This is a genomic window from Streptomyces sp. NBC_00433, from assembly GCA_036015235.1.
Lineage (GTDB): Bacteria > Actinomycetota > Actinomycetes > Streptomycetales > Streptomycetaceae > Actinacidiphila.
Window position 1 is genome coordinate 5,909,265 of the sequence record CP107926.1, and the last position, 57,671, is coordinate 5,966,935.

49 protein-coding genes and 2 tRNA genes (1 of these 51 only partly in view) are annotated in these 57,671 nt (G+C 70.4%); 28 read left to right on the forward strand and 23 right to left on the reverse strand.

Features of this window, described 5'->3' with window-relative positions; all coding sequences use genetic code 11:
* Positions 1 to 40: 40 nt before the first annotated feature.
* The 4 genes from OG900_25275 to OG900_25290 all read right to left on the reverse strand — a co-directional run bounded on the left by OG900_25275 (position 41) and on the right by OG900_25290 (position 4,383).
* Positions 41 to 1,210 (reverse strand): winged helix DNA-binding domain-containing protein, encoded by a 1,170-nt coding sequence (locus OG900_25275; GenBank protein ID WUH93102.1) that lies wholly within the window; start codon positions 1,208 to 1,210, stop codon positions 41 to 43.
* A 63-nt stretch (positions 1,211 to 1,273) separates the two neighbouring features.
* Complete coding sequence (locus tag OG900_25280) at positions 1,274 to 3,571, reverse strand: heavy metal translocating P-type ATPase (GenBank protein ID WUH93103.1); 2,298 nt, start codon at positions 3,569 to 3,571, stop codon at positions 1,274 to 1,276.
* 37 nt (positions 3,572 to 3,608) lie between these two features.
* Positions 3,609 to 3,863, reverse strand: coding sequence for a heavy-metal-associated domain-containing protein (locus OG900_25285; protein ID WUH93104.1), 255 nt, complete (start codon positions 3,861 to 3,863; stop codon positions 3,609 to 3,611).
* 85 nt (positions 3,864 to 3,948) lie between these two features.
* Entirely contained in the window at positions 3,949 to 4,383 is a 435-nt protein-coding gene (locus OG900_25290; GenBank protein WUH93105.1) for a MarR family transcriptional regulator, read from the reverse strand.
* Positions 4,384 to 4,514: 131 nt separating this feature from the next.
* Here OG900_25290 and OG900_25295 point away from each other — a divergent pair, with 131 nt between their 5' ends.
* A complete protein-coding gene (locus tag OG900_25295) occupies positions 4,515 to 6,506 on the forward strand; it encodes an FUSC family protein (protein ID WUH93106.1) in 1,992 nt (663 codons plus the stop codon).
* Between the two features lie 189 nt (positions 6,507 to 6,695).
* Positions 6,696 to 7,124: an aspartate 1-decarboxylase gene (locus OG900_25300; GenBank protein ID WUH93107.1), complete on the forward strand. Its 429-nt coding sequence runs from the start codon at positions 6,696 to 6,698 to the stop codon at positions 7,122 to 7,124.
* A 76-nt stretch (positions 7,125 to 7,200) separates the two neighbouring features.
* Here OG900_25300 and OG900_25305 read toward each other — a convergent pair whose 3' ends face one another.
* Positions 7,201 to 7,404 (reverse strand): hypothetical protein, encoded by a 204-nt coding sequence (locus tag OG900_25305; GenBank protein WUH93108.1) that lies wholly within the window; start codon positions 7,402 to 7,404, stop codon positions 7,201 to 7,203.
* A 241-nt stretch (positions 7,405 to 7,645) separates the two neighbouring features.
* On the opposite strand from OG900_25305, the gene OG900_25310 reads away from it, so the two are divergent.
* Entirely contained in the window at positions 7,646 to 8,455 is an 810-nt protein-coding gene (locus tag OG900_25310; protein ID WUH93109.1) for a VOC family protein, read from the forward strand.
* Between the two features lie 7 nt (positions 8,456 to 8,462).
* On the opposite strand, the gene OG900_25315 is transcribed toward OG900_25310, so the two are convergent.
* Positions 8,463 to 9,413 (reverse strand): pseudouridine synthase, encoded by a 951-nt coding sequence (locus OG900_25315; GenBank protein WUH93110.1) that lies wholly within the window; start codon positions 9,411 to 9,413, stop codon positions 8,463 to 8,465.
* A 235-nt stretch (positions 9,414 to 9,648) separates the two neighbouring features.
* On the opposite strand from OG900_25315, the gene OG900_25320 reads away from it, so the two are divergent.
* Complete coding sequence (locus OG900_25320) at positions 9,649 to 10,047, forward strand: DUF4328 domain-containing protein (protein ID WUH93111.1); 399 nt, start codon at positions 9,649 to 9,651, stop codon at positions 10,045 to 10,047.
* Positions 10,048 to 10,546: 499 nt separating this feature from the next.
* On the opposite strand, the gene OG900_25325 is transcribed toward OG900_25320, so the two are convergent.
* A tRNA-Arg gene (locus OG900_25325) sits at positions 10,547 to 10,619 on the reverse strand.
* Between the two features lie 249 nt (positions 10,620 to 10,868).
* Here OG900_25325 and OG900_25330 point away from each other — a divergent pair.
* The 3 genes from OG900_25330 (at position 10,869) to OG900_25340 (ending at position 13,208) form a co-directional block, all read left to right on the forward strand.
* On the forward strand, positions 10,869 to 11,282 hold the full coding sequence (locus OG900_25330) for a hypothetical protein (protein WUH95913.1): 414 nt from the start codon (positions 10,869 to 10,871) through the stop codon (positions 11,280 to 11,282).
* 184 nt (positions 11,283 to 11,466) lie between these two features.
* Positions 11,467 to 12,558 (forward strand): LLM class flavin-dependent oxidoreductase, encoded by a 1,092-nt coding sequence (locus OG900_25335; GenBank protein WUH93112.1) that lies wholly within the window; start codon positions 11,467 to 11,469, stop codon positions 12,556 to 12,558.
* Entirely contained in the window at positions 12,555 to 13,208 is a 654-nt protein-coding gene (locus tag OG900_25340; GenBank protein WUH93113.1) for an FMN reductase, read from the forward strand. Before OG900_25335 ends, OG900_25340 begins: the two co-directional genes overlap by 4 nt.
* A 15-nt stretch (positions 13,209 to 13,223) precedes the next feature.
* Here OG900_25340 and OG900_25345 read toward each other — a convergent pair whose 3' ends face one another.
* Positions 13,224 to 14,531 carry a hypothetical protein gene (locus tag OG900_25345; GenBank protein ID WUH93114.1) on the reverse strand — a complete coding sequence of 436 codons (1,308 nt, stop codon included), beginning with the start codon at positions 14,529 to 14,531 and terminating at the stop codon, positions 13,224 to 13,226.
* A gap of 423 nt (positions 14,532 to 14,954) precedes the next feature.
* Between OG900_25345 and OG900_25350 the strand changes: the two genes are divergently transcribed.
* Positions 14,955 to 16,496, forward strand: a complete 1,542-nt coding sequence (locus OG900_25350) for an MFS transporter (protein WUH93115.1) — start codon at positions 14,955 to 14,957, stop codon at positions 16,494 to 16,496.
* A gap of 75 nt (positions 16,497 to 16,571) precedes the next feature.
* Positions 16,572 to 17,402, forward strand: coding sequence for an ATP-binding cassette domain-containing protein (locus OG900_25355; protein WUH93116.1), 831 nt, complete (start codon positions 16,572 to 16,574; stop codon positions 17,400 to 17,402).
* Between the two features lie 72 nt (positions 17,403 to 17,474).
* Here the strand turns inward: OG900_25355 and OG900_25360 are convergent, their stop codons facing one another.
* Positions 17,475 to 17,960, reverse strand: a complete 486-nt coding sequence (locus OG900_25360; protein ID WUH93117.1) for a MarR family transcriptional regulator — start codon at positions 17,958 to 17,960, stop codon at positions 17,475 to 17,477.
* Between the two features lie 247 nt (positions 17,961 to 18,207).
* Between OG900_25360 and OG900_25365 the strand changes: the two genes are divergently transcribed.
* Entirely contained in the window at positions 18,208 to 18,849 is a 642-nt protein-coding gene (locus OG900_25365) for a TetR/AcrR family transcriptional regulator (GenBank protein ID WUH95914.1), read from the forward strand.
* Between the two features lie 230 nt (positions 18,850 to 19,079).
* Entirely contained in the window at positions 19,080 to 20,591 is a 1,512-nt protein-coding gene (locus OG900_25370; protein WUH93118.1) for an MFS transporter, read from the forward strand.
* A gap of 203 nt (positions 20,592 to 20,794) precedes the next feature.
* Here OG900_25370 and OG900_25375 read toward each other — a convergent pair whose 3' ends face one another.
* From OG900_25375 to OG900_25385, 3 genes are all read right to left on the reverse strand, one after another.
* Positions 20,795 to 21,400 (reverse strand): hypothetical protein, encoded by a 606-nt coding sequence (locus OG900_25375; GenBank protein ID WUH93119.1) that lies wholly within the window; start codon positions 21,398 to 21,400, stop codon positions 20,795 to 20,797.
* A 26-nt stretch (positions 21,401 to 21,426) separates the two neighbouring features.
* The gene (locus OG900_25380; protein ID WUH93120.1) at positions 21,427 to 22,212 is read right to left on the reverse strand and encodes a dioxygenase; all 786 of its coding nucleotides are present in this window, start codon (positions 22,210 to 22,212) and stop codon (positions 21,427 to 21,429) included.
* A 110-nt stretch (positions 22,213 to 22,322) separates the two neighbouring features.
* The gene (locus OG900_25385) at positions 22,323 to 22,841 is read right to left on the reverse strand and encodes a GNAT family N-acetyltransferase (GenBank protein WUH93121.1); all 519 of its coding nucleotides are present in this window, start codon (positions 22,839 to 22,841) and stop codon (positions 22,323 to 22,325) included.
* A 234-nt stretch (positions 22,842 to 23,075) separates the two neighbouring features.
* On the opposite strand from OG900_25385, the gene OG900_25390 reads away from it, so the two are divergent.
* A complete protein-coding gene (locus OG900_25390) occupies positions 23,076 to 24,071 on the forward strand; it encodes a sigma-70 family RNA polymerase sigma factor (GenBank protein ID WUH93122.1) in 996 nt (331 codons plus the stop codon).
* Between the two features lie 141 nt (positions 24,072 to 24,212).
* Complete coding sequence (locus tag OG900_25395) at positions 24,213 to 24,959, forward strand: VIT family protein (GenBank protein WUH93123.1); 747 nt, start codon at positions 24,213 to 24,215, stop codon at positions 24,957 to 24,959.
* Here the strand turns inward: OG900_25395 and OG900_25400 are convergent.
* Positions 24,920 to 25,627, reverse strand: coding sequence for a hypothetical protein (locus OG900_25400; GenBank protein WUH93124.1), 708 nt, complete (start codon positions 25,625 to 25,627; stop codon positions 24,920 to 24,922). The genes OG900_25395 and OG900_25400 overlap by 40 nt on opposite strands.
* 230 nt (positions 25,628 to 25,857) lie before the next feature.
* The gene (locus OG900_25405) at positions 25,858 to 27,003 is read right to left on the reverse strand and encodes a PLP-dependent cysteine synthase family protein (protein WUH93125.1); all 1,146 of its coding nucleotides are present in this window, start codon (positions 27,001 to 27,003) and stop codon (positions 25,858 to 25,860) included.
* 113 nt (positions 27,004 to 27,116) lie between these two features.
* Between OG900_25405 and OG900_25410 the strand changes: the two genes are divergently transcribed.
* Entirely contained in the window at positions 27,117 to 27,422 is a 306-nt protein-coding gene (locus OG900_25410; protein WUH96095.1) for a hypothetical protein, read from the forward strand.
* A gap of 112 nt (positions 27,423 to 27,534) precedes the next feature.
* Here OG900_25410 and OG900_25415 read toward each other — a convergent pair whose 3' ends face one another.
* From OG900_25415 to OG900_25435, 5 genes are all read right to left on the reverse strand, one after another.
* Positions 27,535 to 28,212: a hypothetical protein gene (locus tag OG900_25415; protein ID WUH93126.1), complete on the reverse strand. Its 678-nt coding sequence runs from the start codon at positions 28,210 to 28,212 to the stop codon at positions 27,535 to 27,537.
* Positions 28,213 to 28,383: 171 nt separating this feature from the next.
* The gene (locus tag OG900_25420; GenBank protein ID WUH93127.1) at positions 28,384 to 29,241 is read right to left on the reverse strand and encodes an S-methyl-5'-thioadenosine phosphorylase; all 858 of its coding nucleotides are present in this window, start codon (positions 29,239 to 29,241) and stop codon (positions 28,384 to 28,386) included.
* A 102-nt stretch (positions 29,242 to 29,343) separates the two neighbouring features.
* On the reverse strand, positions 29,344 to 29,673 hold the full coding sequence (locus OG900_25425; GenBank protein WUH93128.1) for an FmdB family transcriptional regulator: 330 nt from the start codon (positions 29,671 to 29,673) through the stop codon (positions 29,344 to 29,346).
* Positions 29,674 to 29,739: 66 nt separating this feature from the next.
* Complete coding sequence (locus tag OG900_25430) at positions 29,740 to 31,050, reverse strand: MFS transporter (protein WUH95915.1); 1,311 nt, start codon at positions 31,048 to 31,050, stop codon at positions 29,740 to 29,742.
* Positions 31,051 to 31,236: 186 nt separating this feature from the next.
* Entirely contained in the window at positions 31,237 to 32,778 is a 1,542-nt protein-coding gene (locus tag OG900_25435) for a potassium/proton antiporter (GenBank protein WUH95916.1), read from the reverse strand.
* A gap of 143 nt (positions 32,779 to 32,921) precedes the next feature.
* Here OG900_25435 and OG900_25440 point away from each other — a divergent pair, with 143 nt between their 5' ends.
* Positions 32,922 to 35,639 (forward strand): penicillin acylase family protein, encoded by a 2,718-nt coding sequence (locus OG900_25440; protein WUH93129.1) that lies wholly within the window; start codon positions 32,922 to 32,924, stop codon positions 35,637 to 35,639.
* A 65-nt stretch (positions 35,640 to 35,704) separates the two neighbouring features.
* Here the strand turns inward: OG900_25440 and OG900_25445 are convergent, their stop codons facing one another.
* Positions 35,705 to 36,298, reverse strand: a complete 594-nt coding sequence (locus tag OG900_25445; protein ID WUH93130.1) for a 5-formyltetrahydrofolate cyclo-ligase — start codon at positions 36,296 to 36,298, stop codon at positions 35,705 to 35,707.
* Positions 36,299 to 36,379: 81 nt separating this feature from the next.
* On the opposite strand from OG900_25445, the gene galU reads away from it, so the two are divergent.
* The 9 genes from galU to OG900_25490 all read left to right on the forward strand — a co-directional run bounded on the left by galU (position 36,380) and on the right by OG900_25490 (position 48,582).
* Complete coding sequence (galU, locus tag OG900_25450) at positions 36,380 to 37,288, forward strand: UTP--glucose-1-phosphate uridylyltransferase GalU (protein WUH93131.1); 909 nt, start codon at positions 36,380 to 36,382, stop codon at positions 37,286 to 37,288.
* Positions 37,285 to 38,616: a molybdopterin molybdotransferase MoeA gene (locus tag OG900_25455; protein ID WUH93132.1), complete on the forward strand. Its 1,332-nt coding sequence runs from the start codon at positions 37,285 to 37,287 to the stop codon at positions 38,614 to 38,616. Before galU ends, OG900_25455 begins: the two co-directional genes overlap by 4 nt.
* Before the next feature lie 88 nt (positions 38,617 to 38,704).
* The gene (gene moaC / locus OG900_25460; protein WUH93133.1) at positions 38,705 to 39,187 is read left to right on the forward strand and encodes a cyclic pyranopterin monophosphate synthase MoaC; all 483 of its coding nucleotides are present in this window, start codon (positions 38,705 to 38,707) and stop codon (positions 39,185 to 39,187) included.
* A 17-nt stretch (positions 39,188 to 39,204) separates the two neighbouring features.
* Complete coding sequence (locus tag OG900_25465; GenBank protein ID WUH93134.1) at positions 39,205 to 39,717, forward strand: MogA/MoaB family molybdenum cofactor biosynthesis protein; 513 nt, start codon at positions 39,205 to 39,207, stop codon at positions 39,715 to 39,717.
* Positions 39,714 to 40,334: a GNAT family N-acetyltransferase gene (locus OG900_25470; GenBank protein ID WUH95917.1), complete on the forward strand. Its 621-nt coding sequence runs from the start codon at positions 39,714 to 39,716 to the stop codon at positions 40,332 to 40,334. The genes OG900_25465 and OG900_25470 overlap by 4 nt, the downstream gene beginning before the upstream one ends.
* Positions 40,335 to 40,451: 117 nt before the next feature.
* Positions 40,452 to 41,453: a hypothetical protein gene (locus OG900_25475; protein ID WUH93135.1), complete on the forward strand. Its 1,002-nt coding sequence runs from the start codon at positions 40,452 to 40,454 to the stop codon at positions 41,451 to 41,453.
* Between the two features lie 68 nt (positions 41,454 to 41,521).
* Positions 41,522 to 41,595: transfer RNA gene (locus OG900_25480), tRNA-Ala, on the forward strand.
* Between the two features lie 693 nt (positions 41,596 to 42,288).
* Positions 42,289 to 42,771 carry a hypothetical protein gene (locus OG900_25485; protein WUH93136.1) on the forward strand — a complete coding sequence of 161 codons (483 nt, stop codon included), beginning with the start codon at positions 42,289 to 42,291 and terminating at the stop codon, positions 42,769 to 42,771.
* Positions 42,772 to 42,789: 18 nt separating this feature from the next.
* Positions 42,790 to 48,582: a hypothetical protein gene (locus tag OG900_25490; protein WUH93137.1), complete on the forward strand. Its 5,793-nt coding sequence runs from the start codon at positions 42,790 to 42,792 to the stop codon at positions 48,580 to 48,582.
* A gap of 440 nt (positions 48,583 to 49,022) precedes the next feature.
* Here the strand turns inward: OG900_25490 and OG900_25495 are convergent, their stop codons facing one another.
* Complete coding sequence (locus tag OG900_25495) at positions 49,023 to 49,322, reverse strand: hypothetical protein (GenBank protein ID WUH93138.1); 300 nt, start codon at positions 49,320 to 49,322, stop codon at positions 49,023 to 49,025.
* A 238-nt stretch (positions 49,323 to 49,560) separates the two neighbouring features.
* Between OG900_25495 and OG900_25500 the strand changes: the two genes are divergently transcribed.
* The 4 genes from OG900_25500 to OG900_25515 all read left to right on the forward strand — a co-directional run bounded on the left by OG900_25500 (position 49,561) and on the right by OG900_25515 (position 56,311).
* Positions 49,561 to 50,217 carry a GTP cyclohydrolase II gene (locus OG900_25500; GenBank protein WUH93139.1) on the forward strand — a complete coding sequence of 219 codons (657 nt, stop codon included), beginning with the start codon at positions 49,561 to 49,563 and terminating at the stop codon, positions 50,215 to 50,217.
* Between the two features lie 279 nt (positions 50,218 to 50,496).
* The gene (locus tag OG900_25505) at positions 50,497 to 51,093 is read left to right on the forward strand and encodes a TetR/AcrR family transcriptional regulator (protein WUH93140.1); all 597 of its coding nucleotides are present in this window, start codon (positions 50,497 to 50,499) and stop codon (positions 51,091 to 51,093) included.
* Between the two features lie 192 nt (positions 51,094 to 51,285).
* Positions 51,286 to 53,490 (forward strand): MMPL family transporter, encoded by a 2,205-nt coding sequence (locus OG900_25510; GenBank protein ID WUH93141.1) that lies wholly within the window; start codon positions 51,286 to 51,288, stop codon positions 53,488 to 53,490.
* 187 nt (positions 53,491 to 53,677) lie between these two features.
* Positions 53,678 to 56,311, forward strand: a complete 2,634-nt coding sequence (locus OG900_25515; GenBank protein ID WUH93142.1) for a YfhO family protein — start codon at positions 53,678 to 53,680, stop codon at positions 56,309 to 56,311.
* 51 nt (positions 56,312 to 56,362) lie between these two features.
* Here the strand turns inward: OG900_25515 and OG900_25520 are convergent, their stop codons facing one another.
* Positions 56,363 to 56,908, reverse strand: a complete 546-nt coding sequence (locus tag OG900_25520; protein WUH93143.1) for a methylated-DNA--[protein]-cysteine S-methyltransferase — start codon at positions 56,906 to 56,908, stop codon at positions 56,363 to 56,365.
* On the reverse strand, positions 56,905 to 57,671 hold the 3' portion of the coding sequence (locus OG900_25525; protein ID WUH95918.1) for a helix-turn-helix domain-containing protein. The gene runs 733 nt beyond the window's last position; the window shows 767 of its 1,500 coding nt (coding positions 734-1,500); its start codon lies off the right edge, out of view — the gene reads right to left on this strand; the stop codon is at positions 56,905 to 56,907. Before OG900_25525 ends, OG900_25520 begins: the two co-directional genes overlap by 4 nt.

A 57,671-nucleotide genomic window follows, 5' to 3' on the forward strand; every position in this document is an offset into this window, starting at 1 on the left:
GCCGGCCGCGGCGGGACGTCACCCGGGCCAGCCGCCAGGGCTACGCGCTGAGCGCCCGCTCCAGCGGAGTGCGAAAGCGCGGCGTCACCCGCGCAGACCCCAGCAGCGCGCCAAGCGCATGCGCGGCCTCGCCGACCGCCGCGTCAGCCGCCGCGCCGCGGTCGGCGAGCCGCCGCCAGACCACGGAGCCGTCGGCGCGCTGCGCCCACCCCCCGATGACCTCGCCCTCCCACCACACCGTGGGCCCGATGTTGCCGGTGCGGTCGAAGAGTTCGCCGTAGGAGTCCGGGAGGAACCAGGCGCGGTCCTGCCACCCCATGGGAGCGGGGTCGAGAGCGGGGAGCAGTTGGGCCGCGGGCGGCCCCGCGGGCGCGTCGGACGGGTCGGCGTCGCCCGGGAGGACGTATGCGGTGGCGCCGTCGTCCAGGACGACCGCCTGGGCCCCGACCGCCCCGAGCGCCTTGCGGGTCTCGCCCAGGGTCCAGCCCGTCCACCACTTGAGGTCGGCCTCGCTGCCGGGCCCGTACGCCCCCAGCCAGGCCTTCGCGACCGCGGCCCGCGCGGGCTCCGCGGGGACCTCCGGCAGCGGTTCGGCCTTCGCCCAGCGGAATTGCCCGCTGGTCCAGGACCCGGCGGGCTTGCGCCGCTCGATCCGTCCCTCCGCGGCCATCGTGCGGATGATCCGGCTCGCGACGTTCTGCTTGGCCTCGTACGGCTTGCCCCGGGCGACGACGACCTGTTCGCGCAGCCGCGGTACGAGCCGGGACAGTTCTGCGCCGCTGCTCTCCGGGTGCGCGGCCAGTACCGCGGCGACCTCGGCCTCGACGTCGTCGAGCCACGCGGCGTCCCAGCCGCCGCCGTCCGCGAGGAAAGCGAGCAGGCCCTTGCGCTCCTTGGCCGCGATGCCGCGCCCTGCGGCGGCGTAGACCTCGGGCGCGAAAGCGCGTGGGACGACGAACATCGTGCGGCGCATCGCGAGCATCCGGGTGAGCCCCGGAGGCTGCGCGTACAGCTCCCGCTCCACGGCGGGGACGGCGCCGGCAGGGTCGCCCAGCCGGGCGGCGACGGCGAGGTACACCGTCACCGGATCCGTCGCGTGGACGGCGACCAGCCGCTCCACCACGTCGCCGACCCCGCCTGCCCGCGCCCCGAGCCGCGCCACTGCCCGTGCCCGCCGTGCCTCCGTCGAAAACCGCAGTGCCTGTGCCATTCGGTCATTCTGACCGCCCGTTCCCGGCGGCGTGGCATATTGCGCAGGCCCCTGCGCTCCGCCTCACTCGGCCAGCGGCGAGAAGGTCCGCAGCCGCAGGCTGTTGCCGACCACGAAGACCGACGAGAAGGCCATCGCGGCCCCCGCGATCATCGGATTGAGCAGCCCGGCGGCGGCCAGCGGCAAGGCCGCGACGTTGTAGGCGAACGCCCAGAACAGATTCGCCTTGATCGTCGTGAGCGTCCGCCGCGCCAGCCGGATCGCGTCCGCGGCGACCCGCAGGTCCCCGCGGACGAGCGTGAGGTCGCCCGCCTCGATCGCCGCGTCCGTCCCCGTCCCCATCGCGAGCCCGAGGTCCGCCTGCGCGAGCGCGGCCGCGTCGTTGACGCCGTCGCCGACCATGGCGACCGTGCGGCCCTCGGCCTGGAGCCGCCGGATGACGGCGACCTTCTCCTCGGGGAGGACTTCGGCGTGGACATCTGCCGCGTCGATGCCCACCTCCGCGGCCACCGCCGCGGCGACGGCCGCGTTGTCCCCGGTGAGCAGGACCGGCCGCAGCCCGAGCGCGCGCAGCCGGCGTACGGCCTCCGCGCTGTCCGCCTTGACGGCGTCGGCGACGACCAGGACGGCCCTGGCGCGGCCGTCCCAGCCGACGGCCACCGCCGTGCCGCCACCGGCCTGCGCGGCGGCCTTGGCACGTACCAGCTCCGGCGGCAGCGGCTGCGACCGGTCGCGCAGCAGCTGCTCGCGCCCGACCAGCACCGTGCGGCCGTCCACCACGCCCTGGACGCCGAGGCCCGGCAGGTTGGTGAAGCCGCCGACGGCGGGCAGCTCGCCGACCCGGTCCGCTGCCCCCGCGGCGACGGCCCGCGCGACGGGGTGCTCGGAGGCGTGCTCCAGCGCGCCCGCGAGCCGCAGCACGTCCCCTTCGTCGACGCCGTCTGCGAGCAGCACACCGGTCAGCGTCATCGCACCGGTGGTGACCGTGCCGGTCTTGTCGAGCACGATCGTGTCGACGGCCCGGGTCGACTCCAGGACCTCGGGGCCCTTGATGAGGATGCCGAGCTGGGCGCCGCGCCCGGTGCCGACCATGAGCGCGGTGGGCGTCGCGAGCCCCAGGGCGCAGGGGCAGGCGATGATCAGTACGGCGACGGCGGCGGTGAAGGCGGCCTCCGCGCCCTCGCCGAGCGCCAGCCACGCCGCCAGCGTCCCCAGCGCCAGCACGATGACGGTGGGCACGAAGACCCCGGAGATGCGGTCGGCGAGTCGCTGGGCGGCTGCCTTGCCGTTCTGCGCGTCCTCCACCAGCCTGGCCATCCTGGACAGCTGGGTGTCCGCGCCGACCCTGGTGGCCTCCACGACCAGCCGCCCGCCGGCGTTCACCGTGGCGCCGGTGACCCGGTCGCCGGGGCCGACCTCGACCGGCACCGACTCGCCGGTGAGCATCGACGCGTCGACGGCCGAGGTGCCGTCCCTCACCAGGCCGTCGGTGGCGATCTTCTCGCCCGGCCGCACGACGAAGTGGTCGCCGACCGCCAGGTCGCCGATCGGGATCCGCGTCTCACCGCCGGAGCGCAGCACCGCCACGTCCTTGGCGCCGAGTTCGAGCAGCGCCCGCAGCGCGGCGCCGGCCCGGCGCTTGGCGCGCGCCTCGAAGTAGCGGCCGGCCAGGAGGAAGGCGGTGACCCCGGCGGCCGCCTCCAGGTAGATCTCGCTGCCGCCCTGGGAGCGGGACACCGTCAGCCGGAAGGCGTCGGTCATACCCGTCATCCCCGCGTCGCCGAAGAAAAGCGCCCACAAGGACCAGCCGAAAGCGGCCAGCGTGCCGACCGAGACCAGGGTGTCCATGGTGGCGGCGCCATGCCGCAGATTCGTCCAGGCGGCGCGGTGGAAGGGCCACCCTGCGTAGACGACGACGGGCGAGGCCAGGGTCAGCGACAGCCACTGCCAGTTGTCGAACTGCAGGGCGGGCACCATGGCGAGCACGATCACCGGGACGGCCAGCACGACCGCGGTGGTCAACCGCTGGCGCAGCGACGTCAGCTCGGCGTCGGCCGCCGGAGCGCCCGCGTCCTGCGGCACCCGGGCGGTGTCGGAGGCGGGCGGTGGGAGGAGCGCTGCGGTGTAGCCGGTGGCCTCGACCGTCGCGATCAGGTCGGCCACGGCGACGCCGTCGTCGTAGCCGACCTTCGCCTTCTCGGTCGCGTAGTTGACGGTGGCGGTGACGCCGTCCATGCGGTTGAGCTTCTTCTCGACCCTGGCGGCGCAGGACGCGCACGTCATGCCGCCGATCTCCAGCTCGACCCACCGGCCGGCCTGCTGCCCGCCGCCGTTCCCGTGCCGTACGTCCATGGTGCTCATACCGCTCCCCTTGCCGCTCCCCCCTCGCCGTATGCGGTCAGGCCCGCCCGACCAGCTCGTAGCCCGCCTCGTCGACCGCCGCCCGTACCCTTTCGTCGTCCACCGAGCCTTCCGAGCCGATGGTCAGCAGACCGGTCGAGGCGACCGCCTTCACGGAGATGACGCCGGGGATCGCGGTGACCTCGCGGGTGACCGCGGACTCGCAGTGGCCGCAGCTCATTCCGGACACCGAGTAGACGACATCGCTCATGGTCCTGCTCCTCGTCTCGTGGCCGGGGACGGCTCGTTCCATCCCCTCTCTTCGCCAGCTTATACCCCCCCTGGGTATTCCGACGAAGACCCCCCAGGGGTATGGCGCCGCAATGCGCGCAGCCGGCTCACTCGTCACCCGCCAGCCGGTCGAGCAGCGCCGCGGCCAGCCGCAGCACCTCGCGCTCGGTGTCGTTCAGCTCGGTCTCCATCCGCTCGCGCAGCCATGTGTCGCCGTGGCGGACGTCGCGGGCCATGGCGGCGAAGCCGCGCTCGGTCAGTTCCACGACGTATTGCCGGCCGTCCGCCGCGTCCCTGGTCCTGCTCACCATCCCGTCCGCGGCCAGCGCGGCCAGCGTCCTGGTCAGCGACTGCGGCTGTACGTGCAGCGCCGTCGCCATGGCGCCGGGCGTGGCCGGACCCGAGCGGTAGAGGTGCGCGAGCACGTTGAGGCGCCCGGTGGGCAGGCCGTCCTGCGACCGCTCGGCGCGCATCCTGCGGGTCAGCCGGTGGACCGCGCGGCGCAGCACGGCGGCGGGGTCCTGGGGCGGAGGAGGGAACATGGCGGCCATTTTCGTAAGCTCGGCGTACTATCTTCATCGGGTTGGTGTTGGTGTGTTGGCGTTCTTGTCCGGTCTCATGACCGGCATACCGGTGGCGTAGTCGTACGCCAGGCGTAGTGGACGGTGAGGGGATGGCACAGCCCGTACGGGACCGGCTGCGGATGCTCGACCCAGGGCGGGTCCGGCTGCGGATCGCCGCCCGCACGATCCTGGCGGCGCTCGCCGCCGTGCTGGCCGCCGTGGCAATGTGCCGAGCCGCGGATCTGCCCGGCGCGATCGTGGTGATGGCGACCGTCGTCACCGTCACACTCTCGCGCACCCTGCACGCGACCAGCCTCGCGCATCGGCTCTCCGCTCTCCTCTACGTCCCCGCGATCGGCCTGCTGGCCGCTTACGTGGGGCGCTTCATGCTCCACCACGCATGGTGGGGCGCGGCAACGTACGTCGCCGCGGTCGGCGCGTCACGCTACCTGCTGCGTTTCGGCGGCCATATACGCCGCCTCGGGCGGCTGGCCCTCACCCCGCTCATCGCGGTCATGGTCGTACCCGTACCGCCGAGCGCCGCCAAAGCCGCCGGGCCGGTGTGGGGAGCGGTGGCCGGTGTGATGGCCGTCGCCTGCGTCCTGCTCTCCCAGGCCGCACTCCCCACCCGTCCCACCCGCGAGGCAGCCGCGTCCGCTCTCGACCTGACCCGGGCCGCCCGCCACCTGCGCACCCTTCCCCCGGGCACCCCACGCCACGCCCGCGCGGCCCTCGCCCTGCACCGCGCCGCCCTGACCACCGAGGACCGCCTCGACGCCGCCGACCTGCCCCCGTCCGGCCCCCTGGCCGCGCTCGCCACGGCGGTCCTCCACGCGGAAGTCCTCGCTCATGGGGCGGGGGGCGCATTGCCGCGGCAATGTACGCCGGATCCCGCGGCCCCGGTCGGAGGACCGGAGGCGGCGCCTCTGGCGGCGGTGGGCGACGGGTCGGACGTTGCGGCGCCGGGAGTGGGAGGCGCGGCCGGTATTGCGGAGCCGTCGCGGCGAGTGGTCACGGCCGCCGGGGACGGTGCGTCCGGCCCCGACACCCGGGTGGACGCCGCCCTCGCCCGAGCCCTGGACGAGGTCGAAGCGGCGGCGGCAGCCGTACGGGCCATCCCCGCGCGGGCGCTCCCGGCGCCGGAACCACCCCGCCCCCCGGCCAGGAAGGGGCTGCAACCCCACACACGCCTCAGCGTGCAGCTGACCGTGGCAATGGCCGCGGCTTTCGCCGTCGGCCACCTCCTCTTCCCCCACCACTGGACCTGGACCGTGATCACGGCCTTCGTCGTGTGCGGCGCCGCCCGCGCGCGCGGCGACGTGGTGCATCGCAGCGGGTTGCGCGTGGCCGGAGCCTTCGCCGGCGCCGTCACCGGCACATTCGTCGCCCAGCCGGTCGCGGACGTGCCGCCCGCCGCCGTGGCGGTGATCTTGTGCTACCTCTTCGTCGGCACCTGGCTGCGCGACGTGAGCTACGCGGTGTGGGCCTTCTGCGTGACCAGCCTGCTCGCGGTGCTCTACTCGCTGAACGGCGAGCAGGGCGCGGCCCTGCTCCTCCAGCGTCCCGAGGGCATCCTGGCCGGGTCGGCGTGCGGCATCCTGGCGGCGTATTTCGTACTGCCGCTCCCCACGGAGACGGTGATGCGGGGGCGGGCAGCCCGCACCTTGCAGGTCCTCCAGGACCTGCTCACCGCGGTGCGCGAACCCCACCCGGAGCCGGCCGCGCTGCGGCAGCTCACCCGCGCCCTCGACCGCGCGGCGCGGGACCTCGGCGACGCGGCGGCCTCGGCGAGAGCGCATCGCGCGCTCTTCCGCCGCCGCGCCCCGGCCGGCGCGGCGCCGCACCCCGCGGACTGGGCGGACACGCTGGCGCTGTGCGTCCGCGAGGCGCGGGCGCTGGCCGCCACACCTCCGCCCGACCTCGCCGCGGCCCGCCCCCACCTCGTCCTGACCTCCCGCAATCTCGGCCAGGTCCGCCGCCGCCTGGGCCACCGCCCGGACGCCACGCCTCCGCGCCCGTCCACCGCCCCGCTCCCGCCCCACCTCCACCGCCTGAACGCGGCCTTGGCCGACCTCTACCGCCAGCTCCCCGCCCCCGCCTGACCCCCGGCCGCGCGCCCGCCCGGCGCGCACCCTCCCGCGCGAGGGCGCCCCATGAGGCGGGGGGCCTGAGAGATTGCGCACTCCGCCCGCCACCCCCCGGCGCGAGCGAGACCAGGGCCTCTACTCTGGTTGGGTCGGCGCGTACCCCCGGGGGACGCGACCCACCCGTTCACACCAGGAGGCGGCACCGTGCTGCGCACCATGTTCAAGTCCAAGATCCACCGGGCCACCGTGACGCAGGCGGATCTGCATTACGTGGGGTCCGTGACGATCGACGCCGAGTTGATGGATGCCGCCGACCTGCTGCCGGGCGAGTTGGTGCACATCGTGGACATCACCAACGGCGCCCGGCTGGAGACGTATGTCATCGAGGGCGAGCGCGGCTCCGGCGTGATCGGGATCAACGGCGCCGCGGCACACCTCGTGCACCCCGGGGACCTGGTGATCCTGATCAGTTACGCGCAGGTCGACGACGCGGAGGCCCGCGCACTGCGACCCGCCGTGGTCCATGTCGACGCCGACAACCGGATCATCGCCCTGGGGGACGACACCGCGGAGCCGGCACCCGGCAGCGATTCCGTACGCCCCCCGCACGCGGCGGCCCGCGCGTCCGTCTGACCGACGGAGCGTCCGACCGGCCCTGACTGACAGGGCGTCCGACCGACGGAGCGTCACAGATCCCGCAGGCCGACGGCTACGCCGCCGTCACCACCGCGGCGCCCATGACCGGCCCGGACACCGGGCGTATTCCGCCGCGGGCGCCGCGCGCCGCGGCGGTCCAGCGAGCCCGCAACCGCGCCAGCTCCGCCAGCTCTTCGGCCGTCCACGGCCGGTCGCCGTGCTCCTGCACATATGCGCGCAGAGCGGCGTTCGCCTGATCGAGACTTCCCCCGTACATGTGAACCACCCTAGACGGGGGCACTGACAATCCTCGAATCGGTTGACCACCGCCCGTGCCCGCACCGCCACGGTCAGCCAGTCCCCGGCCGGTGCCTCTGACCAGGCCAACGTGCCACCGCCGAGCGTGGGAACGCTGATTGTCGGTGGCTGATGCCATGCTGAGTGTGAGGGAGGACACAGCGTCCAAATCCGGCAGATCGATCGCCTCACCGATCACTCGGCCCACGGAGGTCTCCATCATGCTCACCAACGACTACGTGCCTGGCACACCCAACTGGGTGGACCTGGGCAGCCGCGACGTGACGGCGGCGGCCGCCTTCTACGGTGACCTGTTCGGCTGGCAGTTCCAGTCGGCGGGGCCGGAGACGGGGGGCTACGGGATGTTCCAGCGGGACGGCGAGACCGTCGCGGCGCTCGGCCCGCTCCAGGACGAGCACGCCCAGCCCGCCTGGACGGTCTACTTCCACACGGCTGACGCGGACGCCACGACCAAGGCCGTCGAGCAGGCAGGCGGCACCGTCCGCTTCCCGCCGATGGCGGTCGCCGAGCAGGGCAGGCTCGCCGGCTATTCCGACCCGGCCGGGGCCGAGTTCGCGGTCTGGGAGCCGGGAACGACCGGCGGCCTGGACAGGGTCGGCGACGGCGGCCTGTGCTGGACGGAGCTTTATACGACGGATGCCGCGAAGGCCAAGCAGTTCTATGGCGCGGTCTTCGACTGGGACTACGAGGACATGCCGCTGCCGGGGGACGCGGGCTCCTATGTGGTGGCGTCCCGGTCCGGCGGCGGGCAGCAGGGATCGCACGCCGGCATCATGCAGCTGGGCACGGACATGCTGCCGGAGGGCAGCAGTTACTGGCAGCCGTATTTCTCGGTGGCCGACGTGGACGGGACAGTCGCGAAGACCGCGGCGCGCGGCGGCGCGGTGCTGATGCCGGGCACCGACATGGCAGGCGTGGGCAGGATCGCGCTGCTCAGGGACCCGGAGGGCGCCTTCTTCGCGCTGTTGCGGGCGGCGGACCCGCAGAGCCCGGTGTCCCCGAAGTCCTGAGGGCGGTTCAGGCGCCGCCGGCGGGCCAGGCGGCCAGTTGCCGCCCGCTCTCGAAGCGCATCGCCCGCCCGGTCAGCGGGTCGGTGAATTCGAGTGCCTGGGCCAGCAGTTGCAGCGGCCGGGACCAGTCGTCCGCGTCGGCCTCCGGCAGCAGCCGGGGATAGACGGGGTCGTGCAGCAGCGGCAGCCCCAGGCCGGCCATGTGCAGCCGCAGTTGGTGGGTCCGCCCGGTCGCGGGCAGCAGCAGGTAGCGGCCGAGGCCGTCGCGGTGGCCGAGCAGTTCGACACGGCTCTCGGCGTTCGGCGGCCCTTCAGCCTGCTCCTCGGCCGCCATCCGCCCGTGCTCCTTGACGATCCGGCTGCGTACGGTACGCGGCAGCCGCACCGCCGGGTCGTAGCGGGCCACGCCCTCGTATTCCTTGCGGATCCGCCGGTCCCGGAAGAGCGTCTGGTAGGCGCCGCGGTCCTCGGGGCGTACGACGAAGAGCACCAGGCCCGCGGTCAGCCGGTCCAGCCGGTGGGCGGGGGAGAGCAGCGGCAGGCCGAGGCTGTCCCGCAGCCGGGAGAGCGCGGTCTGCGTGATGTGCCGGCCGCGCGGCGTGGTGGCCAGGAAGTGCGGCTTGTCGGCGACGACGATCCGCTCGTCGCGGTGGACGACGTCGACCGCGTAGGGCACCACCGCCTCGGGCGCACGGTCGCGGTGGAACCAGACCCAGCCCCCAGGCTCGTACGGCGTCGCCGCCGCCACCGGCCCTTCCACGGTCACGAACCGCCCGGCGTCGAGCATCGCCTCCACCCGCTCGGCACCGACCGCGGGACCGTACCGCTCCAGCAGATAGCCCCGTACGGTCGCCCAGCGCCCCGCCCCGTCCCCGGGCATCCGCACCCTTACGGCGTCCACCCCGGCCCGCTGCGCCAGCGGTGACGGCGGCGCCCTGCGCCCTGCCCTGCGACCCACGCGCGCCACCCCTCTTCCGCTGGTCCGCCCGTCGCCACGCCGTCCCCGCGGCACCGGCTTCAGGAGAGCGACAGAATCCAGCGTATGCGGAGCCGGACCCCGCCGTGTGCTGCCGGAAGGTCACTGCCTTCCGGATCGGCTTCTCCGCGGAACCTGGGCGTCGTCGGCTCCTGGCCAGGCGGCCCGAGCGGCCCTGACGTGCTGCGACGGACCGCAGCGGGCGCAAAGGCGCCTGATGGGGAAGCCCTTGCTCACGACTCCGCCTTACCGGCCGTACCGCGACAGCCGGCTGCTGGCCACGGTTACCGTCTCCATGCTGTGCGTCGCGTTCGCCGGCGACATCGTGAACGTCGTCATGAACCTGCACATCGCGTCGGTGACCGACGCGATGATCCACCGTCCTTCGACGGTGACCTCCGCGGAGATCAGCGGGGTGGACCAGTTCCGGCACCATGTCGTGCCCTGGCTGACGCCCGCACTGCTGGTGGCCGTGGCGGTCCCGTTCGTGGCGTGGTTCCGCCGCAGCCGGCTCAATGCCGCGTCGTTCGCGCCAGGCGCGACGAGGGTCGCCGAGGGGTGGTCGGTGGGCGGCTGGGTCGTACCCCTCGCCGCCTTCTGGATGCCCCTGCCCTGAGAACGTCCGCGACCGCGTCCGCGTGGGCGTCGACCAGTGCGATGTCGGTGTCGTAGTCCGCACCGTCCAGGAAGACGCCCTCGAAGACCACCGGGAGTACGACCACGCTCACCAACTTGCACATCCACAGCGCCCACCAGGAGTTCACCAGGCGGGCCGTGAGCACGTCCCGGCCGGCGGGCAGGGCACTGCCGCGGCGGATGTCGTGTGCGACCCACGGCCTGTTCGGTCTGCTCGCCGCCGTCGCGGCCGTCCTCGTTGTCCGCGCCGTCACCGTGCAGCAGCGGGCGCGGGCGGCTGCGGGCGGCTGCCCTGCTGTGATGCCAGACCATCCGGCGGGAGGTCCGGCGGGATCGTGCTGATCGTTCCGGGGATATTTCGGGGACCGGCGGCCCATCCGCTCACGCATCGCTCACGCAGACAGCCCCGGACGACGAGTCCGAGGCCGTGCGACAAGCTGCCTGTCCGGCGAAACCGCCGGTCAGGCGGTTTCGGGTTGTGCCCCAGGCAGGATTCGAACCTGCGACACCGGCTTTAGGAGAGCCGTGCTCTATCCCCTGAGCTACTGGGGCAAATCCAGGTCGGCCCCTGCCACGGGCCCTTCGCGGCCGCCTGGGAACGGCGGTCGCACGGGTACGGAGTGGCGGGTCTTCCGACGTGGAACAGGGTAGCGGATGCGGCGGGCAGGGGTGGGCGCCGGGCCGCCGCCTGCGGGTGTTCGGTCGCCGGGTGCGACGGCAGGGGCCCGCTCGCGGCGCGTGCCGGGTGTCCGTTTGGCCCTACGGTGGGCGGTGCGTGCCCGCGGGCGGGAAGGGGGCACGCTGGAAGCGGAGTTGGCGGCGCCGGCGACCTCGGGGGCTACGACCGTGGTCGGGCTGATGGCCTCGGACGCCTGGGCGCAGGTACGCGGGCGGCTGGCGCGTTTCTTCGCCCGGGACGGCCAGGCCGGGGCGGTGGACGCGGAGCTGGAGCAGTCCCGCCAGGAGCCGGCCGCGGCCCGCGCGGCGGGCGACGACCTCGCGGCGGGCGACGTCGAGGCCGAGTGGCGTACGCGGCTGCGCCGTACGCTCGGCGCGGACCCGGCGGCGGCCGAGGAGTTGCGCTTGCTCCTGGCCGAGCTGAACGCGGCGGATCCCGCCTGCCAGGCGCCGACGAGCATCGTGCACGACAACGTCAGTGGCGGCGTCAACCACGGCGTGGTGATGCGGGCCGGGATTTCCGCTTCGGGGCCATGACCTTGCACGCTTCGGGGGCCGTGCCTCCGGGGGCGGCCGGGGCGCGGAGCCGCTCTGCGGGACGGAACCGGGAGCGGAACCGCCTTCCGGGGCTGAACCGGGCCGGTGAGCGGCGGACGGGAATAGGTGCGGCAGGCCTGTCGTTCGGGTGGTTGAACAATCAACCAAATGGACGGTGGGTGAGATGCAGTTCGGGATCTTCACAGTCGGCGACGTCACCACGGACCCGACGAACGGACGCACACCGAGCGAGCACGAGCGGATCAAGGCGATGGTCACCATCGCGAAGAAGGCCGAGGAGGTCGGGCTCGACGTCTTCGCCACGGGTGAGCACCACAATCCCCCGTTCGTGCCGTCGTCGCCGACGACCATGCTCGGCTACATCGCCGCGCGCACCGATCGCCTGATCCTGTCGACGTCGACCACGCTCATCACCACCAACGACCCGGTCAAGATCGCGGAGGACTTCGCGATGCTCCAGCACCTGGCGGACGGCCGCGTCGACCTGATGATGGGCCGCGGCAACACCGGCCCGGTCTACCCGTGGTTCGGCAAGGACATCAGGCAGGGCATACCGCTCGCCGTGGAGAACTACGCCCTGCTGCACAAGCTGTGGCGTGAGGACACGGTCGACTGGGCCGGCAAGTTCCGCACGCCGCTGCAGTCCTTCACCTCCACCCCGCGCCCGCTGGACGGTGTGCCGCCGTTCGTCTGGCACGGCTCCATCCGCAGCCCGGAAATCGCCGAGCAGGCCGCGTACTACGGCGACGGCTTCTTCGCCAACAACATCTTCTGGCCGAAGGAGCACTTCAAGAAGCTCATCGGGTTGTACCGCGAACGCTATGCCTACTACGGGCACGGCTCACCCGACCAGGCGATCGTCGGACTGGGTGGTCAGGTGTTCATGCGAAAGAACTCGCAGGACGCGATAAGGGAATTCCGGCCATATTTCGACAACGCGCCGGTATACGGCCACGGCCCATCCCTGGAGGACTTCACCGACCAGACGCCGCTGACCGTCGGCTCGCCGCAGGAGGTCATCGACAAGACGCTGACCTTCCGCGAGTCCTTCGGCGACTACCAGCGGCAGCTGTTCCTGATGGACCACGCCGGACTGCCGCTCCGCACGGTGCTCGAACAGCTCGACCTGCTCGGCGAGGAGGTCGTCCCCGTCCTGCGCCGCGAATTCGCCAAGGGGCGCCCGGCGCACGTACCTGAAGGCCCCACCCACCAGTCCCTTCTCGCGGGACGCGACACCCAGGAGGTCGACGTATGACCAGCCGCCTCGTCGTGATCACCGCCGGCCTCGGCCGCCCCTCCTCGACGCGACTGCTCGCCGACCGGCTGACCGCCGCGACGCAGCGGTACGTCACCGACGGCAATGTCGACAATCAGGGCACTGCCGGTGACGTCGGCGGCGAGGTCGAGGTGCGGGTCGTCGAACTGCGCGATCTCGCCAACGACATCGCGCAGAACATGGTGACCGGCTTCCCCGACCCGCGGCTGCGCGACGCGGTCGAAGCCGTCACCTCCGCCGACGGCCTGATCGCGGTCACCCCGGTCTTCACCGGCTCCTACAGCGGCCTGTTCAAGTCGTTCTTCGACGTCATCGACAAGGACGCGCTGGCCGGCACCCCGGTCCTGATCGCGGCGACCGGCGGCACCGCCCGCCACTCCCTGGTCCTGGAACACGCCATGCGCCCGCTCTTCAGCTACCTCCGGGCGGTCGTGATGCCGACGGCGGTGTACGCGGCGACCGAGGACTGGGGCGCGGCGGGGGACGACAGCCTCGCCCCGCGCATCGACCGCGCCGCCGCCGAACTCGCCGCCCAGGTCACCGCCCACTCCGTGCGGCGTCCGGCAGCGGCCGAGGAGACGTTCGTTCCGTTCGACCGGCAGCTCGCCGCCCTGGCCCCGAAGGGGTGAGTTGCCTGGACACCGCTACGCGGAAGTCACCCTCCCGGCGACCGGTTGACGCCGGTCGTCGAGGAATTCGATGACCGCCAGCACGGCGAGCGCCACCACCGCGATCCAGATGACGACCAGGCCGGTCGGGTAGGGCCACAGCAGCAGCGCGAGGCCCGCACCGCCGACGACCACCCATCGCAGCGCAAGGCGGTAGCGGTGCACCCACGGCCCCACCGGCCCGGTCGTCCTGATCCCGACGGACTGCCGCACCGCGGCGATCCCCGTCTGCCACGCCGTCGTGACCCGCACCGCCCACCTCCCGGAGCCGCTCAGCCACGCCCCGGCCGCGACCAGGACCCCCAGTACGATCACCATCCGCATCGTCACCCGGAGAAAACGTACGACCTGGTCATAGATCGCGCCCGCCGCTGCCTGGTTCGTGCCCGCGGGCAGATGATCCAGATAGATGACCCGGAAGATCGCCAGTCCGATCCAGAGCACTGCCAAACCCGCGGCGATTCCCAGCGCCGCCGCCGCCAGGGCGCGCCGCCTGCGCGCGGCGAGCAGCACACCGCCGGCCGCCAGGACGACGGTGACGACCGGCAGCCAGTTGCCGGCGATCTGCAGGGCGCGGAAACCGGTACGCACACGCTGCACGTCCTTGGACTTCACCAGTGTGAAGTCGGTCCGCACCTCGGGAATGAGCGACGCCGCACCCAGCCCGCTGTTCAGCAGCCGCTGCTTCACCTGGGCGACGACGGGTGCGAGGTTCAGTACGACGGCGTCGCCGCTCACCTTCACCGCCGAGTCGCTGTCCCCGGTCAGCGCACCGGTGAAGGCCGCGTGCGCCTGCCGGTTCAGCTGCTCCCACAGCGTGGCGAAGGCGTCGCTCGCCACGAAACTCGCCACCGTCTGCCGCACGAAGTCCCTGATCCCCGTGGTGATCGGCCCGTGCAGGGCGCCGAGAGCCTTCTCCAGCTCAGGCCGGTCGCTCGGCGTCACGCTGGACAGCAGTGAGTCGAGGTCGAACTTCGCCATGGCGGCGTCGGTCACCCGGTCGGTCACCGCATCCCTGACGTCGGGATCCCGGGCCAGCGGGGCGACCGTCGCCACATACCGGTCGGTGTCTGCCATCTCGTCGGCGATCCACACGGCGACGGCACTGAGCGGGGCGAGCACCGCGGCCAGTGTGATCAGCACCGCGGACAGGACGGCCCGCCACCGCCGCCGTGCGGGGAGACGCTTGCGCAGTGCGAGCAGCTCGGCGCGTTCGTCGGCGCCGAGCGGCCCGTCGCCCGGTTCGGGGGCACCTCCTGCCAGGCCGTCCGCGCTCGTCGCCATATGCCTGCTCCCTTACCGCGGCCGGGGCGCGGCCACTGCCTTCCCGCCAGCCAACGGCCCCGCGGCCGCACCCGCGCGCGCAACTGCTGCGTCCGGGTGTCGGCGGCACTCACCCTCCCGGGTGGCCGCGGACTACACCTGCTGACCGCGGCCCGCTCATCGGGTCACGCCGAACGGGTGAGGGTGCGTTAGTGGTTTCGACCCCGCGGTAGTGATCGTTGTGCAGGTGCAGCACCACACTCCGTGGCCGTCATCGCCACCAGGGACGGTCGTCCGATGGCGGTCGCGGTGGATTCCCGCCCCGCCCTGCCTGCTCCGCCGCCCCCTCCACGGGGGCCGCGGCGTCCGCGTGGCGGGGGCGCTGAGCTGGGCCTAGCGTGGAATTCCGGGAGGACGCGCGCATGCGCAAAGGAGATCCACACCATGGCCCGAAGCTCCTCCGAGCCACCAGACGAAGCCGGCCGCGTCCGCGCGGCCGGCTCGCCGTCGTCCGGACAGGACGGCGTCTCCGAACCTCCCGCCCGCCGCTGGTGGGTGCTGTGTGTGATCGGCCTCGCTCAGCTGATGGTCGTACTGGATGCCACGATCGTGACCATCGCACTGCCCTCGGCCCAGCGTGAACTCGGCTTCAGCGACGGCGACCGCCAGTGGGTCGTCACCGCGTACGCGCTGGCCTTCGGTTCGCTGCTGCTGTTCGGCGGCCGGCTCGCCGACCTCATCGGCCGCAAACGGATCTTCCTGATCGGCCTGGTCGGCTTCGCCGCGGCGTCGGCGATCGGCGGGGCGGCGCCGAGCTTCGAGATCCTGGTGATGGCGCGCGCCCTGCAGGGCGCCTTCGGCGCGATCCTGGCCCCCGCCGCCCTGTCACTGCTGACCACGACCTTCACCGACTCCAAGGAACGCGCGAAGGCCTTCGGCATCTACGGCGCCATCGCCGGCGCCGGCGCGGCGGTCGGGCTGCTGCTCGGCGGCCTCCTCACCGAGTACCTGGAGTGGCGCTGGTGCCTGTACGTCAACCTGATCTTCGCCGTCATCGCCTTCGTCGGCGGTATGCGGCTGCTGCGCTCAGGCACCAGACCCGAGCAGGCGCATCTCGACATCCCCGGCACGCTGCTGGTCTCCGGTGGCCTGTTCTGCATCGTCTACGGCTTCTCCAACGCCGAACGGCACGCGTGGAGCGCCCCCAGCACCTGGGGCTTCCTGCTGACCGGCACGATCCTGCTGGCGGCCTTCGTGTGGTGGCAGCAGCGTGCCCGCCACCCGCTGCTACCACTGCGGGTGGTCGGCGACCGCGACCGCGGGGCGTCCTTCATCGCGATGTTCCTGTCCGGCGCCGGAATGTTCGGCGTGTTCCTCTTCCTGACGTATTACCTGCAGCGCACGCTCGGCTATTCACCGGTGAAAACGGGCCTCGCCTTCCTGCCCATGGTGGCGCTGCTGGTGATCGCCTCCGTGACGACGACCAATGTGCTGGTGCCGAGATTCGGCGCCAAACCGATCGTGCCCACCGGCATGCTGCTGGCCGGCGGCGCCATGGCGTGGCTGACCGCACTGGACGGCAACAGCACCTACGTGGCGCACGTCATGCCCCCGCTGCTCCTGCTGGGCCTCGGCCTCGGCCTGATCTTCGCCACGGCCATGAACCTCGCCACCGCCGGCAACAAGCCGGACGACGCCGGTGTCGCCTCTGCCATGGTGAACACCAGTCAGCAGGTCGGCGGCTCCGTCGGCACCTCACTGCTCAACACCCTCGCGACCAGTGCCGCCACCAACTACCTCGTCGGCCGCCGCCCGACGCCGAGCGCGGTCGCCCAGTCGCAGCTGCACAGCTACGCCGTCGCCTATTGGTGGTCGGCGGGGTTCTTCGCCTTCGGCTTCGTGGTCACCTTCCTGCTGTTCCGGCCGGGACCGCCGCGTATTGCCGAGTCCGCGCCGGAGGAGAACTCCTCACCGGCCGCCATGTGACCCACCGCGCCGCCGCCGTATCCACATGGCGGAGACCGCCGCCATAAAGCTGGCGCATACAGCTATCGTCCGTCCATGACAGCCAACGCGACAGGCGCGACGCCCACAGCGGTCGCCGTAATGGACGGCGTCAGCGTGCGTCGCTACACCACGGGCCAGGTCATCCTCGACGACATCGACTGGACCGTGGGCGCGGGCGAGCACTGGGCGCTGCTCGGCGCGAACGGCGCGGGAAAGACCACGGTCCTGCGGTTGATCGGCGCCCTCATGCACCCGACCACCGGCACGGTCGACGTCCTCGGCCACCGTCTCGGCCGGGTCGACATGCGCGAGCTGCGCGCCCATATCGGCCTGGTCTCCTCCGCGCAGAAGGTGCCGCTCGACGCGGTCGCGCACACCGTCGTCCTGACCGGCCACACCGGCACCGTGCAGCCGCTGTGGCGCGAGTACGACGGCGACGTACGCGACCGCGCGACCGCGCTGCTGGCGGAACTGGAGATCAAGGACCTCGCGGAACGCGCCTACCGCGTCTGCTCGGGCGGTCAGCGCGCCCGCATCCTGGTCGCGCGGGCGCTGATGGCCGACCCGTCGCTGCTGCTGCTCGACGAGCCCTTCAACGCCCTCGACCTGCCCTCGCGCGAGGACCTCGTCGATGCCATGCACCGGCTCGCCACGACCAGGGCGGGGCTGGCCACCATCACGGTCACGCACCACCTGGAGGAGCTGTCACCGGCGATCGGCCATGTGCTGCTGCTCAAGGAGGGCCGGGTGCTGACGTCGGGCCCCGCCGAACAGGTGCTCACCGGGGCGTGGATGACGCGCTGCTTCGGCCGGCCGATCGAGGTGAGTCGGCACGAGGGCCGGTGGCTGGCGCGGTCCGGACGCGGCGGGTCGGCGACGCGATGAGAGCCGGCACATCGCGCACTCACCCCCGCAGGTGACATGCGCGGCGCCGCCTTGACCGGGTCGCGGTGGCGTTCAGCGCAGCCAGGGCACGTCCGCGCCGTCCGGCTGGTGCAGGCCCTCGGCAAGGATCCGCGAGATGTCGCCGAGCTGCCGGCTCTGCTCGGCGGTGAGCCGGTCGAAGATCGCGGCACGGACGGCGGCGACATGTCCGGGCGCGATACGTACCAGCTCCGTATGACCCGCGTCGGTCAGGACGCACACCTGGCCGCGCCGGTCAGTGGGGCAGTTCTCGCGGCGCAGCCAGCCGTTGCCCTCAAGACGCGCGACGGCGTGCGACAGCCGGGAGCGGGTGATCTTGGCCTGCTCGGCGAGTTCGGTCATCCGCATCTTCCGGCCGGGCGCCTCGGACAGCGTGCTCAGCAGCGCGTAGTACATGTGCGGCATGCCGGCGTCACGCTGCAGCTGACGGTCGAGATGATCATCGAGCAGTGTCGTGGCGTGCAGAAACGCCCGCCAGGTCGCCTGCTCCTCTTCGGTCAGCCATGTCATGGCGTTCATGCTACGGGTACTTCTTGAAGCTTCAATAAAAGCCCTCCTTGTGTCGCCGTGTCGCGATGTGGCCTGCAAGCGGGAGGCGGGCGGTCGCGGAAGTGAGACGCAGGTCACGCGATCACCCCGAAATATCCGGGGAACAGGACCCTGTTTAGTGTGGTGATCGGAAACGGGGATCGATTATCCGTTTCCTCGTCACGACCGTCCCATGCCACCCGTACCCACCGGAGGGAGTCCGCCCGTGCCGCCCGCCATGGACACAGCCGTGCCGCCGCGAGCCGTACGCCTGCGCGCGGACGCCACCCGGAACCGGGAACGCATCGTCGCCGCCGCTCGCGAGGCCCTCGTCGAACTCGGCCCCGACGTCCCGCTCGACGAGGTGGCACGCAGAGCCGGCGTCGGCAATGCCACGCTCTACCGTCACTTCACCGACCGTGCGGAGCTGATCCGCCAGGTCACGTTGTCAGTGATGGCCCGTACAGTGAAACGAGCCGAGGACGCGCTGGCACAGGAGCCGGACGCGTTCGCCGCGCTCAGCCGTTTCGTCTTCGAAGCGGCGGACGAGCGGATCGGCGCCCTGTGCCCCCTGCTCTCCGACGTTTTCGACCGCCAGGACCCCGCGGTCGCCAGCCAGGTCGAACAGATGCAACGATCGATCAGCACCATCATGGAACGCGCCCAGATCGCGGGCCAGTTGCGCACCGACATCGCCGTCGGTGACCTGATGGTCGCCGTGACGCAGCTCACCCGGCCGCTACCAGGCACGTGCTGCGCGGGCTTCGACCGTTTCGTCCGTCGCCACCTGCAACTGTTCCTCGACGGCCTGCGCGCGCCCGCCTGCTCGGTGCTCGCCGGCGCTGCCGCGACTCTGGAGGAACTGCAAGCCCGCCAGTAATAAACCCTTCGCAATACCTGTCAATCGGGTTATAGCGTAGCCAGGTTCGCCGTCCGTGGACCTGCGCAGCCCGAGTCAGCCGCTCGTCATGCCTGAGCAGAGCCGGACCCGACACCCGAAGGCCGCCAGGGATCCCTGACCCCGATCCACCGCCGCAGTACGGCGCCGGACCCTTGGCTGACACATGTCCCCACGCCCTGTCACTCCACATCCATTTAGTGAGATCAGCAATGCCTGAAACACATCAGCCGGATCCGAAGCGCTGGACAGCGCTGATATTCATCGCGATAGCCCAGCTGATGGTCGTGCTCGACGCGACCGTCGTGAACATCGCGCTGCCGTCCGCCCAGGCCGACCTCGGGATCTCCGACGGCAACAAGCAGTGGGTCATCACCGCGTACACCCTGGCCTTCGGCGGCCTGCTGCTCTTCGGCGGCCGGGTGTCCGACCTATGGGGACGTAAGAACACCTTCATCGTCGGCCTGCTCGGCTTCGCCGCCGCCTCCGCAATAGGCGGCGCCGCAGTGAATACGGCCATGCTGCTGGGCGCCCGCGCCCTTCAGGGCGTCTTCGGGGCCCTGCTCGCCCCCGCCGCACTGTCGCTGCTCGCGGTGACCTTCACCGACGCCAAGGAGCGCGCCAAGGCGTTCGGCATCTACGGCGCCATCGCCGGCGCCGGCGCCGCCGTCGGCCTGATCCTCGGCGGCGTGCTCACCCAGGCCCTGAACTGGCGCTGGGCGCTCTTCGTGAACATCCTCTTCGCGATCGTCGCCGCCATCGGCGCCATCACGGTCATCCGCGAGCCCGCCCAGGGCCGCAACCACAACCGCCTGGACATTCCCGGCGTGATCCTGGTCAGCGCCGGCCTGGTCGCCCTCGTATACGGCTTCACCCGCGCCGACAGCGACGGCTGGACCGCCGGCATCACCCTCGGCCTCTTCGTGGCCTCCGTGGTGCTGCTGGTCGCGTTCGTGTTCGTCGAGAGCCGTGTACCGGCCCCGCTGCTGCCGCTGCGCGTCGTGACCGACCGCAACCGTGGCGGCGTCTACCTGTCGCTGGGCCTGGCCATCATCGGCATGTTCGGCCTGTTCCTGTTCCTGACCTACTACCTGCAGCTGGTGATGGGCTACTCGGCCATCAAGTCGGGCTTCGCCTTCCTGCCGATGATCACCGGCATGATCGTCGGCTCCACCCAGATCGGCACCCGGCTGATGCTGCGGGTCCGCCCGCGCCTGCTGATGGCTCCCGGCTTCCTGGTCGCCGCCGTCGGCATGGCCATCCTGGCGCAGATCAAGGTCGACTCGTCCTACGCGACGGTGCTGCTGCCCGGCCTGATCCTGATGGGCCTCGGCATGGGTACGGCTTTCATGCCGGCCATGAGCCTGGCCACACAGGGCGTGCGGCCCGAGGACGCCGGTGTCGCCTCCGCAATGGTCAACACCTCGCAGCAGGTCGGCGGCTCCATCGGCACCGCGCTGCTGAACACCCTGGCCACCAGCGCGACCGCGACCTGGGTGTCCGCACACGTCACGTCGAAGACCGACCTCAAGCAGAAGCTGTTCGTCAACGAGTCGATGGTGCACGGCTACTCCGTCGCCATCTACTGGGCGACGGCGATCCTCGCCCTGTCCTCTGTGATCGCCTTCTTCCTGGTCAACGCAGGTGTGCAGGGCAGCCACCCGCAGCGCGTCGACGGTGACAAGTCGGCCGACGACATCGCGATCCCGGTCATCGCACACTGACCATCAGGTCGTACGACCAGGCGGTCGCCACGACCGCCCGGTAGTCGTCGCAACGGCAGGTCCCCACCGCTTCCGTTCACTCGGAAGAGTGGGGACCTGCCGTTTTGTCGTACCGGCGACGGTACGAAGATGCGAATGCCGCGCGGCGGTGACGTCGCGGAACGCTCGTCCTACAGGATGCTTCCGCGGGGCCCTGCCGGCTCCTACAGGCCCTCCGGCCACGAGTAAGCCGACGGGACCTGCACCTTGTCGGCGGGGGCGCCGTAGACGACGGCGATCTCCTCGTGGGCGCCCAGCTTGATCGAGGCGGGGTCGCCGGTCTGCTCCTTGCCGTTGACGTAGACGTGCAGTTCCTTGCCGCCACCGGTCTTGAACGTTCCGAGGACGTCGCTGCCGATCGGCACGCTCCACTCGGTCATGAACTGCCCGAGGGTGAATTCCGCCTGTACCGGCGACTCGATGTGCACGACGCCCGACGTGTCATGCGTGTGCAGCGGGCTGATCTGCTGCTTGGGGACGTCGATACCGATCTCGGCCGGCACAGTCACCGCCTTGCCGTCCACGAACACGTCCAGGTGGCTGTGGATGTGCAGCACCTGGCCCTCCTGCCCGAGCATCGGCAGCCCGGCCGCCTTGACCTGCGCGCTGGCGTCGGGGGGCGCGGGCCAGTTCACGGACGACGCGGCCGGCTTGTCGTCGGCGGCGCTCGCGGTGGCGGCCGGGTCCTTCTTGCTGTCGGAGCCGCACGCGGCCAGGGTCACGGCGCCGGCCAGGACGGCCACGCCGATCGCGATGCGTCGTTTCTGCATGGGCATGAGGTGAGGTGTCTTCCTGTTCAGCCGAGCTGGACGGAGCGCTTCGCGAGCCCCATCCAGAATCCGTCGATGATGCTGCGCTGGCTGCCGAGATCGGACTCGGCGGCGCCGAGCGTAACGAACAGCGGGGCGAAGTGCTCGGTTCGCGGGTGCGCCAGCTGCCCGCCCGGCGAGGTGTGCTCGAAGTCCAGCAGGGCGTCGACATCCTGCGCGTCCAGCGCCCGCCGGCCCCAGTCGTCGAATTCCGCCGACCATGTCGGCGGTTGCGGGCCGGCGTGTCGAAGGGCGGCGAGATTGTGGGTGAAGAAGCCGCTGCCGATGATCAGTACGCCCTCGTCACGCAACGGCGCCAGGCGGCGGCCGATGTCCAGCAGCCCGGCCGGGTCCAGCGTCGGCATCGACACCTGCAGCACAGGGACGTCCGCGGCGGGGAACATCTCCACCAGCGGCACATACGCACCGTGGTCCAGGCCTCGATCCGGCACGTCCTGCACCGGGCTGCCGGCCCGGCGAAGCAGTTTGCGCACATCCTCGGCCAGCTCGGGCGCACCCGGCGCCGGATACGCCACCTGGTAGTAGCGCTCGGGGAAGCCCCAGAAGTCGTAGACGAGGGGTACGGCCGTGGTGGCGCCGATAGCCAGCGGGGCGTCCTCCCAGTGTGCCGAGATGATCAGTACGGCCTTGGGGCGCGGCAGGTCGGCGGCCCAGGCGGCCAGCTGCCCCGGCCACACCGGGTCGTCCGCGAGCGGCGGAGCGCCGTGCGAAAGGTAGAGCGCGGGCATGCGCTCCGTGGCGGCTGCGGTCATGGCGCCCTCCTTGAATTATCAAGCGTACGGGACGACGGTAGCGCACATGCTTGAACATTCAAATACCCATCTCCATGGCCACGGCTTCCGCCCGTACGATGCCGTCGCCCTCAGCTCAGCCGCTTCTCCAGCCACGCCACGTCGTGGTACGCGCCGAACTTCCGCCCGACCTCCTCGTACACCCCGATCTGCTTGAAGCCGAAACGCTGGTGGATGCGTATCGACGCCTCATTGGGCAGCGTCACGCCCGCATACGCACGGTGTACGTCCTCGTCGGCCAGAGCCTCGAACAGGGCCGCGTAAAGCAGTGTTCCGATACCGCGCCCGCCGGCCTCGGGGGAGAGGTAGATGCTGGCCTCCACGGACGTCGCGTACGCGGCCTTCGGGCGGAACGGGCTGCTGGTCGCATAGCCGAGAATCCGTCCGTCACCCACCGGGTGGGCAACCAAGAGCCGGTGCGGGCCGTCTTCCGGGTGGGAGAGCAACCAGGGGCGGCGCTCGTCGGGGGTGATGGGGCTGATGTCGAAAGTGATCGCCGTCTCACGGATGTAGTGGTTGTAGATGTCGGTCAGCGCCGCCAGATCCTCCTCCCTACCCGCTCTGACCTGGACGTCCGTACGTTCCGACATGACATGACCTTTCAATGTGGCCGGACAGGGTACTGCATGATCATAAAAAATAGGTGACGACATGGGAATTGTGTCCGGATTCCAGTCGTTATCCCGAGCGGATGGGGAAAGCGCACAGCAGAGCCGCAGAGCTACGGCAGCCATTGAACAGGCTGCGTCGGCAACTCCACGGCGTCGGCTGCGACCGTACCCGGTCCGACCGAGACTGACCGCACCTTCGTAAAGGGAGCACGCATGGCAACCCGTGCCGTCGCCCGTCGTCACGCAGGCGGGACCAGCAGCGTTCGCGCCGCAGGCGGGGAAGTAGCCGACCGCGACCTCGTCGGCATGTACCTGGACGAGATCGCGCGTACGCCGCTGCTCGACGCCGCCCGCGAGGTCGAGCTTTCCCGAGACATCGAAGCAGGCGTCTACGCCGAGCGTATCCTCGCCTCCGACCCCCAGCTGTCCGCGGGAGCGGGCGGCGACATCAAGCGTGAAGAGCTTGAGGCCCTGGTGGCCACGGGCGAGCGCGCCAAGGACATCTTCATCCGTTCCAACCTGCGGCTCGTCGTCGCGGTGGCCCGGCGCTACCCGCGCAGCGGCCTGCCGCTGCTCGACCTGATCCAGGAGGGGAACGCCGGCCTGGTCCGCGCCGTCGAGAAGTTCGACTACGCCAAGGGCTTCAAGTTCTCCACCTACGCGACCTGGTGGATCCGGCAGGCCATCACCAGGTCCATCGCCGACCAGTCCCGCACCATCAGGCTGCCCGTGCACCTGGTCGAGGAGCTGGGCCGGATCCGACGTGTACAGCGCGAGTTCAACCGCGAGCACGGCCGCGACGCCGAGCCGGCCGAGATCGCGACCGAGCTCGACTCCACCCCGGAGCGCGTTTCGGACGTCCTGGACTGGGCACGTGATCCTGTGTCGCTGAATATGTCGGTGGACGCCGAGGGTGAGACCGAGTTCGGTGACCTGGTCGAGGACGGTGCCGCGCCGTCCCCGGAGGATTCGGTGCTGGTCATGCTGCGCCGCGAGGAGTTGGACGGCCTGATCGACCGACTGGACGACCGCACCGCCTCCATCATCCGCGCCCGCTACGGCATCGTGGACGGCCGCGAGCGGACGCTGACCGAGGTGGGCAAGGAACACGGCCTCACCCGTGAGCGCATCCGCCAGATCGAGAAGCACGCCCTCGCCGACCTCAAGCGGATGGCCCGCGCGACAGGCCTGGACTACGAAGCCGCCTGACAATTCCACAACCGCCGGTCCCCAGGACCGGCCCCACAGACCCGAGCCCCGGTGCATCCCCCCCGCGCCGGGGTTCGGCCTGTCCGCCCTGCGCGTGCGCCGGTCGATCCGGCCGGGCGGTGGGGTGAGACCCTTCGTGACATGACTGACGACAGCGCCGGCACCGAGGAGCCGGGCCGCGCGGGGACACATCCGGACGAGCCGCATCACGACGGGCTGAACACCCGGCTGAACTGGCTACGTGCCGCCGTCCTGGGCGCCAACGACGGCATCGTCTCCACCGCCGGCCTGGTCGTGGGAGTCGCGGGCGCCACGGGTTCGCGGTCGGCGCTCCTGACAGCCGGCCTGGCCGGACTGATGGCGGGGTCGCTGTCGATGGCCGCGGGGGAGTACGTGTCGGTGAGCACCCAGCGGGATTCCGAGCAGGCAGCCCTCGCCCTGGAGCGCGAAGAGCTGGAGGCGACCCCCCAGGCCGAACTCGACGAGCTGACCGGACTGCTCGAGGACCGAGGTATCAGCCACGACCTCGCCCGCGAGGTCGCCGAACAACTGACAGCCCGCGACGCCCTCGACGCCCACGCCCGCGTCGAACTCGGCATTGATCCCGACCAGCTCGCCAACCCCTGGCACGCCGCCTGGGCCAGCTTCATCTCCTTCACCGTCGGCGCACTGCTGCCACTGCTGGCCATCGTCCTGCCGCCGAACGACTTGCGACTCGCCGTCACGGTCGTCTCGGTCCTGGCCGCCTTGACCTGCTGCGGCTGGATCAGCGCCCGCCTCGGCAACGCGCCTGTCGGCCCCGCGGTCATCCGCAACATGGCCGGCGGCGCGATCGCCATGGCCGTCACCTACGCCGTGGGCGCACTGCTGGGCGCGGCCGGCGTCTGACCAGCTGTGACCCACGCTCTTCCGGCCCGCGCCGAATACCCCACCAGAGCCGCTGTCACCCCTACCGACCCGGCCAGCGAAGCCGCTCCCACCCCGCCACCGGGCAACTGTGGCGGAAGCATCGCCGTCAGACCCGCCTCAAGCAGGCAGCCGGCCCCCCACGCCGCCGCCAGCCGGTACTGCACAGCCCGAAAGGCCGCGTCCCGCAGCCACAACCCGTTCCACCGCGCAGCCCCCGCCGCCGAACCGTCGGTCGCGAACCGCCGCACCAGCCAGAAGGTCAGCGGCCGCCCGAAAACCGGACTCACGGCAAAAGCCACCCCAGCCAGCCCGGTGAACGCCGTGCCCATGCCGACGCCCATCCAGCGACTGCCGCCGCCCGCCGCTGCGTTTGCCGTCGCCAGCAGCAGCGCCACCAGGATCAGCATGCTGAACTCGTCCACCCGCTGATGCAGCGCGAAATACAGCCCGATCTCCAACGCGGGCCACGCCGACACCAAAATGAGCGACGGCGCCCCGTGCACGCCGCGTCCGATGAGCTGGTGATAGGTGATCCACGGCAGGAGCATGCCGAAGAGCACTGTTGGACCCCACGAGAGCAGAACGGCCTGAGCGGGCGGCGGCGCGCCGCTGCCATCGGTGTGGTCATGCGTGCGGGCATCGGTCATCGCCGTGTCCTGCTTTCCCCGTGTGTCCCCGTGAATCCCCGTCACGAACGCACGGCAGCCGCGACGTTCGCACAAGTGATCGTATGAGCACGTGAGCTGGACCGTCAGCGGGGACACGCCAACCTCCACGACGCCGACACACATCAGCCTCGTACCCGGCGGCCCACGGGAGCCCACAGCAGATGCGGGGCAGCTCCTGCGCCGGATCGCTCAGCCGGTGCTCTGCGGGCTCACCGGTCGAGTGACCCGGTGATCAGAAAGCGCTCGATGCGCCGCATGTACGGCGCGGTATCGATGCCCTGCGCCGCGAGCCAGTCGTCGGCGTAGTACTTCTCCAGGTAGCGCTCGCCGGGGTCGCACAGCAGCCCGACCACACTGCCGGACTCGCCCCGGGCGCGCATCTCCGCGATGATGCGGAACGCCGCCCACAGCCCCGTGCCGGTGGACGCCCCCGCCCGGCGGCCGAGCAGTCGCTCAAGGACCCGTACGCCCGCGATCGACGCCGCGTCCGGGACCCGCATCATGCGGTCGATGGCGCCCGGCACGAAGCTCGGTTCCACCCGCTGCCGGCCGATCCCCTCGATCCGGGAGCCGGTATCGGTGGTCGCCGACGGGTCGCCGTCCCGCCAGCCCGGGAAGAACGCCGAATTCTCCGGATCCGCCACGCAGATGCCGGTGGTCGCCTGCGCATAGCGCACATACCGGGCGAGAGTCGCCGACGTCCCTCCGGTCCCCGCGGTCGCCACGATCCATGCCGGTACGGGGTGGCGTTCCGCCGCCAGCTGCCGGAAGATCGACTCGGCGATGTTGTTGTTGCCGCGCCAGTCCGTCGCCCTCTCCGCGTAGGTGAACTGGTCCATGTAGTGGCCGCCGGTCTCCGCGGCCAGCCGGGTCGCCGCCCCGTACACCTGGCCCGGGTCGTCCACCAGGTGGCAGCGGCCGCCATGGAATTCGATCAGGTCCACCTTCGCCTGTACGGTCCCGTGGGCCATCACGGCCACAAAGGGGACACCGATCAGTCGCGCGAAATAGGCCTCCGACACTGCCGTCGACCCACTGGACGCCTCGATCACCGGACGTCCGGGGCGGATCCAGCCGTTGCACAGGGCGTACAGGAACAGCGAACGGGCCAGGCGATGCTTCAGCGACCCGGTCGGATGGGTCGACTCGTCCTTCAGGTAGAGGTCGATGCCCCAGCCCGCCGGCAGCGGCACTGACAGCAAATGGGTATCGGCGGACCGGTTCGCGTCCGCCTGGACCTTTCCCACTGCCTCGCTCAACCAGCGGCGGTACGCGAGGTCGCTTCGGTCGACATCCGCCTCCTCCGCCGGGGCGGGAGGAAGCTCGGCCTGCGGTCGCGGTTCTGGTGCGTGCATGGGGCCAGGTATATCCGTCGGGCTGCTTCAAACGGACACTTGGAGTATCTCCCCCCACCCGCTTGGGTGCCGACTTCGACCGGCCGCGTGGCGCGGCGTCGTAGTCTTGAGCCATGAGCACCGCCGCAGACTCCGAGTACACCTCAGCCGCGGACGGGGCCCCGGGCTCCGGGGCGGGCGGCGGTACCGGGTCCGACGCCGTGTCCACGGCGGACTCCTCGACCGATGTGCCCCAGGCGCCGTCCGGCGTCGCCGCGTCGCCACGCACGGCGGCCGCGCCCGCGGCGTTGGTCTTCGACGACCCGTTCGACCGGCCGTCCGCGGACGACACCGATCGGGGCTGGGGCGACGCGCCGTCCGGGTCTGCGGACGACGACTTCACGCGCTTCCTCAGCCAGAAGCCGCCGCACCACCTCTGAAGCCACTCTGCGCCCGCGGTCAGCCCGCGCCACAGGACCAGGGTGATACCAGTGCGACGCAGATGTCGCGGAGCAGCGTGATCTCCAGCTCCTCCGTCACCGGCTCGGTGATTCAGCACAGTGCCACCGCCAGTGGGGACGACACGGCAGCGCCGGAGAGTGCTGCGGCGATACGTCGTGGAACGGCGAGGACAACCAACGCCCCGCCCATGGTGCCCGCGTCCGCGGTGGCAGTCGGCAGGTCGCTTCCCTCGGGTGTCGTGGGCGCGGTCTCGCCGCTCGGCTGCTCCGGGACGGCGACCACAGGTACCGCTGAGGCCACTACTCGCGATGCCGCCAGCACATCCACCCGGTCACCCGGCCGCAGCAGCCGCACCGCGCCCGCGTCCGTGATCCGCACGGGTGCCCTGACGATCTCGTCTGCCACGTCATGGATTCCACGGTCCGCCGCGAGGACTCGCGCCGGACTGTGTACGGCCACCGGCGCGCGCGGTGGAGATCCGTGGACAGCCGACACCGCCAAAGCGGCAGCCACCACCCCCAGCCCGAGTGCGAGCGGTTTGCGCCTGACCCGCAACGCCCGGGGCACCAGACGCCGGCCGCCGCGCCCCCCAGCCCTGATCGGCGGAAAGACCGGAACCGTGCAGCCCGGCGGGGCGTACGGCTCAGGGGCGGCCAGGTCAGCGGACCGTGCCGGGCCAGTTGGAGGGGGTGCCGGTTGCGAGAACAGCGAGATGTCGAAGCGTCCAGAAGCCGGGGCCGGGGCTGGTGCGGACGTGGATGTGCGCATGGAGAATCACCGCCGGGATGCGAGGGATTCGACCGGACATTCGGTCGACGTCTCCACCATCGCGCACATCGGAGACGGCGCGGCCGGTGCCTGTGGATAACTCCACCCCTGTGGATAACCTCGGGCAGGATCCCCGCCCACCCAGGCGTTTGCGACACCGGCCGTGGCCGATTACGGCAGCGTGATGCCCGGGTCCTGTCCGCCCAGGCCCTCGACGCACAGGCACTTGCGATCATCGTTGCCAGGCAGCGCTCCGATCACCTCGAAGAGCACGTCCCGCATTCGCCCGACATTCGCCGCGAAGACCTCGAGTACCTCCTCATGCGCGACGCCCTCGCCGGTGTCCGCACCCGCGTCCAGATCGGTCACCAGGGTCAGCGAGGTGTAGCAGAGGCCGATCTCCCGCGCGAGCACGGCCTCCGGGTGCCCGGTCATACCGACCACCGACCAGCCCTGGGCGGCATGCCAGAGTGATTCCGCGCGAGTGGAGAAGCGAGGCCCCTCCACTACGACGAGCGTTCCACCGTCCACAGCCTCCCACCCGCTTGCCCGGGCGGTACTCACCGCGGCCTTCCGGCCCACCGGGCAGTAAGGGTCGGCGAATGTCACGTGCACGACGTTCGGCACCTGGCCGTCAGCCCTGGCCTCCCCGTCGAAGTACGTCTGCGCTCGCGACTTCGTACGGTCCACGAGCTGGTCGGGCACGAGCAGGGTCCCGGGGCCGTATTGCGCGCGCAGCCCGCCGACGGCGCACGGGCCGAGGATCTGGCGTACTCCGACAGAGCGCAGCGCCCACAGGTTGGCCCGGTAATTGATCTTGTGCGGCGGCAGATGATGGTCACGTCCGTGCCTGGGTAGGAACGCCACTCGCCTGCCGGCCACCGCTCCGACGAAGAGTGAGTCGCTGGGCGGCCCGTACGGAGTATCGATTGTGACTTCGGTCACATCGTCAAGGAATGAGTAGAAGCCGGACCCGCCGATCACGCCGATCTCGGGCCGCTCCTGTTTCGCGTTGCTGCTCTGCACCATGCCGATCAGCCTAAGCCGGGCGGGCAACGCGACGAACCCCCGTCACCCATACGACGGAGGTTCGTAAGGTCACGCGGCCGCAGCGGCTCGTTGTCGAGCGCCTCAGGCGGCCGACGAGCTGCTCGAAGTGGACGAGGAGTCGGACGAACTCGAAGAGGACCCCGACGACGGCGAAGTCGACGAGGAGCTTCCGCTCGGCTTGCTTTCGCCGCCCGCGCTACCGCTCTTGGCGGCAGGCGCGCTGCTGGACGAGGAGCCACGGCTGTCGGTCCGGTAGAAGCCGGAGCCCTTGAAGACCACGCCCACGGCGGAGAACACCTTGCGCAGCCTTCCGCTGCAGTTGGGGCAAACGGTCAGCGCGTCATCGCTGAACTTCTGCACCGCCTCAAGGCCCTCGCCGCACTCGGTGCACTGGTATTGATACGTCGGCACTAGCTCCTCCTGGCACTCTCACTCAATGAGTGCTAACGACGCTCAATAGTGCAGCATTTCCGTGCGTCAGTCCACCGTGACCACCCGACGGTGACCGATCACACCTCCCGCTACCACGCTCCGAGGGGCCGGCACCAGGTCCCCGCGCAGGCCCGCGAGCATCACCAGCGCGATAACCGTGCCGGTCAGAGGCACGGTGAAGCCGGCGTGCGAACCGGCGTGGTCGGCCAGCAGACCCGCGACCGTGACCGCGGCCGCCTGGCCGAGCGCGACGGCTCCCGTCAGCCAGGTGAAGGCTTCAGTCCTCGCCGTGGCCGGTACGAGCGCGTCAACCAGCGTGTAGCCGGTGATCAGGGCCGGCGCTATGCACAGCCCCACCACCAGGCCGAGTACGCCGAGCACGGGCAGGGACTGCACTGCCCACAGCGGGACGCAGGCGAGCGTCAGGGCCGCGTATGCGAGCAGCAGACGCCGCCGGGGGCTGCGCCGCCATGCGATGGCGCCATAGGCCACGCCCGCCAGCATGTTGCCGGCCGCGAAGGTGCCGTAGACCACTCCGCTGAGGCCCGGGTGCCCGGCTTCCTGGGTGAAGGCGGTGATCGACACCTGCATACCGCCGAAGACGGCACCTATGCCGAGGAAAGCGATCACCAGCGGGCGTACTCCCGGCACGGACAGCGCCGAGCCGCGGCGGGGAGCACCGCCCGGCGCCGCACATTGCGGGACGGGGGCGGTCTTCCGTTGCGCCGCGAAAAGACTTCCCCCCGCGAGTGTCAGCGTCGCCTCGGCAATGAGCCCAGCCGCCGGGTGCACCCCCGTGCAGAGTGCTGTCGCGAGAACCGGTCCGATGACGAAGGTGAACTCATCGGTGACCGATTCGAAGGCGGCCGCCGTCTGCATGAGCGGCGACGGCCGGGCCGAGGCACCGTCCAGCGCCACCGCCCACCGGGAGCGCACCATCGGCCCGACCTGGGGCACGGTCGCCCCGGTCGGTACCGCCGCTGTGAACAGTGCCCAGGCGGGCGCGTGCATCAGCCCCAGTGCCACGAGGGCGCCCACAGAGACGGCGTGCAGCGCGATGCCGGGAACCAGCACGGCACGCTGGCCGAACCGGTCGGCGAGTCGTCCGCCGCGTGGTGCGCACACCGCCATGGCCACGCCTGTGGCTGCTGCGACGGCACCCGCGGTCCCGTAGGAGCCGGTGGTGTGCTCCACGAACAGCACCAAGCTGATCGTGAGCATGGCGAAGGGCTGTCGCGCAGCGAAGCCAGGAAGGACGAACGCCCACACCCCCGGCGTCCGCAGCAGCTGCCGGTAACCCGGCGTCCGGGCAGAGGCCTGCTTCGAGGAAGGTGACGGGGCGGGCGAGGTGGGCACCGTGGATGCCACAGCCTGGTCTTTCTGCTGCCTGGTAGCGCGGGCGCGGCGAAACGCCGTGAGATCGCGCCGAGAGCCGTCCGCTCAGCGCGGTGATCCGCGCCGGCTCTGCATCAGACAGGGGTTGCACTCGACAAATACCGGACCATGGTACGTGGCGGTGCGGCTGCTCCGTTCCCGAGGCCGTCAGGCCTGGTGCTGCGCGTCGCGGTGTCCGAGCCAGCTTGCCAGTTTGCCGCCGCGTCCCACGGCCCGCAGACGGTCCTCTGCGGCGTCCCGCACCGGGTCGGTGGCGACGACCAGCAGTTCGTCGCCCCGCCGCAGGCTGGTCGACGGCAGGGGCACGAAGCTGGCGCCGTCTCGGACGACGAGGGTGACGGCGGAGCCGGTCGGGAGTCGCAGCTCGTTGACCTCGACGCCGTGCATGCGCGAACCCTCGGGAATGGCGACGGAGAGCAGATGGCCTCGTAGCCGCTCAAGGGGCGCCGACTCGATACCCAGGTCCGCCGGGCCGCTGTTCGCCGCGAGGTGCAGGCGCCGGGCCAGCCACGGGAGTGTCGGGCCCTGCACGAGCGTGTAGAAAATCACCAGAACGAAGACAATATTGAAGATCCTGCGACTTTCGCCCACGCCGGCCACCATCGGAATGGTGGCCAGCACGATCGGTACCGCGCCGCGCAGCCCCGCCCACGACATCAGCGCCTGCTCGCGCCAGGGAATGCGGAACGGCAGCAGACTGATCACGACCTCCGCGGGTCGCGCGAGGACGGTCAGGAACAAGCCGATGATCAGGGCGGGCACGACGTCGTCACCCAGTTCGTGCGGTGTCACCAGCAGGCCGAGGAGTACGAACAGGCCGATCTGGGCGATCCAGCCCAGCCCCTCCGCGAAGCCGCGCGTCGCCGGACGGTGCGGCAGCTTCGCATTGCCGAGGATGAGTGAGGCCACGTAGACGGCGAGGAAGCCCGAGCCGTGCGCCATGGCGCCGGCCGCATAAGCCGCGACCGCGATGGCCATCACGGCGATCGGGTAGAGGCCGGAGGCCGGCAGGGCGACGTGCTTGAGGCCGTAGGCGCCGACCCAGCCCACGGCGATGCCGATCGCGGCGCCGATCAGCAGCTCAAGGAGGATTTCGCCGAGCAGGTAGTACCACGAGTCGATCGGCCCGGTCGACGAGAAGGCGACGACCATGATCACCACCGGTGCGTCGTTGAATCCGGACTCGGCCTCCAGGACGCCGGTCACGCGCTTGCGTAGCGGTACGTTGCGCAGCACTGAGAACACTGCGGCGGCATCGGTGGACGACACCACCGCGCCGATGATCAGCGACTGCCGCCAGTCGAGCCCCACCGCGTAATGTGCCGCGCCTGCGGTGATGAACACGCTCACCATGACGCCGACCGTCGACAGGACGGCGGCGATGGGCATGACGGGTTTGATCTCATGCCATTTAGTACCGAGCCCACCCTCTGCCAGAATCACCACAAGTGCGGCATAGCCGAGCACTTGGGTCAGCTCGACATTGTCAAAGGTGAAGCCGAACAGGCCGTCCTGGCCGATGGCGACCCCGATGCCGAGGTAGATGAGCAGCGTCGGCAGCCCGCTCCGGGAGGCCAGGCGGACGGCCACGACGGCAACCAGCAGCACTGCCGCGCCGACCAGCAGGATCTCATTCAGGTGGTGGACAGTCAGGGGCCTGGTCCTTTCAACTTTGTTGCCTAGTCTAATATTTTACCCTCTCTTGACGTTGCATGGTCCACCTTATGGCTGGTCCGACTCCGAGTCCGGGGCTCGCAGGGCATGCGCCTATGGTTGCCCTTGCACAACGAGCACCTTGATCATTGGTCCGCCCTGCCCCTCGAAGGACAGCGATGCCCGCACGGAAGAAGTCCCGCCGCGTCCGCTACATCGTGATCACGATCGTGCTGCTGCTCGTGGCGGGCGTCGGCTTCGGCTCGTACTGGAGCGTCAGTACGGTGCGCGCCTCATTCCCGCAGACGTCCGGCTCGCTCAAGCTCGCCGGGCTGTCCGCGCCGGTCGATGTCAAGCGCGACGCGTACGGCGTCCCGCAGGTCTACGCGGACACCCCGCAGGACCTCTACCGCGCGCAGGGCTACGTTCAGGCGCAGGACCGCTTCTACGAGATGGACGTACGCCGCCACCTCACCTCCGGCCGACTGTCGGAGATGTTCGGCAAGGGCCAGGTCGAGACGGACGCCTTCCTGCGCACCCTCAACTGGCACGGCATCGCGCAGGAGGAGTACAACACCAAGCTCGACGCCACCACCAAGCAGTATCTGCGGGCATACAGCGACGGCGTCAACGAGTACCTCAAGGACCACAGCGGCGCCGCCCTCTCCGTCGAGTACGCCGCTCTGAAGCTCAGCAACAACTACAGGCCGGAGCTGTGGACCCCCGTCGACTCGGTGGCCTGGCTCAAGGCGATGGCGTGGGATCTGCGCGGCAATATGCAGGACGAAATCGACCGCGCCCTGATGACGAGCCGACTCAGCCAGGCGCAGATCAAGCAGCTCTACCCCGCCTATCCCTACGACCGGAATCAGCCGATCGTCGATGCGGGCTCGGTCGACCCGATCACCGGTAACTACGCGCCGCCGGATTCGTCCGGCCCGCAAGGGCTGAGCAGTGCCGTCGACAGCCAACTCTCGGGCATCTCGCAGATCATCGACCAGATGCCGGCGATGCTCGGCCCGAGCGGCAGCGGCATCGGCTCCAACTCGTGGGTCGTGTCCGGTGACTACACCACCACGGGCAAGCCGCTGCTGGCGAACGACCCGCACCTGGCGCCGCAATTGCCTTCGCTCTGGTACCAGATGGGTCTGCACTGCCGGACAGTGAGCAGCGCCTGCCCGTACGACGTGACTGGCTACACCTTCTCGGGCATGCCCGGTGTGATCATCGGCCACAACCAGGACATCGCCTGGGGAATGACCAACCTGGGCGCCGACGTCACGGACCTGTACCTGGAGAAGGTGACTGCGAGCACCTACCTCCGCGACGGCAAGCAGGAGCCGTTCAAGACCCGCAAAGAGGTCATCAAGGTCGCAGGCGGCAAGGACCGCGTGATCACCGTGCGGGAGACCGACAACGGTCCGCTGATCTCCGACCGCAGTGACGAGATCCGCACCGTGGGACAGACCGCGCCGGTCACCGACGCCCCAGGCGGTGTCAACGCCGGATACGCGGTCGCCCTCAAGTGGACGGCACTCACCCCTTCGAAGACGATGGACGCCGTCTTCGAGCTCGACAGGGCCACCGACTTCGCCCACTTCCGGACCGCCGCCGCCGACTTCGCGGTGCCGTCGCAGAACCTGATCTACGCCGACACCAAGGGCAACATCGGCTACCAGGCGCCAGGACAGGTGCCGATCCGCTCAGCCGGCGACGACGGCACGTACCCCGTGCCCGGCTGGGACTCGCAATACGACTGGGGCCAGAACATCCCGTTCAAGTCCATGCCGTACGAGTACAACCCGCCCCGCGGGTACATAGTGACGGCCAACCAGGCGGTCATCGACCAGAGCAGGTACCCCTTCCTGCTCACCCAGGACTGGGGATACGGCACCCGCAGTCAGCGCATCAACGACCTCATCGCTTCCAAGATCAAGGACGGCGGCAAGGTCTCCATGGATGACATGCAGTCGATGCAGGGCGACGACAGCAGCGAGATCGCCAAGCTGCTGGTTCCCTACCTCCTGAAAGTCGACATCACCGACGACAAGAACAGCTATGTGCGCAACGCACAGAAACTGCTCGAGGGCTGGGACTACAACCAGGACGCCGACTCCGCCGCCGCGGCGTATTTCAACGCGGTGTGGCGCAACGTGCTCAAGCTCGCCTTCGGCAACAAGCTGCCGAAGGAACTGCGCCCCGAGGGGCAGTGCCTGCGGGTCCCGCCTGTCGGCCAGACCGGGCCGGTCGACAACCTCGACGGCAAGGGTGTCGTCACCGTGCAGGAGTGCGGTGAGCGCGACCCCGCCGAGGCGCAGCCGGACGGCGGCGACCGATGGTTCGAGGTGATGCGCAACATCCTCCCCGACTCGACCAACGCCTGGTGGACGATGTCCACCACCGCCTTCTTCGGCGTCGACACGAACAAGGCCCACCGCAGCAACCGTGACCAGTTGCTCGAGCAGGCCATGAAGGACGCCCGCTACGAACTCACCGCCGATCTGGGCAAGGACATAAACACCTGGAGCTGGGGCCGGCTGCACAAGCTCGACCTGAAGAACCAGACGCTCGGTACGGACGGCCCCGGCGTGATCAAGTGGCTGCTCAACCGCGGCCCCTGGCAGCTCAGCGGCGGTGAGGCGGCGGTGGACGCGACCGGCTGGAACGCGGCGGGCGGTTACGACGTCGTCTGGGTGCCCTCCATGCGGATGATCGTCAACCTCCAGGACTTCGACAAGTCCCGCTGGATCAACCTCACCGGTGCGTCAGGCCACGCGTACAACGCCCATTACACCGACCAGACCGACAAATGGGCCAACAACGAGCTGCTGCCCTGGTACTTCTCCGATGAGCAGGTGGACGGCGCGGCCAAGGCGAAGATGGCGCTGACTCCGTAACCCGGCGCACATGGCGTGCGGAAACGCAGCCCGACAGGGCCGCCGCTCACTTGTGCCGGAAAACGTCAACCGCGAAAGCGGTGTACCCCCCGCGGGGTGAGCGCGGCGTCCACGAGGTGGTCGTGCGGTTCGTCCGGGACCGACGCGACCACCTCGTGCGCGTAGAGAAGTACGACGAGCGCCGGGTGCGTAGCGGCCCGCAGGACGCGGTCGAGGGCGCGGTCGTACGAGCCGCCGCCACGGCCCAGGCGTACGCCGCGCGGGTCCACCGCGAGGCCCGGCAGCAGTATCAGGCGGGCGTGTGCGACAGCGTCAGGCCCCAGCCGGGGGCCGGTCGGCTCGAACAGCCCGCGCGCGGTGCGTACCAGCGCGTCGGGGCCGCGGTATTCGGCCCAGTCCAGGTCGTTGTCGGGCAGCAGGACGGGCAGCAGCACGCGGGTCCCGGCGTTCCGCATCGCTTCGACGAGCGGGCCGGTGCCGGGCTCCGAGCCCATCGAGACATAGGCGGCGACAGCTCCCTCGTCCGTGGTTCCAGGCAGGTCGCGTACTCTCTCCATCAGCGCCATAGCCGCGGCCTCACGCTCGTCGGCGGTCAACTCGCCTCTGGCGCGCAGGATTTGTGCCCGCAGCTTCGCTTTTTGCGCCCGAATCCCGCTCATACCATCCACGACCGCTGTATACCAGCCGTGAAGAGCTGGTACGTCACCTTCCACGCATACTTGAACGCTATGGTGTAGCGCATGACGCGCACACGTACCCGGATCAGCAAGGCTGTCATCCCAGCAGCCGGTCTCGGCACCCGCTTCCTGCCGGCGACAAAGGCGACACCCAAGGAAATGCTCCCTGTGGTGGACAAACCGGCGATCCAGTACGTGGTCGAGGAAGCCGTCTCGGCGCAATTGTCCGATGTGCTCATGATCACCGGTCGCAACAAGCGTCCCCTGGAGGACCACTTCGACCGCAACTACGAGCTGGAGGAGACGCTCACCCGCAAGGGTGACAAGTCGCGTCTGGCGAGGGTGCGGGAGTCGAGCGACCTGGCCACCATGCACTACGTACGCCAAGGCGACCCCAAGGGCCTGGGCCACGCGGTGCTGTGTGCGGAGCCGCATGTGGGGGACCAGCCGTTCGCCGTACTGCTCGGCGACGACCTGATCGACCCGCGGGACCGGCTGCTCGCCCGCATGATCGACGTGCAGGAGCAGTACGGCGGCAGCGTGATCGCGCTCATGGAAGTGGCACCCGAGCAGATCCACCTCTACGGTGCGGCCGCCATAGTGCCCACTGCCGACAGCGACGTCGTACGTGTCACCGACCTGGTGGAGAAGCCCGAGCCCGAGCAGTCGCCGTCCAATTACGCGATCATCGGCCGATACGTCCTGGATCCCGCCGTCTTCGACGCCATCAGGAAGGTCGTCCCCGGCCGCAACGACGAGATCCAGCTGACCGACGCCCTGCGCGACCTTTCCCACCGCGACGACACCGGCGGGCCTGTGCATGGCGTCGTCTTCACCGGCCGCCGCTACGACACCGGCGACCGGGGCGACTACCTCCGTGCGATTGTCCGACTGGCGTGCGAACGTGACGATCTGGGGCCGGAATTCCGGACCTGGCTGCGTTCGTACGTCACCGAGGAGATGCAAGAGTGAGCCATGGCGCCGACCGAGTGTGGTCCGTCACCGAACACCTGGACAGCATCCTCGCCCAGCTGGCCCCGCTAGAGGCGATCGAGCTGCAACTGCTCGAGGCCCAGGGCTGTGTGCTGGTCGAGGACGTCACCGTGCCGATGGCGCTGCCCCCGTTCGAGAACAGCTCCATGGACGGCTACGCGGTACGTGTCGCCGACACGGCGGCCGCGACGCTCGAGCACCCCGCTGTCCTGGAAGTGATCGGCGATGTGGCGGCGGGCAGCGACGCGCTGCCCGAGGTGGGTCCCGGCCAGGCCGCAAGGATCATGACGGGCGCCCCGCTGCCGCCCGGCGCCGAAGCGGTCGTCCCCGTCGAGTGGACGGACGGCGGTACCGGTGGCGGACCGGCCACCACCATGGCCGCGCACAGCATCGACCCGGCCGGTGCCGGCGGCGAGGTGCGGGTGCACCGGGGTGCCGAGAAGGGCCAGTTCGTACGGGCCCGCGGCAGCGACGTCGCGGCAGGCGAGCTGGCGCTCGCCGCGGGCACCGTCCTCGGCCCCCCGCAGATCGGCCTGCTGGCCGCCATCGGCCGCGGCACCGTCACCGTCAGGCCGCGCCCTCGGGTCGTCGTGCTGTCGACCGGCAGTGAGCTGGTCCAGCCGGGTGAGGAGCTGGGGCCCGGCCGTATCCATGACTCCAACAGCTACGTCCTCACCGCCGCCGCCCGTGACGCCGGAGCCATCGCCTACCGTGTCGGCGCCGTTGTCGACGAGGTCGAAACCCTGCGCGCCACCATCGAGGACCAGATGGTCCGCGCCGACATCATCGTCACCACCGGCGGCGTCAGCGTCGGCGCGTACGACGTCGTAAAAGAAGCGCTGTCCTGGCTCGGCGGCACAATGGACCACGCCGACGACGGTTCGGGCAGCGCCCCCGGCCACGTCGAATTCCGCAAGCTGGCCATGCAACCGGGCAAACCGCAGGGCTTCGGCCGGATCGGCCCCGACCGCATCCCGCTGCTGGCTCTGCCGGGCAACCCGGTCAGCGCCTACGTCTCGTTCGAGATCTTCGTCCGCCCCGCCATCCGGACGCTGATGGGCGCCGCGTCGGTGCACCGGGATGTCGTACGTGCCGCGTGCGTGACGGCGATCGACAGGTCGCCGGAAGGCCGGCGCCAATTCCTGCGGGGACGCTACGACCGGATCTCGGGCACCGTCACCCCGGTCGGCGGCGCCGGATCGCACCTCGTCGCCGCGCTCGCGCAAGCCAACGCGCTGATCGTCGTCCCCGAGGCCGTGACCTCGTTGGAGGCCGGCAGCGAGGTCGACGTCGTGGTGCTGGACTAGCGCTCCCGGCCGGTGCGCGCGGGGTCCCGGGGCGGCGAGCCGCTGCTGCCGGTACGGTGTCTGCCCTAGAGACCGCACCGGGAGAACGATGAGCAGCGCGCAGCATCACCTCACCCACCTCGACCAGGCAGGCGCGGCCCGTATGGTCGACGTCTCCGCCAAGGAGGTGACCGCCCGCACCGCACGTGCAAGCGGGCGGGTCCTGGTCAGCCCGGACGTCGTAGAACTGCTGCGCGGCGTCGGCGTGCCCAAAGGCGACGCACTGGCCACGGCGCGGATCGCGGGCATCATGGGCGCCAAGCGCACCCCTGAACTGATCCCGCTCTGCCATCCGCTGGCCGTCTCGGGGGTCACCGTCGACCTGGTGGTCGAGGACGACGCCGTGGAGATCACCGCCACGGTGAGGACCACTGACCGCACGGGTGTGGAAATGGAGGCGCTGACCGCTGTCAGCGTGGCGGCCCTCACCGTCGTCGACATGGTGAAAGCCGTGGACAAGGCGGCGGTGATCACCGATGTGCGCGTCGAGGACAAGACCGGTGGCAAGTCCGGCGACTGGCACCGGTCATGACGGGTGGTCCAGCCGTCATGCGGGCGCTCGCCGTGACCGCGTCCAATCGCGCTGCCGCAGGTGTCTACGAGGACCGTGGCGGGCCGCTGATCGTCGCCGCGCTGGAGGCCCTCGGGTTCACGGTCGACGGGCCTGAGGTCGTCGAGGACGGCGAGCCGGTCGGTCGGGCGCTGCGGGCGGCAGCCGCCGCCGGCTACGACGTGGTGGTCACCACCGGGGGCACCGGAATCTCACCGACCGACCGCACTCCCGAGGTGACGCGACAGGTGCTGGACTACGAAATCCCCGGTATTGCCGAGGCGATCCGCGCCGCGGGGCGGGAGAAGGTGCCGACCGCGGTGCTCTCCCGTGGCATCGCCGGAGTGGCGGGCCGCACCCTGGTGGTGAACCTTCCCGGGTCGACCGGTGGGGTCAAGGACGGGTTGGCGGTGATCACCCCTGTGCTGACGCACGCAGTTGATCAGATTCGGGGCGGCGATCATCCGACTTCCGCACCTTCGGAACCTTCAGTCCCTGGGAGACCGAGCTGAACGGGTCCTGGCCGACGGAACTGGTGGACGGTGACATCACCCTCCGCCCGATCAGAATGCGCGACCAGCGCGCATGGCGCGAGGTCAACCGGCGCAACCGCGAGTGGCTGCGCCCCTGGGAGGCGACCGTGCCGCCGGCGCCGCCCGGTCATATCGCGCAGCGGCCGACATATCGACAAATGGTGCGCCATCTGCGCAGCGAGGCGAGCTCCGGCCGCATGCTGCCGTTCGTCATCGACTACCAGGGCCGGTTGGCCGGCCAGCTCACCGTCGCAGGCATCACCTGGGGCTCGATGTGCTCCGCGCACGTCGGCTACTGGGTGGACGAGGCGGTGGCCGGCCGCGGGGTGATGCCGACGTCCGTCGCGCTCGCCGTCGACCACTGCTTCCGGCGGGTCGGACTGCACCGCGTCGAGGTGTGCATTCGACCCGAGAACGGGCCGAGCCGCCGGGTCGCGGAAAAGCTCGGCTTCCGGGAGGAAGGCCTCCGCCCGCGCTATCTCCATATCGACGGCGGCTGGCGCGACCACCTGGTCTACGCGCTGACCGCGGAGGAAGTACCCGAGGGGCTGCTCAACCGCTGGCACCAGGCGAAGCCCGGCGCATCCCAGAAATAAGACAATTGTTCGAAAATGAAGTCTATCGCAAAAAAATCTCGGCTTATCAGCCAGATCGTGCGACACACCGTGCCAAATTCCGTATGGCGTGTCTCGGTTCCCCCTACCGTGTAACGCGTGAGCAGTAGTGGCCTCATCTACGCAGTCATCGTCGGGGCCTGGGCTGCCTATCTGGTGCCGATGTGGCTCCGTAGGCAGGACGAGCTCAACGAAGCGCGGCCGACGGAACGCTTCAGCACCGCCATCCGGCTGCTGTCCGGGCGGGCGGCGATGGAGCGGCGCGTCGCCAAAGCGCGAGGTGAGAGCGTCGAGCCCGGTAGCGGCGACGTCGAGGGCGACCTCGACCCCGCGGACGTCGTGGACGTCCGCGGCCTTGCCGTGCCCGCGACCGAGGTGCGCCCCGCCGTCGGCCGCGAGCGTGCGGCGGCATCCGGCGCGACACGCCCGGACCCCCGCGCCCAGGTGCTGGCCAGGCGCCGCCGTACGACGACGCTCCTCTTCCTGGGTTTCACCGTCGGAGCAGTCGCCGCGGCAGTGGGCGGCGTCGCGCTGCTCTGGGCGCCCGCGATCCCGGCCGCACTGCTGACGGTCTACATCGGCCAGATGCGCCGCCAGGAGCGTCGCCGCTACGAGGTGCGCCTGGACCAGCGCCACGCCGCCGAGGCGGCACGGCGCCTGCGTGCCCGGCCCGACCGCGCCCGTCAGGAGCGCGCCAGGGCCGAACTGCCGGCCGCGCCCGCCGAGGAAGCCGCGCCGCCCGCTCCGACGGTTCCCGCGCCTTCGCCGCGTACCGCCGACCGCCGCGCCCTGGTCGAGCAGACGGACCACGCCGAATGGGTCGACCAGCAGCGCGCCCAGCAGTCCTCCGACGACGGCTGGGACCCGGTACCGGTGCCGCTGCCCACCTATGTCACGGCCCCGGTCGCGCCGCGCACCACCGACGGCATCGACCTGGGCGCGGCCGACACCTGGAGTTCGGCCCGCTCGGGCACGACGCCGACACCTGAGCCCGCCGCGCCGCCGGCGGCTCCCACAGGTCGCCCCCGTCCGCGGACGACCCGCACGCCGCTCTTCGACCAGTACGCAGACCCCGACCGCCCGCGTGCGGCGAACGAGTAGCCCTCCCGCCAGCCGATATCGCGTTCACGACCACCCGTGCCGGGATGCTAGAGTTTCCTTCGTCGCAAGGGCCTGTGGCGCAGTCCGGTAGCGCACCTCGTTCGCATCGAGGGGGTCAGGGGTTCGAATCCCCTCAGGTCCACCGCAGTTCAAAGCCCCTCTCGGGTGTAATCCGGGAGGGGTTTTAGCGCGCTGTACAGCTGCAAAGTACAGCAGCTACTTTCGATCTTGATGGCCCAGGCGCTTGCCGAGCCCACGCAGCGCCTTACGGGGCGCCTCGGAGGGTTTGTGCGTGTAGGCCTCCATCGTTGCGGCGATCTTGCTGTGCCGGAGGATCTCCACGGCGACCCGGGGATGCACGTCGAGCGCGGCCGGCGGGGAGCCGCACGTATGCCGGGTGTCGGCAGCCTGATCCGTCGCACCCCCGCTTTGTCCGTGCGGCGGGTGGACGAGCGGTTGAAGTTGCGGGGCTCGACGGACTGACCCGGTCCGTGGCGGGCGGCCTCCTCGTCCGTGATGGGCCGTTGTCTGGGGGGCAGTGTTGTTTCTCATGCGGATACGGCGTTTGGGCCGCTCGGCATCCGGTGTGGCCGCTGGTGGGAACGCGCGCGGGTTCCCCGCGATCAACCGGCGACAAATAGCAGTCCTTTCCTCCGGAATCCGTCGACAGGTAGAACTCCCTCGTTTGCCCTGGCTGTGAAGGTCTCTTCGCAGCCTGTGACCGGAGGAGGGGTCTGTGACCAGAAGGTGGGGGGGTGCCTGGCGCGCTGCGCCGGGTGGCTTTGTCGGGACGCCGTCGTCGCGGTGGCTACGGCGGACAGCCGTGGTGGCGGTGATGGCGCTGGCCGTGGAGACGGCGACGCTGGCGGGGGAATCAGGGATCGCCGTGGCCGCTCCGCGTTCCGCGGATTCGACGCAGCAGAGCGCCGCTGCGCCGGCGCCGTCCTACGGTCCTGCGCAGGCGCAGGATCTCGCGTCGGCGCGGCTGATGGCCAGGATGCAGAAGCGCCGGATCGAGGCGCTGGGGGAGCGCACCGACGCGTCGCAGACGTTCGTGAACGCGGACGGCACGGTGACGTACACGGCGTTCGCGCAGCCGAAGTGGGCGAAGCGCAACGGTTCGTGGGTCGATCTGGACGCCACGCTGAAGGTGGGGGCGGACGGGGCGGTCGCTCCGGTGGCGTCGGAATCGGCTCTGACGCTGTCCGGCGGTGGTTCCGGTCCGCTGGCGACGATGGCGGTGGATGGCCGGACGGTGTCGCTGACGTGGCCGTCGCGGCTTCCCGTGCCGACGCTGTCGGGTCCGACGGCGACGTAGGCCGGCGTCCTGGACGGAGTGGATCTCCAGGTCACCGCGGCGCCCACCGGCGGGGTCGAGGAGACGCTGGTGGTCAGGACGGCCACGGCGGCTGCCGACCCGGCGCTGTCGGACCTGGTGCAGAGCATGGCCACCAGCAGCGGGGTGAGCGCGGCGACCGACGCCGGCGGAAACCTGACGGTGAAGGACGGCAGCGGGCGGCTGCTGGTGAACTCACCGGCGCCGGTGATGTGGGACTCGGCAACCCTTGCCGGGTCGACACAGCTCCAGCCGCAGGCCCAGCCCGAGGGCCAGGCCACGCCTCACAGCGGTGAGGGCAGCCGCTCGACGGCGAAGGCCCCGGGATCGCGTGCCCACCAGGCCCGGGTGAAGGCGACCCTGAAGGACCACAAGCTGCATCTGGCCGCGGACCAGGCGTTGCTGTCGGCGAAGACCACGGTCTTCCCGGTCTACATCGACCCCGCCTACGTGCCGCACCCGGCCAGTGGCAGCACGATGCACTGGGACCAGGTGCAGCAGGGCTACCCGACGACGTCGAACTACGACACGACGCCCGAAGGGGGCAACGGGGTCGGCTACCAGGGCTTCTCCTCGCCGACGGGCATCGAGCGCACCTACTACCAGGTCGGCATTCCCTCGGCGATCTGGGGCGGGCAGGTCCTGAGCGCCTCCATGAAGCTCACCGAGAGCAAGTCCTCCAGTTGCGGAACCACGGCCTACGGTGTGCAGGCGTGGTCGTCCAACGGGATCGGTGCCTCGACGACGTGGAACAACGCGCCGGCGAAGGTGACGCAGCAGGACTCGGTGAACTTCGGCCCGGCCTGCACCTCCACCCCCAGCGGGAACTTCGACTTCCTCAACCAGGTCACCAACGCGGCGGCCAACCACTGGGCGAACATCACCTTCGTGATGGTCAACAGCAGCGAGACCAACGACGTCCAGCTCAAGCGGTTCTCCAGCGCCGCGTCGCTGTCGATCACCTACGACTCCCCGCCGGGCACCCCGTTCGGCCTGGCGGTCTCGCCGAGCCCGTATCTCGGTGGCGCTCTGGCGACGGTGACCAATAGCGGCACTCCTACTTTCACTGCCAGTTCCCACGACCCCAACTCCGACACGGTGCGCCTGGACTTCCAGGTGCTGGCCGGGACCACGGTGAAGGCGTCCGGCAGTTCGCCGTTCGTCAACTCCAGCCTCGTCACGGGTGCCGGCGGATCGTGGAAACCGACGACAGCCCTGGCCGACGGCGCCTACACCTGGAAGGTCCGCGCCTACGACGGCAAGGCCTACTCGGGCTGGACCACGGCACAGCCGCTGACCGTCGACACCCACGCCCCGGGGACCACATCGGTGGCCTCATCGGCCTTCCCCGCCGGCGCCTGGTCCGGCACGGCGGACGCGAACGGCAACTTCTCCGGCGCCTTCACCTTCACCCCGCCGACCACGGACGTAACAGGGGTCTGGTACAAGCTCGATGGATCTTTCGGGTCCACCCTCGCCACCACCGGCGCACCGGTCACCTCCACCCTCAACTTCCGGGCGGGCCAGCACACCCTCAACCTCCACACGGTGGACGCCGCCGGAAACAGCTCGGCCAACACGGCCTACGTCTTCTACGCCGGCTCAGGAGCGGCCCTGCTGACTCCTGCCCAGGGCGACCGGCCCGCGCGGCGGGTGGGCCTGACCAGTCAGGGCAAGTCCACCGAGACCGGCGTGACCTACCAGTACCGGATCGGTGAGACCGACACCTGGCACAACGTCCCCACCGGCGACGTCACCGTGCGCTCCTCCGGCGCGCCGGTCGCCTCCTGGCCGCTGGCCGCACCCGCGGGCGTACCGGCCGCGCTGACGTGGAACATCACCGACAGCTTCACCCAGGACGGCCCGGTCGACGTCCGAGCGGTCTTCACCGACGGCACCACCGACGACAACTCGCCGGCCAACACCGTCACCGTCGACCGCAACGCCGGGTCCGCCCCGTCGCTGACCGCGGGTCCCGCGTCGGTGAACGCGCTGACCGGTGACGCGGCCGTCAGCGCCACCGACGCGTCCGGTTTCGACCTGACCGTCACCCGCACGGCGTCCTCGCGCCGCCCGACCGCCGGGTCGGCGCAGGAAGGTCAGGTGGCGATCTTCGGCCCGCAGTGGACCGCGGGAACTACCGCGGAGATCACCGACTCGGACTGGTCCTACCTGCACAAGACCTCGAACACCTCGGTGGCGCTGGTGGACGTGGACGGCGACCCGACCGGCTTCACGGCCACATCCGGCGGCGGGTGGAAGCCCGAGCCGGGCTCGGAGGACCTGACGCTGACCGGATCACTGACCGGGACGTTCACGTTGAAGGACAGCGACGGTACGACCACGACGTTCGCGAAGGTCGATCCCGCCGCTACCGCGTGGCAGGTGGCCTCGACGTTCCTCGCGACCACCAACTCCACCACGCAGGTCGTCTCCGAGAAGGTCACCGTCGGCAGCACGGTGCTGGCCCGTCCGAAGTACGTGATCGCGCCGACCTCCGCGGTCACGCAGTCGACCTGCGCGGCCACACCGGCGGCCAAGGGCTGCCGCATCCTGCAGTACGTCTACGCAACGTCCACCACCGCGACCGCTTCGGCGTTCGGCGACGTCGCCGGGCAGGTCTCCCAGATCAAGCTGTGGGCGACCGACCCGGGAGCGTCGGCTGCCACCGCCGTCACAGTGGCGCAGTACGCCTACGACAGCACCGGCCGGCTGCGGCAGGAGTGGGATCCGCGGATCAGCCCGGCGCTGAAGACCGCGTACGACTACGACAGCGCCGGCCGCATCACGACGCTCACGCCGCCCGGTGAGCTGCCGTGGACGTTGGCCTACGGCAACGTCGGCAACACCGCCACGGCCAGCGACGGCATGCTTCTCTCCGCGGCCCGGCCGACGCTGACTCCGGGCAGCACCGACCAGACCAACGGCACCGCGACCACGAGCCTGGTCTACGACGTGCCGCTGACCGGCAGCGGTGCCCCGTACGCCATGGGCGGCGCCGATGTGGCCGGCTGGGGGCAGAGCGACGCGCCTTCGGATGCCACCGCGGTCTTCCCCGCGGACGCCGTCCCGTCCTCGCACGACGGCACCGCACTGGCCACCGGGGACTACCGCCGTGCCGCGGTCACGTACACCGACGCCTCCGGGCGGGAGGTCAACACCGCGCAGCCCGGCGGGCACATCACCACCACCGAGTACGACCGGTACGGCAACACCGTGCGGCAGATGACCGCCGCGAACCGTGACCTGGCCCTGGCCACCGGTGGTGACGGCCTGACGCAGCAGCAACAACTGGGCATCGACACCCTGTCCGCGGCGGACCGCGCGCAACTGCTGTCCACGGTGTCGGTGTTCAACACCGGCAGCGTGGCCGCCGACGCGGGCACGGACAAGGACACCGACCCGGCCAATGTCGGCCTGCGGGAGCTGGAGAAGTCCGGACCCCTGCACATGGTCACCCTCGCCTCGGTCCTGCACGCGGCCGCCGGGGGAACGGACCTGCCGGCCGGATCTGCCGTCCCGGGGCGCGAGCACACGGTGACCGCCTACGACCAGGGCCGTCCCACCGACGGCACCGCCACCGTGGCCAACCAGCCCACCACCGTCATCATCGGTGCGAGCGTGGACGGCTATCCGACCGACGGTGACTCCAGGACCAGCACCACCGGATACGACTGGGTCAAGGGCCTGCCCACCAGTACGGTCACCGACCCGTCGGGGCTGAACCTGGTCAAGACCACGAGCTACGACACCCAGGGCCGCGTCATCAAGACCACCCTGCCGAAGTCCACCGGCAGCGACGCCGGGGCGACGGTGACCACTTACTGGTCGGCCACCGGCACCGGGGCGTGCAACGGCCGGCCCGAATGGGCCGACCTGGTCTGCTCCGTGGGACCGGCCGGCGCCATCACCGGCGGCGGCAGCAACCCGGCCCAACTGCCCACCAAGACCACCACCTACGACCGGTGGGGCAGCACCCTCACCGAAACCGACACCTCGGGCAGCAGCACCCGCACCACGACCACGTCCTACGACGCGGCCGGACGTGCCACCGGCACCACGGTGACCGGCGGCACCGGGACCGCGGTGCCGGACACCAGCACCACCTACGACCCGGCCACCGGCAAGGAAGCCACCACCAGCGCCGCGGGCAAGACCATCGGCCAGGCCTACGACACCCTGGGCCGCCTGACCACCTACACCGACGGCGCGGGCAACACCGCGACCACCTGGTACGACGCCCTCGACCGGCCCACCAAGGTCACCGACTCGGCCCCGTCGACCACCACGTACACCTACGACACGAGCATCGACCCGCGAGGCCTGGAGACCTCCCGCAGCGACTCGGTGGCCGGCACCTTCGCCGCGACATACGACGCGGACGGCGAGCTGGCCACGCAGTCCCTGCCCGGCGGCTACACCCTGACCGTCACCCGCGACGAGACCGGCTCGGACACCTCGCGCACCTACACCCGCGACAGCGACGGCCTGGTCGTCACCGCCGACTCGGCCACTGAGACGATCCAGGGCCAGCAGGCCGACCACACCTCCGACACCGGCAGCGCCGTCTACGCCTACGACGCCGCCGGCCGTCTCACCGCAGCCGACGACACACAGGAAGGCGTCACCACCCACCGCGTCTACGCCTTCGACAACAACACCAACCGCACCGGCCTGACCACCACCGTCGACAACCCCGACGGCACCGCCGGCACACCGGCAACCGTCAACTACACCTACGACAGCGCCGACCGCCTCACCACCACGGGCACCGTCTACGACGCCTTCGGCCGCACCACGACCCAGGCCTCCGGCGCGACCATCGGCTACTACGCCAACGACCTCGTCCGCCAGCAGACCGCCGGCACCAACCGGCAGACCTGGACCCTGGACCCGGCCCAGCGCCTGGCCTCCTGGACCACCGAAAGCAACTCCACCGGCACCTGGACCCAGACCGCGGCCAAGACCAACCACTACGGCAGCGAAACCGACAGCCCCGACTGGGTGGCCGAGGACACCAACGGCACCATCACCCGCAACGTCCAAGGCATCAGTGGTGACCTGGCCGCCACCACGGCCGCCGGCGACCCGACCAGCACCGACCTGCAACTGACAGACCTCCACGGCGACGTCACCGCCCAACTCCCGCTGGACACCACCGCGGCGCCGACGGCCCTGGCCTACGACGAGTTCGGCAACCCCGAGAACTCCAGCCCGCAGGCCCGCTACGGCTGGCTCGGCGGCAAACAACGCTCCAGCGAAACCGTCACCGGCGCCACCCTCATGGGAGTCCGCCTCTACGACCCGACCACCGGCCGCTTCCTGTCCATCGACCCCGTCCCCGGAGGCAGCGCCAACGCCTACGACTACTGCAACGCCGACCCCATCAACTGCAGCGACCTCAACGGACAGTTCCCCTGGGCAAGAGCACTCTGGGGAACGGCGGGATTCTTCAGCTACCGATCCTTGCTGTCCATCCCCAGGCACCTCAAGCACAGGCAGTACAGAAAAGTCTTCAACGATTTCATGGGCGGATATGGCAACACGACGGTCCTAGGGCACCTCGTTGGTCGCTTTTGCAGTCGTTGGTGCCGGAGCGCTGCCCGGCATGCGCGTCCGGGCCTGTGGCTGAGGGGCGGCAGGCTTGCCGGCCGCACTTTCGGATGGGAGGTAAGCGTGGCGGCCACCGCGCTCGACTTCTTCCACTCGCGGTCCACGGTTCACTACAGCCGCAAGTACTGGGCTCCCGGCTATCGCTACGGGTACGGCTCTTCTCGAAACAGGATCATGTGATGACTGCTGGGTGACCAGCAGAAGGAGTGCAATCTGTTGGCGCTCGGCTGCGTTCCGCCGGTCGAGCGCCAATATTTTTTATCGCACCGCGCAATGTCAGGGTTGTTTTCCTTGGCGCCAAAGGCGCCAATATCCGATAGCCAGGAGCGTTGGATAGGCGCCAAGAGCGATTGCGGCCAGTAGCGCTAGAATTCGGGGCCACCAAGACCAGCCGTAGAGACCGATGACCGCTGCGAGTAGTGAGAGCGGCAGTACGGCCAAGCCAAGCGCGCTGCGTATCGGATCCCTCGGTCGCCGTCGTTTTATCGCGAGGAGTTCCGGGAGCGGTAGATCAAGATCACCTCTCCAGGTCGCGTATCGCTCCCTGGGGCTTTTCTTCCAGTCTGCGGTGAGCTTCTTTCGGTTGCTCCTGTGCGTCATGGACAGAGGGTACGAGAAATTCAGGTGGCATGGTTGGCCAGGGCGAGTCCGGTCGCGCGGCCGCCGCATCGACGACGACCGGGCTCGGCCTCCCGCTGCCCCAGCGGGCCGTTCGGGAGGAGTGCGTCCGGGCCGCACGGTGGCGCCACCGGGTCTGGGCCTCCCGAAGATGCGGCAGGCCCTGGCGGCACGGCGAAGGTGTACGCGAACCTGCCCAGTGCGTGCTGCGCGCCGTCACCGAGGAGGCGGAAGCGGCCGCCGAGCCGGCCGAGCGCGGTGACGGCCCAGATGGGCAGGAGCTCGGTCGGTACCGCATGCACAGGCCCGCCCGGTCCGTGCCGTGGCCGGCCGCTGTCCTCACCGCGCCGGCTTGCCCGAGCTGAGCAGGCCGCCTACCGGCGGGGTCGTACGAGCCGATGGTCGTACGGGTCCGCGCCCTCGATCTCGGTTCGCCGGGCGGCCGTTGACCCGAACATGTGACGTGGGCCACTGGCCGGCGCGGAAATATACCGGCGCGCGTAAGAGCTTGAGTTTTCAAGATCCTACGAGGGAGTCGATATGTCGGCAGACGCGCATCCGGTGCCCGCAGTCGTGACCGCTGTACCGCCAGTCGCGGGTGTCCGTACCAAGGTGCGTGTGCCGCTGCGGTTCGCCGACGGACGGGAAGCCACCGTGGACGTCTTCACCTTCACCGGCCTGGCGGACGGCAAGGAGCATCTGGCGCTCGGGATCGGCGACTACGAGAACGTCGCCGTGCCGCTGGTGCGGCCGCATTCGGAGTGCCTGACCGGTGACGTCTTCGGCTCCCAGCGCTGCGACTGCGGCCCGCAGTTGCGAGAGGCCCTGGAGCGCATCGGCGAGCACGGCGGCTATCTGCTCTACCTGCGCCAGGAGGGCCGCGGTATAGGCCTGTACGCGAAGCTCGACGCCTACGCGCTGCAGGACGAGGGCCTGGACACGTACGAGGCGAATCTGGCGCTTGGCCGGGGCGAGGACGAGCGCGACTACACCGCCGCGGCGCAGATGCTGAACGCTCTCGGGGTCGGCGAGATCCGGCTGCTGAGCAACAATCCCGACAAGGCGCGGCAGTTGGCGCGGCTCGGTACGCGGGTGGCCGAGCGAGTGCCGACCGGCGTGCACGTCTCCGACGCCAATGTCCGCTACCTGCGGGCCAAGATCGAGCACACCGGGCACACCCTCGCGCTGCCGGCCTGAGGCGGCTGTCCCGCGGTCGTTGTGCCGCGGTAATGGGTGACGCCTTCCATCGGCTGGGCAATGGACGCCGGGGGTGCGGGGCGCCCGGCGCGGTTGCTCGGGACGTGCGTGATGCGGCCCACGATCGAAACGGTGGCGTTTCGATCGTGGGTCGTCTACGCTCTAGGTGTACGACATCGTTTCGATGAAAGAGCCGCGCGCCGTATGCGACGGTGTCGGCGACACACAGAACGAGGCCGTACGCTGTGCCCGCCAACCAGCGGATTCGGAGGACAGGACATGACAGCTCAGGCATCCGCCGCGCGTCGTACGCGCCTGACCCCCGAGCGCGAGCGCGAACTGTACGGGGCGGTCGTCGAGCTCCTGCGCGAGGTCGGCTACGAAGCGCTGACCATGGACGCGGTCGCCGCCCGTACGCGGTCCAGCAAGGCCACCCTCTACCGCCAGTGGAAGGGCAAGCCGGAACTGGTCGCCACCGCGCTGCGGCACTCCAAGCCGGTGTCGCTCGCGGACATCGACACCGGGTCGATCGCCGGTGACCTGCACGAGCTGATCCGGTGCCACGACGAGAACGAAGCCAAGCGCGACCAGGAACTGATGCGCGGCCTCGCGCATGCCGCCTTCCGGAACGAGGATCTTTTCCGCGCGCTGCGGGAATTGCTGATCGAGCCGGAGCTGGACAGTTTCCGCGTCCTGGTGCAGCGAGCCGTGGACCGCGGTGAGCTGGCGGCCGACAATCCGGCGAGGGATTTCATCCCGCACATGTTGTTCGGCGGCGCAATGGCGCGTCCGATTCTCGAGGGCATCGACGCCGATCCCGAATACAGCCACAGATACATCGACGCCGTCGTCGTCCCCGCGCTCGGTCTGGCGTAAGTCTCACCAGTAGCGAGGCCCACATGGCCGGTCAGCGCACGGCCACGCCCTGACGCCGCTCGGGCATGCCCCAATGCCTCTGCTCCCCCTTCTGAATACCTCATGACCCGCCCCACCTGACACGCCGCTCTCGTCGTCGGGCTGGTTCCTCACGCCCATTTCCGACCCTTCCTGACGGGAGCCCCTGCCTCCATGGCCACTTTCCTCTACAAACTGGGCCGGTTCGCATTCCGGCGACGGCGATACGTCGTCCTCGTCTGGATCGGGCTGCTCGCCGTTGCCGGCGTCGGTGCCGCCACCGCGCCGTCAGCGCCGGCTGACAACTTCACGGTGCCGGGCACGGAGGCGCAGAAGGCCTTCGACCTGCTGCATGAACGTTTCCCCGGGACCAACGCCGACGGCGCGAGCGCCCGCATGGTCTTCAGGGCTCCGGGCGGCCAGAAGATCACCACAGGGCCGAACAAGGCGGCGGTGGAGAAGGTCGTGGCAGAGCTGGGGAACAGTCCGCAGAAGGCCACTGCCGCCGATCCGTACACCGCTGACGCGGTGAGCAAGGACGGCACCACCGCCTACACGACGGTCACCTACCAGGCGAAGTCCGCGGAGATCACCGATGCCACGCACACGGCGATCGAGAACGCCGCCCAGCACGGCAGGGACGCCGGGCTGACCGTCGAGGCGGGCGGGACCGCGCTGCAGGCGTCACCGTCCACCGGCAACAGCGAGGTCATCGGCGTCGGTATTGCCGCGGTCGTACTTCTGATCACGTTCAGTTCGCTGGTCGCGGCAGGGCTGCCGCTGCTGACCGCGATCATGGGTGTCGGCGTCGGTATCGCGTCGATCACCGCGCTGGCGACCACCTTCGGACTCTCCAGTACGTCGTCCACCCTCGCGTCGATGATCGGACTGGCGGTCGGCATCGACTACGCCCTGTTCATCGTCTCGCGCCACCGCCATGAGCTGATGGAGGGCCGCGACGGCGAGGACGCGGCAGGGCGCGCGGTCGGCACTGCCGGGTCCGCGGTCGTCTTCGCGGGTCTCACCGTGCTCATCGCCCTGGCCGGCCTGTCGGTCGTCAACATCCCGATGCTCACCAAGATGGGCCTCGCGGCGGCCGGCACCGTGGCGATCGCCGTACTCATCGCCCTGACCCTGATACCGGCGCTGCTCGGCTTCGCCGGCCCGAAGGTGCTCACCCGAAAGGTGCGCAAGGGCCGGGCGGTCGCCGACGGCAAGCCCAACATGGGGACCCGCTGGGCGCGGCTGGTGGTGCGGCGGCGTGTGCCGTTCCTGCTGGCCGGAGTGGTCGCTCTGGGCCTGGCGGCCGTCCCGATGAGCAGCATGCAGCTCGGCCTGCCGGACGACGGCTCGCAGCCGGTCAGCACCACTCAGCGCAAGGCGTACGACATGCTGTCCGACGGCTTCGGAGCGGGCTTCAACGGGCCGCTCATGATCGTGGTCGACGGCGCGCACAGCGACCACCCCGAGGCGGCGGCGCAGCAGGTCAAGAAGACGATCTCCGGCTTCGCCGACGTCAAGACGGTGACCGAGCCGGCGTTCAACCCCAAGGGTGACGCCGCGACGCTGAGCGTGGTGCCGGTGTCCAAGCCGAGCAGCGCGCAGACCGAGGACCTGGTGCACGTCATCCGCGGCCATTCGGGTGAGTTCACGAAAACCACCGGGGCCGAGGTGCTGGTGACCGGCACCACCGCGATGAACATCGACGTCTCGCAGCGGCTCAACGACGCTCTGGTGCCCTACCTGGCGCTCGTCGTCGGCTTGGCCTTCCTGCTGCTGATGATCGTGTTCCGTTCGGTGCTGGTGCCGCTCAAGGCCGCGCTCGGCTTCCTGCTGTCGGTGCTCGCGGCGCTCGGCGCCGTCGTGGCGGTCTTCCAGTGGGGCTGGCTGGCCGGCCTGATCGGGGTGGAGCAGACCGGGCCGATCATGAGCATGATGCCGATCTTCATGATCGGTGTGGTGTTCGGCCTCGCGATGGACTACGAGGTCTTCCTGGTCACCCGGATGCGTGAGGCGTACGTCCACGGTGAGTCGCCGAGCCAGGCGGTCGTCACTGGATTCACCCATGGCGCACGGGTGGTGTCGGCGGCCGCGGTCATCATGATCAGCGTCTTCGCCGGGTTCATCGGATCGTCTGAATCGATGATCAAGATGATGGGATTCGGCTTGGCGATCGCGGTGGCGTTCGACGCGTTCATCGTTCGTATGACCATCGTGCCCGCGGTGCTCGCGCTTCTCGGACGTGCCGCGTGGTGGCTGCCGCGGCGACTGGACCGCGTACTGCCCAATGTCGACGTGGAGGGCGAGCAGCTGCGCAAGAACCTCGCCGTAGAGCGGCAGCCGGTTGTCGAGGAGGAACGGGAGCCCGCTGTGATCTGAACCGCACCTCACCCGTGCGGGTGAGCGCCCTGTCGGACGGTTCGCACATTGTGTGAATCACCGGCAGGGCGTTCTTTGTTCACCCGCTGGTCCGATGGCCGCCACCATTCCGATGGGCACACCTGCTTACGATCTGGCGACATCATCAGATCACCGAGATCGTGCGCGTAGCGGGGTAAATCGAGCGATGGCAGTCCAGAAAATCTCCCCCGGCGCGATCGACCGCTTGCGGGCGTCGCTGCTCGGCATCGTCTCCGCGGTCGTGGCCTTCTGCGTCGGCGACGCGTTCGCCCACAACTACCCCTTCGGGAAGAACACGCGGAGCGTCAACGACCTCGGCAACCAGTTCGTGCCGTACCACGCCCACCTCTGGGACCTGCTGCACGGCAAGGCCGACGGCGGGCTGCTGCTGAACTGGCAGTCCGGTTACGGCACCAGCTTCCTGCCGGACCTGGGCACCTACGTCTCCAGCCCGTTCGCCCTGCTGGTCGCCGTCTTCCCGCGGGACCGCATCGACCTCGCCGTCTACGCCATCACCGTGCTGAAGATCGGCGCGGCGGCCGCCGCCATGGCCTGCCTGCTGCTGACGCTGCGCCCGGGGCGCTGGTGGGCCGCAGGGCTGCTCGGCGCGTCGTACGCGATGTGCGGCTGGACGGTCGCCGCGGCGTCGTACAACACCATGTGGCTGGACGGCCTGATCGCCTTCCCGCTGTTCTGCATGGTCGTGGAATGGGCGCGGACAGGGCGGCGGCCGTTCCTGTCCATCGCGGTGGTCGCGCTCGGCTGGACAGCGAACTTCTACATCGCGTACATGGCCACGATCGGCTCTGCCCTGGTGCTGATCGCGCTGCTCCTGATGGAGCCCGACGCCACCCGGCGGCACTGGCTCACCTCGATCGGGCGCGCGTCGCGGTCCATGGTGCTCGGTATCGGGCTGACCGCGCCGCTGCTGCTGACGATCGTGAAGGGCACGAAGCTCGCCTACCCGGGCACGGTCCAGGAGTTCCGCCCCGTGGCCTGGGCAGACGTCTTCGGGCGGCTGCTGCCCGGCACGTACAACTTCGCCACGCCGGCGGTGTATCTCGACACCGCGGCGCTGCTGCTGGCCTTCGTGCTGCCCTTCCACCCGGAGGTGCCGCGGCGCACCCGTCTGGTGTGGACCGGCCTCGTGCTGGCTGTGACGGTGTCGATGCAGCTGAAGCCGACACATCTGGCGTGGCATGCGTTCGCCACTCCCAACGGCAGTGCCTACCGGCAGACCTTCGTGCTCAGCGGTGTGATGATCATCGCGGCCTGGCTGGGGCTCGCGCACGGCCTGCCGAAGCTGCGGCAGATCGCCTGGGGTGCCGCGGTGATGGGCGTCGTGGCGCTGGTCGCGATCGGTGCCGACAAGGGTGTGACAGGCGCCGGTACGTACCCGCTGTTCGGCGTCGGCCTGGTATTGGCGGTCGGTGCGCTGCTGCTGCTCAGGCGTGCCGAACTCGTACGCAGCAGGGCGCTCGTGGTGGCCGCCGTCATCGGGCTGCTGGTTGTGCAGATCGGGCAGTCGGCCTTTACCAACGCCTGGTCCGACCGCAAGCGCATCGAGGTGCTCGACGACTACGCGCCCTGGGGCAACCGCCAGAACTCGCAGGCCGCGGCAATCGCGTCGGCCGACAACTGGCCCGAATACCGCACCGACCCCGGCCGTGAGCAGACCGTCGGCAACGACCCGATGATGGTCGGCGGAGAGGGCGCCGCGTACTACAGCAGCCTGACGCCCGATATCTGGACCTACACGCTGGCGTCGCTCGGCGGCGGCTGGACCTCGCACGGGCGGTCGCTGCAGAGCCTCGACAGCCCGGTCACCGATGTGATCTTCTCCGTCGGGGCGCGTTCCCACCAGCCGCTGGACCCGCACGAGCCGGGCAACCCGCAGGTCAAGGTGCCGTCGACCATCACTCGGCAACAGGTGCCGCCGCTCGTCACCGTGCACCCCTCCAAGCCCGCAGCCGGCTACGGAGACTCGCCGTACCGCAACCAGGAACTGCTGCTCGGCCACAGCGTCTACGACACGCCGGGCCCGATCGTCCTGCACGACGGGGACGGCAACCGGGTGCTGCCGGAGAACGGCCGCTTCCACCTGATAGGCGGGTACGCCAACCCCAAGCGGAGCACCTACAAGCTCGAAGCGACGTGCCCGGCGGGTGACCAGGCCTACCTGTACACGCCGAGTGTGTTCAGCCATGTGCAGGTGCCCGGCGGTCCGAACATCCGCTTCACCGGGCGTCTGACCTCCCGGCGGGCCGCGGCCGAGCACGTCGGTGACGCGCTGGCTGACGGCCACGTGTCGCTGTCGATGCGCGTGCTGGAGAACAGCACGTTCGGCACCGACGCCGTCGGCTGCCTGAACATGGGCAAGCTGGCTGCCGCCGAACAGCAGATCGCCGCCACCGCCGCGACCTCCGAGCAGGTGACCGACGACGGCATCACCGCGCAGTTGCCGCCGGGATCGCGCGGATTCGCGGTCGTCGCGGCGCCGGCCATCACCGGGTGGCAGTGCTCGGCGGGCAACGGCAGTGCGCGTGCCGGACGGTCCTACCTGGGGCTGCTGTCCGTGCCGCTGCCGGCTGACGGCAGTGCGACGTCGGTGTCCTGTTCCTTCTCCCCGCCGGGGCTGCACCAGGGCGAGGCCGTCGCGGGGGTGTCGCTGCTCGGGATCGTCGCGCTCGGCGGCTACGGCTGGTGGCGGCGGCGACGTTCCGGCGACGCGGTGGGCGACGGCGGCAGTGGCCTCGGCGCGTCACCCGAACCGGTGAGCGCCGCCATGGCCGAAGGGTGACTTGCGGGGCGTCGGGTTGACGCCCCGCCCGTGGGGCACTTGGGCTGAACGTCAGCCCAGGACCGGCTGCTGGGAGCCGTTTTCGAAGCTCAGCAGCCAGCGCTTGCGCTCCAGGCCGCCGCCGTAGCCGGTCATGCTGCCGTCGGCGCCGACCACCCGGTGGCAGGGGACGATGATGCTGATCGGGTTCTTGCCGTTGGCGAGGCCGACCGCGCGGGAGGCGGTGGGCTGCCCCAGGACCGCGGCGAGTTCGCCGTAGGAGACGGTCTCGCCGTACGGGATGTCGCGCAGGGCTGCCCAGACCCGGCGCTGGAACGGGGTGCCTGATGTCGACAAGTCGATGTCGAAGGCGGTGGTCTCGCCGGCGAAGTACGCGGTCAGCTGCTCGGTGGTACGGGCCAGGACCGGGAGATCGGCTGTGTCGACCCGCGGGCCGAAGGTCTCCTCCGGCGGCATGTGCCGGTGCTGCGTCATGTACAGACCCGCGAGGCCGCCCTCGCGGGTGACAAGGGTGAGGGGGCCGATCGGACTGTCCATGATCGTATGAGCGGATGCCGTGAGGGTCGCAGCTGTGGTCGTGCGAGCCGTCGTCGTCATCGAGAAGCGCCTTCCAGTCGGGGTTGGTCGGTGGGCAGGACGTTGATCGGATGATCGCCCGTCGCCCACAGGTACTGCGTCGCATAAGCCCGCCACGGCTGCCAGGCCGCGGCATGCCGGGTCAGTGCGGCCGGTGTGGCGGGCAGGCCGAGGTCGCGGGCGGCGTAGCGGACGCCCAGGTCGGTCGGCAGGAAGGCGTCGGGGTCGCCGAGCGCCCGCATGGCGATCGACTCGACCGTCCACGGCCCGAAGCCCGGCAGGGCCCCCAGTTGCGCCCGTGCGCGCTGCCAGTCGCTGCCGACGTCCAGGTCGAGGCCGCCTCCCTCCAGGGCGCTCAGCAGCGCCGCCAGGGTGTCCCTGCGGCTCTGCGGCATCGCAAGCTCTGCGGGGTCGTGGCCGGCCAGTGCGGCGGGGGACGGGAAGAGGTGGGTCAGGCCGCCGGCGGGGTCGTCGACGGCGTCGCCGTAGGCAGCCACCAGGCGTCCGGCGTGCGTGCGGGCCGCGGCCGTCGAGATCTGCTGCCCGAGCACCGCGCGGACCGCGAATTCCGGCCCGTCGGTGACCCGCGGCACCCGCCGGCCCGGCGCCTTGGCCACCAGCGGCGCGAGCACCGGGTCCGCGGACAGCAGCGCGTCCACCGCCAGCGGATCGGCGTCCAGGTCCAGCAGCCGGCGGCAGCGGCTGATCGCCTGCGCGAGGTCGCGCCAGTCGGTGAGCCAGAGCCGGCAGCCGATGTGGTCGATTTCCGGGCGCAGCTGGACGA

What these genes read in the sequence shown, in the direction of transcription:
- OG900_25275 (WUH93102.1), bottom strand. Translation starts at nt 1,210, where the DNA reads ATGGCACAGGCACTGCGGTTTTCGACGGAGGCACGGCGGGCACGGGCA.
- OG900_25280 (WUH93103.1), bottom strand. Translation starts at nt 3,571, where the DNA reads ATGAGCACCATGGACGTACGGCACGGGAACGGCGGCGGGCAGCAGGCC.
- OG900_25285 (WUH93104.1), bottom strand. Translation starts at nt 3,863, where the DNA reads ATGGAACGAGCCGTCCCCGGCCACGAGACGAGGAGCAGGACCATGAGC.
- OG900_25290 (WUH93105.1), bottom strand. Translation starts at nt 4,383, where the DNA reads ATGTTCCCTCCTCCGCCCCAGGACCCCGCCGCCGTGCTGCGCCGCGCG.
- OG900_25295 (WUH93106.1), top strand. Translation starts at nt 4,515, where the DNA reads ATGGCACAGCCCGTACGGGACCGGCTGCGGATGCTCGACCCAGGGCGG.
- OG900_25305 (WUH93108.1), bottom strand. Translation starts at nt 7,404, where the DNA reads ATGTACGGGGGAAGTCTCGATCAGGCGAACGCCGCTCTGCGCGCATAT.
- OG900_25310 (WUH93109.1), top strand. Translation starts at nt 7,646, where the DNA reads ATGCTCACCAACGACTACGTGCCTGGCACACCCAACTGGGTGGACCTG.
- OG900_25320 (WUH93111.1), top strand. Translation starts at nt 9,649, where the DNA reads ATGGGGAAGCCCTTGCTCACGACTCCGCCTTACCGGCCGTACCGCGAC.
- OG900_25335 (WUH93112.1), top strand. Translation starts at nt 11,467, where the DNA reads ATGCAGTTCGGGATCTTCACAGTCGGCGACGTCACCACGGACCCGACG.
- OG900_25340 (WUH93113.1), top strand. Translation starts at nt 12,555, where the DNA reads ATGACCAGCCGCCTCGTCGTGATCACCGCCGGCCTCGGCCGCCCCTCC.
- OG900_25345 (WUH93114.1), bottom strand. Translation starts at nt 14,531, where the DNA reads ATGGCGACGAGCGCGGACGGCCTGGCAGGAGGTGCCCCCGAACCGGGC.
- OG900_25350 (WUH93115.1), top strand. Translation starts at nt 14,955, where the DNA reads ATGGCCCGAAGCTCCTCCGAGCCACCAGACGAAGCCGGCCGCGTCCGC.
- OG900_25355 (WUH93116.1), top strand. Translation starts at nt 16,572, where the DNA reads ATGACAGCCAACGCGACAGGCGCGACGCCCACAGCGGTCGCCGTAATG.
- OG900_25360 (WUH93117.1), bottom strand. Translation starts at nt 17,960, where the DNA reads ATGAACGCCATGACATGGCTGACCGAAGAGGAGCAGGCGACCTGGCGG.
- OG900_25365 (WUH95914.1), top strand. Translation starts at nt 18,208, where the DNA reads ATGGACACAGCCGTGCCGCCGCGAGCCGTACGCCTGCGCGCGGACGCC.
- OG900_25370 (WUH93118.1), top strand. Translation starts at nt 19,080, where the DNA reads ATGCCTGAAACACATCAGCCGGATCCGAAGCGCTGGACAGCGCTGATA.
- OG900_25375 (WUH93119.1), bottom strand. Translation starts at nt 21,400, where the DNA reads ATGCAGAAACGACGCATCGCGATCGGCGTGGCCGTCCTGGCCGGCGCC.
- OG900_25380 (WUH93120.1), bottom strand. Translation starts at nt 22,212, where the DNA reads ATGACCGCAGCCGCCACGGAGCGCATGCCCGCGCTCTACCTTTCGCAC.
- OG900_25385 (WUH93121.1), bottom strand. Translation starts at nt 22,841, where the DNA reads ATGTCGGAACGTACGGACGTCCAGGTCAGAGCGGGTAGGGAGGAGGAT.
- OG900_25390 (WUH93122.1), top strand. Translation starts at nt 23,076, where the DNA reads ATGGCAACCCGTGCCGTCGCCCGTCGTCACGCAGGCGGGACCAGCAGC.
- OG900_25395 (WUH93123.1), top strand. Translation starts at nt 24,213, where the DNA reads ATGACTGACGACAGCGCCGGCACCGAGGAGCCGGGCCGCGCGGGGACA.
- OG900_25400 (WUH93124.1), bottom strand. Translation starts at nt 25,627, where the DNA reads ATGACCGATGCCCGCACGCATGACCACACCGATGGCAGCGGCGCGCCG.
- OG900_25405 (WUH93125.1), bottom strand. Translation starts at nt 27,003, where the DNA reads ATGCACGCACCAGAACCGCGACCGCAGGCCGAGCTTCCTCCCGCCCCG.
- OG900_25410 (WUH96095.1), top strand. Translation starts at nt 27,117, where the DNA reads ATGAGCACCGCCGCAGACTCCGAGTACACCTCAGCCGCGGACGGGGCC.
- OG900_25415 (WUH93126.1), bottom strand. Translation starts at nt 28,212, where the DNA reads ATGCGCACATCCACGTCCGCACCAGCCCCGGCCCCGGCTTCTGGACGC.
- OG900_25420 (WUH93127.1), bottom strand. Translation starts at nt 29,241, where the DNA reads ATGGTGCAGAGCAGCAACGCGAAACAGGAGCGGCCCGAGATCGGCGTG.
- OG900_25440 (WUH93129.1), top strand. Translation starts at nt 32,922, where the DNA reads ATGCCCGCACGGAAGAAGTCCCGCCGCGTCCGCTACATCGTGATCACG.
- OG900_25445 (WUH93130.1), bottom strand. Translation starts at nt 36,298, where the DNA reads ATGAGCGGGATTCGGGCGCAAAAAGCGAAGCTGCGGGCACAAATCCTG.
- galU (WUH93131.1), top strand. Translation starts at nt 36,380, where the DNA reads ATGACGCGCACACGTACCCGGATCAGCAAGGCTGTCATCCCAGCAGCC.
- moaC (WUH93133.1), top strand. Translation starts at nt 38,705, where the DNA reads ATGAGCAGCGCGCAGCATCACCTCACCCACCTCGACCAGGCAGGCGCG.
- OG900_25465 (WUH93134.1), top strand. Translation starts at nt 39,205, where the DNA reads ATGCGGGCGCTCGCCGTGACCGCGTCCAATCGCGCTGCCGCAGGTGTC.
- OG900_25485 (WUH93136.1), top strand. Translation starts at nt 42,289, where the DNA reads ATGGCGCTGGCCGTGGAGACGGCGACGCTGGCGGGGGAATCAGGGATC.
- OG900_25500 (WUH93139.1), top strand. Translation starts at nt 49,561, where the DNA reads ATGTCGGCAGACGCGCATCCGGTGCCCGCAGTCGTGACCGCTGTACCG.
- OG900_25505 (WUH93140.1), top strand. Translation starts at nt 50,497, where the DNA reads ATGACAGCTCAGGCATCCGCCGCGCGTCGTACGCGCCTGACCCCCGAG.
- OG900_25510 (WUH93141.1), top strand. Translation starts at nt 51,286, where the DNA reads ATGGCCACTTTCCTCTACAAACTGGGCCGGTTCGCATTCCGGCGACGG.
- OG900_25515 (WUH93142.1), top strand. Translation starts at nt 53,678, where the DNA reads ATGGCAGTCCAGAAAATCTCCCCCGGCGCGATCGACCGCTTGCGGGCG.
- OG900_25520 (WUH93143.1), bottom strand. Translation starts at nt 56,908, where the DNA reads ATGACGACGACGGCTCGCACGACCACAGCTGCGACCCTCACGGCATCC.